At 63.3% G+C, this 57,334-nt stretch carries 53 protein-coding genes (1 of these 53 cut by a window edge); 39 read left to right on the top strand and 14 right to left on the bottom strand.

What is annotated here, in order from left to right:
• From ACVOLR_RS08350 to map, 6 genes are all read right to left on the bottom strand, one after another.
• A protein-coding gene (locus ACVOLR_RS08350) for a diguanylate cyclase (protein WP_481536034.1) crosses the window boundary here: on the bottom strand, positions 1-2,341 show its 5' portion. It extends 557 nt beyond the left edge of the window; 2,341 of the gene's 2,898 nt are visible here — the first part of the coding sequence; the start codon lies at positions 2,339-2,341; the stop codon falls past the left edge of the window.
• 56 nt (positions 2,342-2,397) lie between these two features.
• On the bottom strand, positions 2,398-3,525 hold the full coding sequence (dapE, locus tag ACVOLR_RS08345; protein ID WP_481536033.1) for a succinyl-diaminopimelate desuccinylase: 1,128 nt from the start codon (positions 3,523-3,525) through the stop codon (positions 2,398-2,400).
• A gap of 58 nt (positions 3,526-3,583) precedes the next feature.
• Positions 3,584-3,940 carry a Spx/MgsR family RNA polymerase-binding regulatory protein gene (locus ACVOLR_RS08340; RefSeq protein WP_481516693.1) on the bottom strand — a complete coding sequence of 119 codons (357 nt, stop codon included), beginning with the start codon at positions 3,938-3,940 and terminating at the stop codon, positions 3,584-3,586.
• A gap of 197 nt (positions 3,941-4,137) precedes the next feature.
• Entirely contained in the window at positions 4,138-5,223 is a 1,086-nt protein-coding gene (dapD, locus tag ACVOLR_RS08335; RefSeq protein ID WP_481536032.1) for a 2,3,4,5-tetrahydropyridine-2,6-dicarboxylate N-succinyltransferase, read from the bottom strand.
• On the bottom strand, positions 5,223-7,838 hold the full coding sequence (locus ACVOLR_RS08330) for a [protein-PII] uridylyltransferase (protein ID WP_481536052.1): 2,616 nt from the start codon (positions 7,836-7,838) through the stop codon (positions 5,223-5,225). Before ACVOLR_RS08330 ends, dapD begins: the two co-directional genes overlap by 1 nt.
• 20 nt (positions 7,839-7,858) lie before the next feature.
• Positions 7,859-8,635, bottom strand: a complete 777-nt coding sequence (gene map, locus ACVOLR_RS08325; RefSeq protein WP_481536031.1) for a type I methionyl aminopeptidase — start codon at positions 8,633-8,635, stop codon at positions 7,859-7,861.
• 375 nt (positions 8,636-9,010) lie between these two features.
• Here map and ACVOLR_RS08320 point away from each other — a divergent pair, with 375 nt between their 5' ends.
• The 19 genes from ACVOLR_RS08320 (at position 9,011) to ACVOLR_RS08230 (ending at position 30,158) form a co-directional block, all read left to right on the top strand.
• On the top strand, positions 9,011-9,523 hold the full coding sequence (locus ACVOLR_RS08320; protein ID WP_481536030.1) for a Csu type fimbrial protein: 513 nt from the start codon (positions 9,011-9,013) through the stop codon (positions 9,521-9,523).
• 77 nt (positions 9,524-9,600) lie between these two features.
• The gene (locus tag ACVOLR_RS08315; RefSeq protein ID WP_481536029.1) at positions 9,601-10,320 is read left to right on the top strand and encodes a fimbrial biogenesis chaperone; all 720 of its coding nucleotides are present in this window, start codon (positions 9,601-9,603) and stop codon (positions 10,318-10,320) included.
• A 13-nt stretch (positions 10,321-10,333) separates the two neighbouring features.
• The gene (locus ACVOLR_RS08310; protein ID WP_481536028.1) at positions 10,334-12,661 is read left to right on the top strand and encodes a fimbria/pilus outer membrane usher protein; all 2,328 of its coding nucleotides are present in this window, start codon (positions 10,334-10,336) and stop codon (positions 12,659-12,661) included.
• On the top strand, positions 12,658-13,665 hold the full coding sequence (locus tag ACVOLR_RS08305; RefSeq protein WP_481536027.1) for a Csu type fimbrial protein: 1,008 nt from the start codon (positions 12,658-12,660) through the stop codon (positions 13,663-13,665). Before ACVOLR_RS08310 ends, ACVOLR_RS08305 begins: the two co-directional genes overlap by 4 nt.
• 304 nt (positions 13,666-13,969) lie before the next feature.
• Complete coding sequence (gene rpsB, locus ACVOLR_RS08300; protein ID WP_481536026.1) at positions 13,970-14,779, top strand: 30S ribosomal protein S2; 810 nt, start codon at positions 13,970-13,972, stop codon at positions 14,777-14,779.
• 134 nt (positions 14,780-14,913) lie between these two features.
• Positions 14,914-15,792 carry a translation elongation factor Ts gene (gene tsf / locus ACVOLR_RS08295; protein WP_481512703.1) on the top strand — a complete coding sequence of 293 codons (879 nt, stop codon included), beginning with the start codon at positions 14,914-14,916 and terminating at the stop codon, positions 15,790-15,792.
• Positions 15,793-15,951: 159 nt separating this feature from the next.
• Positions 15,952-17,457: an HDOD domain-containing protein gene (locus ACVOLR_RS08290; RefSeq protein WP_481536025.1), complete on the top strand. Its 1,506-nt coding sequence runs from the start codon at positions 15,952-15,954 to the stop codon at positions 17,455-17,457.
• Positions 17,458-17,566: 109 nt separating this feature from the next.
• On the top strand, positions 17,567-18,295 hold the full coding sequence (gene pyrH, locus ACVOLR_RS08285; protein ID WP_481536024.1) for a UMP kinase: 729 nt from the start codon (positions 17,567-17,569) through the stop codon (positions 18,293-18,295).
• Between the two features lie 75 nt (positions 18,296-18,370).
• Positions 18,371-18,928, top strand: a complete 558-nt coding sequence (gene frr / locus ACVOLR_RS08280) for a ribosome recycling factor (RefSeq protein WP_481512700.1) — start codon at positions 18,371-18,373, stop codon at positions 18,926-18,928.
• 3 nt (positions 18,929-18,931) lie between these two features.
• Complete coding sequence (uppS, locus tag ACVOLR_RS08275) at positions 18,932-19,705, top strand: polyprenyl diphosphate synthase (RefSeq protein ID WP_481536023.1); 774 nt, start codon at positions 18,932-18,934, stop codon at positions 19,703-19,705.
• Positions 19,702-20,520 carry a phosphatidate cytidylyltransferase gene (locus ACVOLR_RS08270; protein WP_481536022.1) on the top strand — a complete coding sequence of 273 codons (819 nt, stop codon included), beginning with the start codon at positions 19,702-19,704 and terminating at the stop codon, positions 20,518-20,520. Before uppS ends, ACVOLR_RS08270 begins: the two co-directional genes overlap by 4 nt.
• A gap of 2 nt (positions 20,521-20,522) precedes the next feature.
• Complete coding sequence (locus tag ACVOLR_RS08265) at positions 20,523-21,716, top strand: 1-deoxy-D-xylulose-5-phosphate reductoisomerase (protein WP_481536021.1); 1,194 nt, start codon at positions 20,523-20,525, stop codon at positions 21,714-21,716.
• Between the two features lie 26 nt (positions 21,717-21,742).
• Positions 21,743-23,101, top strand: coding sequence for an RIP metalloprotease RseP (gene rseP, locus ACVOLR_RS08260; protein WP_481536020.1), 1,359 nt, complete (start codon positions 21,743-21,745; stop codon positions 23,099-23,101).
• A gap of 71 nt (positions 23,102-23,172) precedes the next feature.
• Positions 23,173-25,656, top strand: coding sequence for an outer membrane protein assembly factor BamA (bamA, locus tag ACVOLR_RS08255; protein WP_481536019.1), 2,484 nt, complete (start codon positions 23,173-23,175; stop codon positions 25,654-25,656).
• A gap of 357 nt (positions 25,657-26,013) precedes the next feature.
• Positions 26,014-27,036 carry a UDP-3-O-(3-hydroxymyristoyl)glucosamine N-acyltransferase gene (gene lpxD / locus ACVOLR_RS08250; RefSeq protein WP_481536018.1) on the top strand — a complete coding sequence of 341 codons (1,023 nt, stop codon included), beginning with the start codon at positions 26,014-26,016 and terminating at the stop codon, positions 27,034-27,036.
• Positions 27,033-27,491: a 3-hydroxyacyl-ACP dehydratase FabZ gene (fabZ, locus tag ACVOLR_RS08245; protein ID WP_481536017.1), complete on the top strand. Its 459-nt coding sequence runs from the start codon at positions 27,033-27,035 to the stop codon at positions 27,489-27,491. Before lpxD ends, fabZ begins: the two co-directional genes overlap by 4 nt.
• Positions 27,492-27,508: 17 nt before the next feature.
• Positions 27,509-28,300 carry an acyl-ACP--UDP-N-acetylglucosamine O-acyltransferase gene (lpxA, locus tag ACVOLR_RS08240; RefSeq protein WP_481536016.1) on the top strand — a complete coding sequence of 264 codons (792 nt, stop codon included), beginning with the start codon at positions 27,509-27,511 and terminating at the stop codon, positions 28,298-28,300.
• Complete coding sequence (gene lpxB, locus ACVOLR_RS08235) at positions 28,297-29,505, top strand: lipid-A-disaccharide synthase (protein WP_481536015.1); 1,209 nt, start codon at positions 28,297-28,299, stop codon at positions 29,503-29,505. The genes lpxA and lpxB overlap by 4 nt, the downstream gene beginning before the upstream one ends.
• A gap of 35 nt (positions 29,506-29,540) precedes the next feature.
• The gene (locus ACVOLR_RS08230) at positions 29,541-30,158 is read left to right on the top strand and encodes a ribonuclease HII (RefSeq protein WP_481536051.1); all 618 of its coding nucleotides are present in this window, start codon (positions 29,541-29,543) and stop codon (positions 30,156-30,158) included.
• Between the two features lie 17 nt (positions 30,159-30,175).
• On the opposite strand, the gene ACVOLR_RS08225 is transcribed toward ACVOLR_RS08230, so the two are convergent.
• Positions 30,176-30,631: a hypothetical protein gene (locus ACVOLR_RS08225; RefSeq protein ID WP_481536014.1), complete on the bottom strand. Its 456-nt coding sequence runs from the start codon at positions 30,629-30,631 to the stop codon at positions 30,176-30,178.
• 50 nt (positions 30,632-30,681) lie between these two features.
• Positions 30,682-32,904 (bottom strand): winged helix-turn-helix domain-containing tetratricopeptide repeat protein, encoded by a 2,223-nt coding sequence (locus tag ACVOLR_RS08220; RefSeq protein ID WP_481536013.1) that lies wholly within the window; start codon positions 32,902-32,904, stop codon positions 30,682-30,684.
• 143 nt (positions 32,905-33,047) lie between these two features.
• Between ACVOLR_RS08220 and ACVOLR_RS08215 the strand changes: the two genes are divergently transcribed.
• From ACVOLR_RS08215 to ACVOLR_RS08195, 5 genes are all read left to right on the top strand, one after another.
• Positions 33,048-33,692 carry a hypothetical protein gene (locus ACVOLR_RS08215; RefSeq protein ID WP_481536012.1) on the top strand — a complete coding sequence of 215 codons (645 nt, stop codon included), beginning with the start codon at positions 33,048-33,050 and terminating at the stop codon, positions 33,690-33,692.
• A gap of 212 nt (positions 33,693-33,904) precedes the next feature.
• A complete protein-coding gene (gene dnaE, locus ACVOLR_RS08210) occupies positions 33,905-37,495 on the top strand; it encodes a DNA polymerase III subunit alpha (protein WP_481536011.1) in 3,591 nt (1,196 codons plus the stop codon).
• A 76-nt stretch (positions 37,496-37,571) separates the two neighbouring features.
• Positions 37,572-38,531, top strand: a complete 960-nt coding sequence (locus ACVOLR_RS08205) for an acetyl-CoA carboxylase carboxyltransferase subunit alpha (protein WP_481536010.1) — start codon at positions 37,572-37,574, stop codon at positions 38,529-38,531.
• Between the two features lie 28 nt (positions 38,532-38,559).
• On the top strand, positions 38,560-39,315 hold the full coding sequence (locus ACVOLR_RS08200; RefSeq protein ID WP_481536009.1) for a tetratricopeptide repeat protein: 756 nt from the start codon (positions 38,560-38,562) through the stop codon (positions 39,313-39,315).
• A gap of 219 nt (positions 39,316-39,534) precedes the next feature.
• Complete coding sequence (locus ACVOLR_RS08195; RefSeq protein WP_481536008.1) at positions 39,535-40,302, top strand: alpha/beta hydrolase; 768 nt, start codon at positions 39,535-39,537, stop codon at positions 40,300-40,302.
• A 137-nt stretch (positions 40,303-40,439) separates the two neighbouring features.
• On the opposite strand, the gene ACVOLR_RS08190 is transcribed toward ACVOLR_RS08195, so the two are convergent.
• Positions 40,440-40,895 (bottom strand): CopD family protein, encoded by a 456-nt coding sequence (locus tag ACVOLR_RS08190; protein WP_481536007.1) that lies wholly within the window; start codon positions 40,893-40,895, stop codon positions 40,440-40,442.
• 63 nt (positions 40,896-40,958) lie between these two features.
• Here ACVOLR_RS08190 and ACVOLR_RS08185 point away from each other — a divergent pair, with 63 nt between their 5' ends.
• Both ACVOLR_RS08185 and ACVOLR_RS08180 read left to right on the top strand, forming a co-directional pair.
• On the top strand, positions 40,959-41,555 hold the full coding sequence (locus tag ACVOLR_RS08185; protein ID WP_481536006.1) for a class I SAM-dependent DNA methyltransferase: 597 nt from the start codon (positions 40,959-40,961) through the stop codon (positions 41,553-41,555).
• Between the two features lie 81 nt (positions 41,556-41,636).
• Entirely contained in the window at positions 41,637-42,950 is a 1,314-nt protein-coding gene (locus ACVOLR_RS08180) for a polyhydroxyalkanoate depolymerase (RefSeq protein WP_481530885.1), read from the top strand.
• A 228-nt stretch (positions 42,951-43,178) separates the two neighbouring features.
• Here ACVOLR_RS08180 and ACVOLR_RS08175 read toward each other — a convergent pair whose 3' ends face one another.
• The 4 genes from ACVOLR_RS08175 to ACVOLR_RS08160 all read right to left on the bottom strand — a co-directional run bounded on the left by ACVOLR_RS08175 (position 43,179) and on the right by ACVOLR_RS08160 (position 45,518).
• Complete coding sequence (locus ACVOLR_RS08175; RefSeq protein WP_481530886.1) at positions 43,179-43,493, bottom strand: DMT family transporter; 315 nt, start codon at positions 43,491-43,493, stop codon at positions 43,179-43,181.
• Position 43,494: 1 nt separating this feature from the next.
• The gene (locus ACVOLR_RS08170; RefSeq protein WP_481536005.1) at positions 43,495-43,851 is read right to left on the bottom strand and encodes a DMT family transporter; all 357 of its coding nucleotides are present in this window, start codon (positions 43,849-43,851) and stop codon (positions 43,495-43,497) included.
• 306 nt (positions 43,852-44,157) lie between these two features.
• Complete coding sequence (locus ACVOLR_RS08165; RefSeq protein ID WP_481536004.1) at positions 44,158-45,156, bottom strand: sensor domain-containing protein; 999 nt, start codon at positions 45,154-45,156, stop codon at positions 44,158-44,160.
• Entirely contained in the window at positions 45,156-45,518 is a 363-nt protein-coding gene (locus ACVOLR_RS08160; protein WP_481536003.1) for a PadR family transcriptional regulator, read from the bottom strand. Before ACVOLR_RS08160 ends, ACVOLR_RS08165 begins: the two co-directional genes overlap by 1 nt.
• A 153-nt stretch (positions 45,519-45,671) precedes the next feature.
• On the opposite strand from ACVOLR_RS08160, the gene ACVOLR_RS08155 reads away from it, so the two are divergent.
• From ACVOLR_RS08155 to ACVOLR_RS08135, 5 genes are all read left to right on the top strand, one after another.
• Positions 45,672-46,574 (top strand): peptidylprolyl isomerase, encoded by a 903-nt coding sequence (locus tag ACVOLR_RS08155; RefSeq protein ID WP_481536002.1) that lies wholly within the window; start codon positions 45,672-45,674, stop codon positions 46,572-46,574.
• Positions 46,575-46,738: 164 nt separating this feature from the next.
• The gene (locus ACVOLR_RS08150; RefSeq protein WP_313169299.1) at positions 46,739-47,065 is read left to right on the top strand and encodes a metalloregulator ArsR/SmtB family transcription factor; all 327 of its coding nucleotides are present in this window, start codon (positions 46,739-46,741) and stop codon (positions 47,063-47,065) included.
• A gap of 17 nt (positions 47,066-47,082) precedes the next feature.
• Positions 47,083-48,471: a DUF2867 domain-containing protein gene (locus ACVOLR_RS08145; RefSeq protein ID WP_481536001.1), complete on the top strand. Its 1,389-nt coding sequence runs from the start codon at positions 47,083-47,085 to the stop codon at positions 48,469-48,471.
• Between the two features lie 104 nt (positions 48,472-48,575).
• Positions 48,576-48,977 (top strand): OsmC family protein, encoded by a 402-nt coding sequence (locus ACVOLR_RS08140; protein WP_481536000.1) that lies wholly within the window; start codon positions 48,576-48,578, stop codon positions 48,975-48,977.
• A gap of 6 nt (positions 48,978-48,983) precedes the next feature.
• Positions 48,984-49,232 (top strand): hypothetical protein, encoded by a 249-nt coding sequence (locus ACVOLR_RS08135; RefSeq protein WP_481535999.1) that lies wholly within the window; start codon positions 48,984-48,986, stop codon positions 49,230-49,232.
• A 192-nt stretch (positions 49,233-49,424) separates the two neighbouring features.
• On the opposite strand, the gene ACVOLR_RS08130 is transcribed toward ACVOLR_RS08135, so the two are convergent.
• Positions 49,425-50,216, bottom strand: coding sequence for a DUF4349 domain-containing protein (locus tag ACVOLR_RS08130; protein WP_481535998.1), 792 nt, complete (start codon positions 50,214-50,216; stop codon positions 49,425-49,427).
• 211 nt (positions 50,217-50,427) lie between these two features.
• Here ACVOLR_RS08130 and ACVOLR_RS08125 point away from each other — a divergent pair, with 211 nt between their 5' ends.
• The 8 genes from ACVOLR_RS08125 to ACVOLR_RS08090 all read left to right on the top strand — a co-directional run bounded on the left by ACVOLR_RS08125 (position 50,428) and on the right by ACVOLR_RS08090 (position 57,267).
• On the top strand, positions 50,428-52,230 hold the full coding sequence (locus tag ACVOLR_RS08125; RefSeq protein ID WP_481535997.1) for a DUF885 domain-containing protein: 1,803 nt from the start codon (positions 50,428-50,430) through the stop codon (positions 52,228-52,230).
• 357 nt (positions 52,231-52,587) lie between these two features.
• Complete coding sequence (locus ACVOLR_RS08120; RefSeq protein ID WP_481535996.1) at positions 52,588-53,040, top strand: GNAT family N-acetyltransferase; 453 nt, start codon at positions 52,588-52,590, stop codon at positions 53,038-53,040.
• Positions 53,041-53,045: 5 nt separating this feature from the next.
• Positions 53,046-53,528 (top strand): GNAT family N-acetyltransferase, encoded by a 483-nt coding sequence (locus ACVOLR_RS08115; RefSeq protein WP_481535995.1) that lies wholly within the window; start codon positions 53,046-53,048, stop codon positions 53,526-53,528.
• Between the two features lie 553 nt (positions 53,529-54,081).
• Positions 54,082-55,068 carry an NAD(P)H-quinone oxidoreductase gene (locus tag ACVOLR_RS08110; RefSeq protein ID WP_481535994.1) on the top strand — a complete coding sequence of 329 codons (987 nt, stop codon included), beginning with the start codon at positions 54,082-54,084 and terminating at the stop codon, positions 55,066-55,068.
• A 148-nt stretch (positions 55,069-55,216) separates the two neighbouring features.
• Positions 55,217-55,798, top strand: a complete 582-nt coding sequence (locus tag ACVOLR_RS08105) for a TMEM175 family protein (protein ID WP_481535993.1) — start codon at positions 55,217-55,219, stop codon at positions 55,796-55,798.
• Between the two features lie 142 nt (positions 55,799-55,940).
• Positions 55,941-56,396, top strand: a complete 456-nt coding sequence (locus tag ACVOLR_RS08100) for an iron chaperone (RefSeq protein ID WP_481535992.1) — start codon at positions 55,941-55,943, stop codon at positions 56,394-56,396.
• Between the two features lie 51 nt (positions 56,397-56,447).
• Positions 56,448-56,945 carry a hypothetical protein gene (locus ACVOLR_RS08095; protein ID WP_481535991.1) on the top strand — a complete coding sequence of 166 codons (498 nt, stop codon included), beginning with the start codon at positions 56,448-56,450 and terminating at the stop codon, positions 56,943-56,945.
• 22 nt (positions 56,946-56,967) lie between these two features.
• The gene (locus tag ACVOLR_RS08090; RefSeq protein ID WP_481535990.1) at positions 56,968-57,267 is read left to right on the top strand and encodes a hypothetical protein; all 300 of its coding nucleotides are present in this window, start codon (positions 56,968-56,970) and stop codon (positions 57,265-57,267) included.
• Positions 57,268-57,334 lie beyond the last annotated feature (67 nt).

The raw sequence follows: 57,334 nt of genomic DNA, 5'->3' as shown, positions 1-57,334 counted from the left end.
CCGTGCGTTCGCTGATCTTCTGCTCCAGCAGGCGGTTCTGTGCGTTGATGGCGCGGGTGCGCAAACGCACCACGATCACAATGAGCAACAAGCCGGCTACAGCAAAGGCAACCCGAACCCATGGGCGCTGATACCAGAATGGCGCGACCTGCAGCTGATAGCTCATCGCCTCGGTCGGTGTACCGCCGAGCACTCGTGCCTGCAGCTGAAAGCTGAAAGCCCCCGCCGGCAATCGTTGGTAGGTCAGTTCGCGTCCGGCCACCCAGGGTGACCATTCGTCGTGATAACCCGGCATCCGGTAACGGAACTCGACCTCCGGTTCCATGCTCTGCACGCCGAAGCGCAAAGCCAAGCCGGCACCGGCTGGCAAGGTCTGAACCGCTTGTGGCGACAACGGTAGTAGCACCGGCGGATGATCTGCTCGTTGCAGCTCGATGCGATCCAGTCGCGCCTGCGGAGCTGCCGCATTGGTTTCGGTAGCCGCAGGATCCAACTGCAGCACGCTGTCGCGGGTGACCATGCGCAGCTGCCCATCGCCGTGCAGTGCGACCGTCATGAAGCCGGGCACGCGACTGTCACTGACCTGCTGCAGCTGGAACGTTGTAGCACCCGGCTTGCGCCACCACAGCTGCCGCGTCGTCCAGGCAAAGCTTCCTTGCGCGTTGTCCTCACCTTCCAGTTCCCTGGGTGCCAGCAGCCCCGCAAGCACAGGCAACTCGGCGGCAACAAAGCGCTCACCTTGCAGCTGGCGTACCAGTTGGCCAGAGATCGCATACAACACGCCGCCACTACGGAACAAACGCGTGCCTTGCCCAGATACATCCGGCAAACCCTGCGCGATGCCATAGCGCTGCTCGGTGAGCAAGTGACCGCTATCCGGGTCGAAGCGCCAGCGTCGCGCGCCACCTCCAGCGTCGCCGGCCCACACTTCGCCTGCGCCAAGCTCGTACAGTCCATCAATCGCCTTGGTGTCGGCTTTCCACATTGCCGCTACCTGCCAGCGCCCATTGCGCTGGCCGAGCACGATGATTCTGTTGCTGGCGACGGCCAACATCCGGCCAGGGTCGAACGCGGAGGGCAAGAGCGTGCTGACACTGCCACCCAGCATCGAAGGCAGCAGCCGTCGCGGTTGCGTCTGCCCGGGATCCAGCACGGCCAAACCGTAGCGGTCACCGATCAGCAGCCCAGCATTCGTCCCTTCCAACGCGAACGTTTCCATATCGCGGCGCGGCCACTGCAACTGCGTGAACATCGGCGTACCCGCTGCAGAGGGTTGCGCACTCCACACGCCCATGCCCGCCACCCACAGGCGGCCGTCATACCAGGTGCTGTCGAAGATCCGTCCACCCAGGCCGTGCAGCCGTCCGTACCGCGTCCATGGCAGTGACCAGCGCAACCGCGCGATGCCGTTCTCGCTGGATACCCACACTGCACCTTCGCGATCCTCCACCAGATCATGCATCTCGCCCGCACTGGCAGCGAAACTATCGAGCAGACGCAGGGCAGGCGAGAAACGCATGATGGTGCCGTCGAAGCTGCCAACCGCAAAACCGCCGTCGGCCAAGGCGACGCCGGTATAAGGCTCGTGCAGGCGGAACGCCGCGTCGGCCTCCGTATCGAGTTTGCGCAGGCGCTTGCCATCAGTGAAATGGAAACCATCAGCAGCGGCGAACAACAAGCCACCGCGATAAGCCCAGGCAGCGGGGACACGCATTTTTGCCAGTGAATCCATGCCCTCCACGCGAACCATTGCGGCCCCGTCCACGCGGTACAGGCCGTCCCCGGGAACCCGGAAATAGACAACATCGCCGGCCACCAGCGGGCGCGTACGCGCACCGGCCGGAAATTGTAGCCGCGTAGTACTGCCATCCTTTTCAAGCACGAACAATGCCCCGGCGCTAACCGCATGAATGCCACGGGACGTCTCTCCCAGCGAATAGACCTCCACTGGGCTCTGCACCAAGCCAGCATTGGCCAAGCGTGGCAACAGGTCGATGAATCTGTGCGTGCCGTCTGGCAGACGTCGCAGTTGGCCGAACACACCCGCACCGGCGGCATAGATGCTGCCATCGCGCGCCAGCATGATCGAGTACACAGGCGCTTCGCCAGAAGCCTCCAGCAGCTCCCACACGCCACTGCGGAAGATCATCACCCCTTCGCCACTGGCCGCGTACAGGTTGCCAGCGCGATCAACGACAATGCCTGGATAGGTTGGCGACGCCGGCAGCTGGCTGGCGGCGAACTGCCGCAGCAGTGGCAATCCATGCATCGTGGTGGTGGCGTGCGCGAACGGCAGCACGCACACCAGCACAAGGACCATCAGCCCAGTACGGAACCACATTTGAACCCTGTCCATCTCGCCCCCCCGGCAAGATTGTGCACTCGCACCGTAACAGCTCAGTTCAGCAGTTTTTCGATCAGCTTCCGGTACAGGTCAGGCAGCGCTTCCAGGTCGGACACGCGCACATTCTCATCGACCTGGTGGATGCTGGCATTCACCGGCCCCACCTCGATGCATTGCGCGCCCAGGGGCGCGATGAAACGGGCGTCGGAGGTCCCACCGCCGGTACTTTCTTCCGGCGCGGCACCGGCGAACTCGGCCAGTACGTCACGGGCAACACTGCGCAGACGGCCTTCCGGGGTATAGAACGGTTCGCCGCTACGGTGCCAATGCAGGTCGTAATCCAGCCCGTGACGGTCCAGCAGCGCGCCGATCTCGGCTTCCAGCTTGTCCGCATTCCAATGCGGGTTGTAGCGCAGGTTGAACATAACCTGCAGCTCGCCGGGGATTACGTTGTTGGCGCCGGTGCCGGCGTTGATATTGGAGATCTGCAGGCTGGTGGACGGGAAGCTTTCGTAGCCGCCGTCCCAATGACGCGCCGTCAGCTCCGCCAAGGCCGGCGCGGCCAGATGGATGGGGTTCTTTGCCTTGTCCGGGTACGCCACGTGGCCCTGCACGCCCTTGATGCGCAGCTTGGCCGAGAGGCTGCCGCGACGACCAACACGCAGCAGATCGCCGAGCTTGGCGGTGGACGAAGGCTCACCGGTGATGCACCAGTCGATGCCCTGCCCGCGTTCGACAAAGAGCCTGGCAACATGACGCACGCCATCGATGGCATCGCCTTCCTCGTCGCTGGTCAACAGTACCGCCAGCGTGCCGGGATGGTTCGGGTGTGCGGCGACAAACTGTTCGGCCGCCACCACGAAGGCGGCAACGCTGCCCTTCATGTCGGCAGTGCCACGCCCGTACAGCACGCCGTCGCGCACTTCCGGCTTGAACGGGTCGCTGCTCCAAGCCTCGACCGGACCTGTCGGCACCACGTCGGTGTGGCCAAGCAACACGAGGACCGGCGCACCGCTGCCGTGGGTAGCCCAGAGATTGTCGACCTCACCCAGTCGCAGGTGCTCGCAGTTGAAGCCGGCGGCGTTGAGGCGGCCTGCGATCAGTTGCTGGCAGCCGGCATCTTCCGGAGTTACCGAGGGGCGGGCGATCAGGTCGCAGGTCAGGGCTAGTACGTCGTTCATGGGGGCCTTATGGATCGGTGGCTTCGCGGCTTGCGCCGCTCCTACATGTGGTGGCGGATCAGGCGATGTTGAAGCGGGCTTTGAAGCCGTTGTCGCTGAAGCCCTGGCTCAGGGCGCCGTCGTCGGTGATCACCAGCGGCCGTTTGATCAGCTGCGGGTACTCGCGCAGCAGCAGCTTCCACTCGGCATCGGACTCGGGCGACTTGCGGCTGTCCGGCAGCTGCCGCCAGGTGGTTGAGGATTTGTTGATCATCGCGGCGAAGCCGCCAGCCTTGCCGGCCCATTCGAGCAGGGTTTCCGGGCTGGGCTTGTTGTCGCGGTAGTCGACGAAGGTATAGGCGACGTTGAAGCGGTCAAGCCACTTGGTGGCTTTTTTGCAGGTGTCGCAGTTTTTTAGTCCGTAGATCGTGGTCATTCTGAAATCCAAAGCCCGCATGACAAAGCCCCTCTCCCGCTTGCGGGAGAGGGGTTGGGGTGAGGGGAAGCTTCTAGCTCATTGCCCAAGCTTCTAGCCCTCAGAATAGGAGCGAAGCAAAAGCTCCCCTCATCCGCCCCTTCGGGGCACCTTTTCCCGCGCGCGGGAGAAGGGACGGCGCTGCACCTCCGGCTGGCTTAGTCCGCCAACCCACGCAGCAGATCATTGACGCTGGTCTTGCTGCGGGTCTTGGCATCCACCTGCTTGACGATCACTGCGCAGTACAGCGAATGCGTGCCGTCCTTGGACGGCAGCGAGCCGCTGACCACCACGCTGTACGGCGGCACATAGCCATACGTCACTTCGCCGGTGGCGCGATTGTAGATGCGGGTGCTCTGGCTCAGGAATACGCCCATGCCGATCACGCTATGGTGGCCGACAACCACGCCCTCCACTACTTCCGAACGCGCGCCGATGAAGCAATGGTCTTCGATGATGGTCGGGCTGGCCTGCAGCGGCTCCAACACGCCGCCAATACCGGCGCCGCCGGACAGGTGGCAATGCTTGCCGATCTGCGCGCAGGAACCCACCGTGGCCCAGGTATCAACCATGGTGCCCTCGCCGACGTGACCGCCGATATTGGTGAAGCTCGGCATCAGCACCACGTCCTTGCCGAAGTGCGTGCCGCGGCGGGCGATCGCACCCGGCACCACGCGTACGCCTGCTGCGCGGAAGGCGGCTTCGTCGTAGCCTTCAAAGCGCGACTCGACCTTGTCCCAGAACGGCGCCGGGGCGCCGTCCATCACCGCCATGTCGTTGACACGGAAGTACAGCAATACAGCCTTCTTCAACCACTCATTGACCTTCCAGCCACCGTTGCCATCGGGTTCGGCGACGCGGAATTCGCCGGACTCCAGGCCGTCGATCACGCGGTTGACCAGTGCACGGGTCGAACCTTCAATCTCGTCCATGGTCAGCATGGTGCGGCGCTCGAATGCGCTTTCAATGCCGAACTTCAGCTCGGCCACGCCCGGTGCCGGCGGCTTGCGCAGGCTGCGCGGGCCCACCGACGGCGTCACCGGCTTGGCCGACTTCGGCTTGGCAGCGGCAACCTTCTTGACCGGTGCCTTGACCGTCTTCGCAACAGGCTTGGCGACCGGCCTGGTCGCTGCTGCGGCCTTTTTCTTCGGCGCTACGGCCTTGCTCGGCGCGGCCTTTGCAGGCGCAGCCTTCTTCGCGGTCTTCTTGGTCACGGTCTTCTTGGTTGCGGGCTTGCTTGCCATCAGTGGGGGTCTCCTGGCTTGTTGTCGGGATCCAGGCAGGCCAGCAATGCATCACGCAAAGCCTGCATGGAGGTTTCGGTAAGAGGGTGATCGTGGCGATCGGTAAGCTGGAACTGATCCTCGGCGCGCTCACCGAAGGTGGCAATGCGCGCATCCTGCACGCGCAGGCGCTGGTCACGCAGCACATGTGCCACATCGGCGAGCAGCCCGGGACGATCCGGCGCCACCAGATTCAAGACAGTCCGGCCTTCATGACTGGCATCGAGAAACTCGATGCGCGGAGCGAAGCGGAAGTGTTTGAGCTGGCGCGGCATCACCCGTCGCGAGGGTCGCAGGATCAGGATATTACCGGCCAGCGCCTTGCGCAGCACGGATTCCAGGCGCGCGGCGTCGCCATCGGCAAAGCTGCCTGCAGGCGTCACTTCAAAGGTATCGAAAATGGTGTCATCGGGGCCATCAAGCACGCGGGCACGGTGAATGCCGTAGCCGGCCCTGTCCAGTGTCATCACGATGGCGGCGAACATGCCGTCGCGATCGGGCGAGTGTACGAACACTTCCAGCGCATCACTCTCGGGCGTGATCCGCCGCACCTTGACCAAGGTGCCGCCCTTGTGGATTTCCACCAAGGACGCAGCCTGCCAGACCAGCTGTTCGGGACGGAAGCGCACGAAGCTTTCATCCGGCATGGCCGCGAACTGGCGGTCGATCACCGCATCCTCATGGCCAAGCAGGCGCATCTGTTCGCGCACGTTGTCTCGCGCTTCCTGCACCCGCTCCGCTTCCGGCAAGGGATGCTCCAAACCCTCGCGCAGCGCGCGGCGGGTGGCGAAGTAAAGGTCGGCCAGCAGCCGGTCCTTCCACGCATTCCACATCTTGGGACTGGTGCCGGCGATGTCGGCGCAGGTCAGCAGATACAGGTAGTCGAGACGGTCCCGGTCGCCGACCAGACCGGCAAAACGGTGGATCACCTCGGGATCGGTGATGTCCTGCTTCTGCGCGGTGATCGACATGCGCAGATGCTGTTCTACCAGCCACGCCACCAGCTCGGTGTCAGAACTGCTCAAGCCATGTGTGCTGCAGAACTCGCGCGCATCCACCGCGCCCAGTTCGGAATGGTCACCGCCACGGCCCTTGGCGATGTCATGGAACAGGCCGGCCAGCAGCAGCAATTCCGGCTTGCGCAGACGCGGCCAGACTTCGTGGGCGATGGAGAAGCGCTCGTCGGCGCGGCCGCTGGCAAACAAGGCCATGTTCCGCAGCACCATCAGGGTGTGCTGGTCCACCGTGTAGACATGGAACAGGTCGAACTGCATGCGCCCGGATACTGCGGCGAATGCAGGAATCCACTGCCCCAGCACGCCAAGACGCGCCATCCGGGCAAGCGTATCGACCGCACGTGGGCCGCGCAACAAGGCCATGAACTGCTCGCGGACTTCTTCGTCCACGGCGGTATAGGCGGGAATTTCGTCCAGCATCTCGGCCAGACCGCGTGCGGTCATCGAGTGCAGGCCGCGCACGTCAGAAGTGCGTGCCCAGCAGGCGAACAGCGCAAAGATGCTGCGGATGTCACCATGCGGCCACAGCGGATCATCGGCAGACAGATAGCCGCGGCGCAGCGAGAACCCCTCGCCTACCGGCAGCGGCGTGGCCTCGCCGTCAAACTGTTCTTCAAAGCGTTGCAGCAGGCGGTCGCTGATGCGGCGGATCACCGTCGCACTGCGGTAGAAGCCCTGCATCATCTTTTCCACGCCCAGGCTTTCGGCATCATCGCCAAAGCCCATGCGCGCGGCCAAGGTCTTCTGGTAGTCGAAACGCAGCCGCTCTTCCGGACGCTGTGCGACCAGGTGCAGGCCAAAGCGCAACCGCGCCAATACCAGGCGTTCGCGCTTCAGCGCGGCAGCCTCGTCCAGGCCCAGATGGCCCAGCCCGACCAGCGCATCGATATTGCTGACGCCAAAGGCGCGCAGCGCCATCCAGCCCAAGGTATTGAGATCACGCAGACCGCCGGGGCCATCCTTGATGTCCGGCTCGAGGTTGTCGGCGGTGTCACCAAAACGCTGGTGGCGTGCCAACAGTTCTTCGCGCTTGGCCAGAAAATACTCGCGCGGCGGCCACACCAGACTCGGCGCGATCGCCCGCGCCAGACCATGCTGGGCGGTTGCATCAGCAACCAGCGGGCGCGCCTCGATCAAGGCGGTCAGCACCGTCTGGTCAGCCGCGGCGTGTACACATTGCGTTGCCGAGCGCACCGCATGGCTGGCCGGCAAGCCGGCATCCCACAACAAGGCGAACAAGCGTGCCAGTGCGGCTTCGTGGCGCTGCTGCACTTCGGTCTCGGCCAGCACCAGCAGGTCAATGTCCGAACGCGGGAACAGCTCGCCACGGCCGTAGCCGCCGACCGCGAACAGGGCCAAACCAGCCGCTGCGGGAATGCAGCGCTGCCAGGCTTCAATGATCAGTTGATCGACCGCGCGCGTGCGCAGGCCGGGCAGACGTTCGACATTGTCGGTCTGCTCGAAGCGCTTGCCCAGGCGGGCATCGGTGTGGGCAAGTGACTGCCGTGCATCGGCAGCCCATTGCGCGTCACCGGCAGGATCTGCCGGCGTGTCCAGAATCGGGCCCGCCGGCAGTGAGGTCATGCCTGCGCGGATTCCGCCGGCGACAACGTCAATACCTCAACGCCATCCTCGGTCACCACAATGGTGTGTTCCCACTGCGCCGAGAGCTTGCGGTCCTTGGTCACCACGGTCCAGCCATCCGGCAGCACCTTTGTGTAACGGGTGCCTTCGTTGATCATCGGCTCGATGGTGAAGGTCATGCCCTGCTTGAGCACCAGGCCTTGGCCCGGACGGCCGTAATGCAGCACCTGCGGCTCGTCGTGGTAGACCTTGCCGATGCCATGGCCGCAGTACTCACGCACCACGCTGAAGCGCTCACCTTCGGCGAATTCCTGGATCGCATGACCCACATCGCCCAGGGTCGCGCCCGGCTTGACCGCACGGATACCACGCCACATTGCTTCCTTGGTGGTTTCCACCAGGCGCTTGGCCATCACCGACGGGGTGCCGACGTAGTACATGCGGCTGGTATCACCGTGCCAGCCATCCTTGATGACGGTCACGTCGATATTGACGATGTCGCCGTCCTTGAGCACCTTGGCTTCACTGGGAATGCCGTGGCAGATGACGTTGTTCACCGAGGTGCACACGGTCTTGGGGAATCCGCGGTAGCCCACATTGGCCGGGATGGTGCCCTGCACATTGATGATGTGGTCGTTGCAGATGCGGTCCAGCTCTTCGGTGGTAACACCGGGCTTGACGTGCGGGGTGATGATGTCGAGCACCTCAGCCGCCAGACGGCCGGCGATGCGCATCTTCTCGATTTCTTCGGGGGTTTTCAGGTTGATTGCCATGGGCCGATTATCCCCCATTTGGTCTATTTCGCTAAGTATTTCACATTAATGAACGCGGAATTCGACGCCCAGCCGAGACTCGACCGGGACTTTCCTGACTGGGGGTGCCCGACCAGCGGCTGCCATCCATACTTATGCGAATCGTTAAGGACAGGCATCTGACCACACCGGCCGCCGGCAACGCCTGAGCCACCGGGGAAACCCAGAATTGGTGGCGCAACGTCCCAATTGACTGAACTTAGCAAGATCCCCCGTTCAGGCGAAACTGCCAGCGTGAACACGTGCCAGCGCCGGATTGCCGTGTTTAGCTTTGCGCGCACGCCGACGCCATGTCCCATGGCATCGCCGCTGCCGCCAATCGCCGGGAGAATCAACATGCTCACGCGCACGCTTGTCATCACCGCAGCCAGCATTGCGTTGACCGTATCCGCAGGTCTTACGCAGGCAGCAACCCAGACGGCACAGTTTCAGGTCCGCATCGTCATCACCGAGTCCTGTGACATCCAGACCGTCGCCGCTGGCGACATCGACTTTGGCAGCCTGGCCCGCTCCACCGGCACTCCGGTGGAAGCCCAAGGCACGCTTGAGGTGAACTGCACCAATGGCACCCCCTACACCATCGGCATGAATCCCGGTGCCAATGCCACCAGCACCACGGCTGCCGCCGACAATCGACGCATGAGCGATGGCGCCAGCAACTTCGTCGCCTATGGGCTGTACCGCGATGCCGGGCGGCTGAATTTCTGGGGCGAGGTGATCGGCACCGACACCCTGGCCGGCACCGGCACTGCCAGCGCCCAGACCATTCCGGTCTATGGCCGCGTACCTTCCACCGATGCGCCAGCCGGCAGCTACGGCGACACGGTGATTGCCACGATCACCTACTGAGCCCCGGCCCGATGCAACTGCACCATTGGCGTCCACCCAATATGGCGTCGTGTACCTCAAGGTGGACGGCGTGGGCCATGTTGTTGATGGCACCAATGGCTTGCGCCGGCGATCTGCAGGTCTCGCCCATCCTGATCGAATTCAGCGGTGACGAGCAGGCACAGGCGCTGTGGCTGGAGAACACCGGCGACACCCCCCTGCACGCGCAGGTGCGGGTGCAGCGCTGGACCCAGAGCAATGCAAACGACGTGCTTGAGCCTTCGCAGATGCTGCTGGCACGCCCGGCCATCGTCCAGATCGGCGCCGGCCAGCGGCAACTGGTGCGCGTACTGCGGACGCTGCCGTTACCAGCGCCCGGCGTACAGGAACAGGCCTATCGCCTGCTGGTGGATGAGCTGCCCGGTGCCCAGGCCAAGCCTGCCCAGGGCTTGAACTTCCTGCTTCGCTACTCCATTCCGGCATTCGTACTGCCCGCTGGTGCGATGCCGCGCGAGCGGGCAACCAGAGCCGCGATCGATGCCGCCGAGCTGCGCGCCAACTGGCGGGTGGAGGCCGGCTTGCTGACCCTGAAGGTGCACAACGCAGGTGCACAGCGCGTACGCCTGAGCCAGCTGCGCTGGCTGCCTGAGGACGGCCCACCGATCGAGCTGACGCCTGGTTTGCTTGGCTATGTGCTGGCGGGCCAACACATGCAATGGACCCTGCCGCTACCAACCCCCTTCCCCCTCACCGGCACTTTGCAGGCCAGGCTGAACGATGCCGCCATCCCGCAGCCGCTGCGCTCTGTTGACCTTTGACCTGGCAATGCTCATGGCGAGCAGCTCCTCCATTTACGCTGCTTCACTTGCCCTCACGGATGCAGCACCTACGGCCGCTATCGAACAACCGCAGGAACTGTATCTGGACGTGCAGATCAACCAGAGCAGGGCCAGCCAACTTGCGCGCTTCGTTGTTTCCGGGTCACACCTGTCTACCAGCGCAGCAACCTTGTTGGAACTCGGCCTGAGCCTGCCCGCAGGCGTCGCCAGCGACCAGCCATCCGTTGACCTTGTGCAACTGGCCGACATCAAGATCGACTACGACGCAGCCAATCAACGCCTCGCACTGCAGGTCCCCCTGGCAGCATTGAATCGCCCGCTTGCCCACCTGAGCCTTGCAACCACACCCACCGAGCTTGCAGTCAGCGACAGCAGCCCAGGACTCCTGCTCAACTACGACCTGCATGCGCAACAGCAAAATGGTTTCCGCAGCGTCAGCGGCTTCACCGAACTGCGCCTGTTCGGCGCGGGGCCCGGCATCTGGTCCAGCACCCAGAGCACCCGCCTGGATACTGGCAACGGCAACCCACGCGGCAAAAACACCCGTCTGGACAGCCACTGGCAGCTGGACCTACCCGGTCCGATGCTCAGCCTGAGCGTGGGTGACAGCATAACCGGCGCACTTGATTGGTCGCGCGCTACCCGCATCGGCGGCATACACCTGTCGCGCAACTTTTCGCTACAGCCCTACCGGGTGACCACGCCACTGGCCTCGTTCACTGGTGACGCAGTCCTGCCATCCACGGTTGACCTGTACATCAACGGCATCCGCCAGGCCAGCCGCAGCGTGCAACCCGGGCAGTTCCAGCTGGATACAGCGCCCGCCCTCAATGGCAGCGGCCAGGCACAGCTGCTGCTGACCGATATCAACGGCCAGCAGCGCATGTTGGAATTTGCGCTGTACGGGGCGCCAAAACTGCTGCAGACGGGATTGACTGATTGGTCGCTGGATATCGGCGTGTTGCGCCAGGACTACGGACTGCGCTCCTTCGCCTATGGCGGCAAGCCGATGGCCAGCAGCAGTCTGCGCTATGGCCTGTACAACCAACTGACCATCGAAGCACATGCCGAACTGAGCAAGGACCTGCAACTGGCCGGCGTCGGCGCGGCGGGCCTGCTCGGAAAGCGCGGCGGGATACTGAGCAGTTCTTTCACCAGTAGTCGCGCTGGTGCACTGCAGGGCCGCCAGCAGACGCTCGGCTATCAATGGAACGCACGCGGCTTCAGTGTCTCAGCCAGCACCCAACGGCGCAGCGCGGGCTTCCGCGATACAGCTGCGTTTCTCGCCAATGCCCCCCTGCCGCGACGCACCGAACAGTTTTTTGTGGGCGTGGGCAACGCCTACAGCGGGCAGTTCAGCCTCAGCTATGTCTCCCAGAACTACCCCGGCCAGACGCGTACGCGCCTGGCCGGCCTGGGCTGGTCACGCAATCTGCGCGGCAATGCATGGCTCAGCGCGCAGCTCCAGCACGATCTGGACAACCGCCAGATGGACAGCGCCAACCTCTATTTTTCCCTGCCCTTGGGTCGCCTGACCCAGCTCAGCAGCTCGCTGCGCCACGGCACTGATGGCAATGCGCTCTCAGTGGAAGCAAATCGCAGTTTGCCGGTGGATGCTGGCGGCTGGGGCTGGCGCGCGCAGGCGAGCATGGGCACACGCCGCAGCGCCAGCGCCGAGCTGCGCCATCTTGGCGACGCCGGCCAATGGCGCATCGGCATGGATTACAGCGCCATCGGCGGCACGTTGGCCTACGCCGATACCAACGGCAGCGCCGTGTGGTTCGGCCAAGGTGTGCACCTCCTGCGGCAGGTTGATGACGCCTTCGCCCTGGTCTCCACCAATGGCGTGGCACAGGTGCCGGTGCGACTGGAAAACCGCTTGATCGGCAGCACCGACGCGCATGGCCAATTGCTGGTGACACCGCTGCGCGCCTGGCAGCGCAACCTGATCAGCATCGACACCTTGGACCTGCCGATGGACATGCTGCTGGATGCCCCACAACGGCAGGTAGTACCGGCATCCGGCAGCGGCGCTCGCGTGGACTTCAAGCTTCAGCTCAGCCACCCGACGCGCCTGCTGGTACGCGGCGCAGATGGCAAATGGCTGGGCACCGGCAGCATGGTCATCGTCAAACTTGGCGACCAGACCGTCGCAACTACCGTCGTTGGCCATGACGGCGAGGTGTATCTGCAGGACTCGCCCGCCGGAGCGCTGCTGCACATCACAAGCGACGACGGCACCGATTGCGTGATCGCAGCCCCTATCGCCGCATACCAAGTCGAGCCTGGCGACGCCACGGTGCAGCAGTGCCAGCCATGACCCGAACCAATAAACCCCCGCAGCGATACCTGCACATCACCCGACAACTGATCATGCTGCTACTGATGGCGTGGCCGGCAGCTTCGGTCTGGGCACAGAGCTGCCAGGTGACCCGTAGTCCAAGCATCGATTTCGGCAACGTCTCGCTCACCGCAAACACCACCGCGACCGCCTCCCTCGTCGTCACCTGCCAAGGCCCGCCGGTGTTCGGCACCCAGATAACCGCCTGCATCTTTCCTGGCGAGGGCCTTCCCGGCGGTGTCGCCCCCCGGCGATTGACCAACAACGCGGGCGCGCTGATGAACTACGACCTGTATTCAAACCCGGCCATGACCCAGCTGCTCGGCGCATTTGGCGGCAGCCAGCCGGTCTATGCCATCTCTGTACAGGTGGGGGGGCTAAGCCAACAACAGATCACCTTCAACATCTATGCCCGCGTCCCCGCCGGCCAGGTACTGCCGGCCGCCTACCTGTATGAGAACTTCATTGGAAACTCGATCCTGCGCTACAGCTACGGCTCCCAGCTGCTGCCAGCCGCCACCCCCGAGAATTGCCGCGATGGCACCTTTCCGTTGCTGGGCGGTGCAGGTCAGCAGCAGTTCCTGTTTGGCTCCGTGGCTGCCCGCGTCCCCGAGGCTTGCCTGATCACCGTCGCCTCCGATATGGACTTCGGCAGCACCAGTCGGCTGGATGTCCCACGTGACCAGGCCTCGCTGATCCGGATGCGCTGTGCAACCGATGTCGAATGGACCATGACCCTGAACAACGGCAACAACGCCGCCAGTGGCCAACGGCGGATGGCCTCAAATGGCAATTTCCTGCCTTATGAGTTGTATCGCGACCCGGCCCTGCTTATCCCCTGGGGCGACACCCCTGCCACCGGCGCCAGTGATGTCGGCGAAAACGAGGACGTATCGTTCACGGTCTACGGCCGGGCGTTCCCACAGCCGGCCCCCATTCCAGGCAGTTACAGCGACACGATCACAGTCACACTTACCTATTAAGGCGGCCAGAACCGCCCGCCGACGGGGCAAATTGCGCCCAGCCCAGCCAAGGGCTATACTTCGCCGGCTTTTTCGGGCTCTTGCCCTTTGAAGCGCGCTGACACCGGGCGTCAACCGGTGAATCCTCACCTGTCGCCCCCATCCGTGCCGGGGTGCCCTGTATTACAGGGTTCGGCCACGGAGGCAACAGGGAAGCCCAACCCCGGAACTGTTTGCGCGCTCTATATATAGAAGCCGCGCATCGCAGCATGACCCCAACAAACCGGTCGCGCGCGGTGTCAGTTCCACCATCAGGAGTTTTGCAATGCCCCAGATCACCATGCGTCAGATGTTGGAAGCCGGCGTCCATTTCGGCCACCAGACCCGTTACTGGAACCCGAAAATGGGCCAGTACATCTTTGGCGCCCGCGGCAAGATCCACATCATCAACCTGGAAAAGACCGTCCCGCTGTTCAACGATGCGATGAACTTCATCTCCTCGATTGCACAGAAGCGCGGCACCATCCTGTTCCTGGGCACCAAGCGCAGCGCACGCGAATCCATCAAGGAAGAAGCAGAGCGTTGCGGCATGCCGTTCATGAACCAGCGTTGGCTGGGCGGCACCCTGACCAACTTCGCTACCGTGAAGAAGTCGGTTGCCCGCCTGAAGGAACTGGAAGCCGGTGAAACCGACGGCAGCTTCGACAAGCTGGTCAAGCACGAAGTGCTGGGCCTGCGCCGTGAGCGCGACAAGCTGGAAGCCTCGCTGGGCGGCATCAAGGAAATGAACCGTCTGCCCGACGCTATCTTCGTCATCGACATCGGTCACGAAGACATCGCCATCAAGGAAGCCAAGAAGCTCGGCATCCCGGTGATCGCTGTGGTTGACACCAACTACAACCCGGAACTGGTTGATTACGCCATCCCGGGTAACGACGACGCCATCCGCGCTGTGCAGCTGTACGCTCGCGCCGCTGCTGACGCCGTGCTGGAAGGCAAGGCCGCTACTCCGAACGCCGCCAACGTGCGCGAAGAAGAGTTCGCTGACGCCGCTGCTGGCGAAGAAGCCAAGCCGGCTCGCCGCGCTCCGGCCAAGAAGGCTGCCGCCCCGAAGGGCGACGAGGCTTCGGCCTGATCCACCCCGGCGGGCGCAAGCCATGCGCCCCCCGCCCCTGTACCGGCACCAATGGCGCCGAGCACTGACAGGGCTGCGTAACAACGGCCGGCCATCATGGCCGGCCTACCCCTTTCTATTGATGAGGTAATTCCATGGAAATCACTGCTTCCCTGGTCAAGGAACTGCGCGAGCGCACTGGCGCCGGCATGATGGAGTGCAAGCGCGCTCTGTCCGAGACCAATGGCGACATCGACGCAGCGGCTGAAGCCCTGCGCAAGTCCGGCGCTGCCAAGGCCGACAAGAAGTCCGACCGCGTCACCGCTGAAGGCCGCGTTGGCGTTGCCAGCGAAGGCGGCAAGGCTGTGCTGGTCGAAGTGAACTCGGAAACCGACTTCGTTGCCAACGACGTCAACTTCAAGGCGTTCGTCGACGCCGTCGCCGCTGCCGCCCTGGCTTCTGGCGCCGCCGACGTTGAAGCCCTGAAGTCGGTCAAGCTGGCCAGCGGCGAAACCGTTGAAGAAACCCGCGCCACCGCGATCCAGAAGCTGGGTGAAAACATCCAGATCCGTCGCCTGGTCAAGATCGACGGCGCCAACACCGTTGGCACCTACGTGCACAGCAACGGCAAGATCGGCGTGCTGGTCGAACTGGCTGGCGGCAACGCCGAGCTGGCTTCGGGCCTGGCAATGCACGTGGCCGCGATGAACCCGCCGCACAACAAGGCTGCCGACGTTCCGGCCGACTTCGTTGCAAAGGAAAAGGAAATCGAGCTGGCCAAGATGAGCGAAAAGGAAAAGGCCAAGCCGGCTGAAATCCTTGAGAAGATCATCAGCGGCAAGATCAACAAGATCATCAGCGAAGTGACCCTGTACGGCCAGAACTACGTTCTGGACGGTGACAAGACCGTTGAGCAGGCCGTCAAGGCCGCTGGCGGCGACGTCGTCGGCTTCCAGCGCCTGGCGGTTGGCGAAGGCATCGAGAAGGTGGTGGAAGACTACGCCGCCGAAGTTGCCAAGGCGATGCAGGTCTAAGCACCCGCAGCCCGCAACATCTGAAAAAGCCGCGGATTTCCGCGGCTTTTTCTTTACTGCAAGCTAGCTGCAACTCCGGCTCCCGGCACCGGACTTCAATACCCCGTCTTTGCTTAAGGCATCCTGTATGCTTGCGCCACTGCCGCCTGCTTCCTTGACATGTCCCCCGAGCTCACTGCAGCCCTGTCCCTCTGCCGCAACCTGCCCTCGCCACCGGCCATCGCTGTCCGTTTGATCGAGCTTGCGCAGGATCCGGAAACCGACATCGCCAGCGCTGCCGACGTGATAGCTCTGGATATGGGCTTGAGCGCACGCATGATGCGCATCGCCAATTCTCCGCTTTACGCCAGCCGCCGCCGCATTGAAAACCTTGGGCAGGCATTGACCATGCTTGGCCTCAACGCCACCTTGCAGCTTGCCCTGGGCTTCAGCCTGTCACGCGCATTGCGCGAGGACCAGGGCCACGCACAGCAGTTGGAAGCGGTATGGCGGCGCAGTATTCTCAGCGCACTGGCCGCTCGCTACCTGGGCTTGGCACGCAATGTGCGCCGGGTGGAAGAGTTGATGCTGGCCGGCCTGCTACAGGACATCGGCATCCTGGCCTTGCTGCAACTGCGCAGCGACAGCTACCCAGGCCTGCTTGCCAGCGCCAGCAGCAATGACGAACTACTGGCCCGCGAGCGCACCATCCTGGACTGCAGCCACGCCGATATCGGCGCGCAGCTGTGCGAGCAATGGGGCCTGCCGCCCTACCTAGTCGACGCCATCAGATACAGCGAAGCACCGGCCGAGCCGGTCGACCTGTTCGGCCGCTGCGTCGCCCTGTCTGGAAGCATTGCCGAAATCTGGCTGAGCAAGGATACCGATCAGGCCCGCGACAGCGCCCTGCGCCTGGTGCATGCACAGCTGGAAATGGACAGCAGCCAGTTCGAACTGGTGCTGCAGCAGGTCAGCCAGATGCTGCCTGAGATCAGCGCCCTGTTCGACGTACCAGTGCCCTCGCCTGCACGCATCACCTATCTGCTCGATCACGCCAGCGAACTGATGGCCCTGCGCAACCTGCGCGAGCTGCAGGACGCCAGCGCTGCCAAGCGACGCGCCGACGATTTCGAACAACAGACACGCCGGCTGACCGAACAGGCACATCTGGATGCATTGACCGGACTACTGAACCGACGCCAGCTGGAAGTGGTGCTGGCGCAGGAATTCGACCGCGCCGGCCGTGCCGACCGCCCGTTGTCGGTGGCCTTCATCGACCTGGATGACTTCAAGAAGATCAACGACCAGCACGGCCATCTGGTCGGTGACCAGGTATTGCAGGCGTTCGCAAGCCAGCTGCAGGGTCAGCTGCGCGGCAGCGATACCGTGGCCCGCTTCGGCGGCGAGGAATTCGTGGTGTTGTTCCCCGGCACCAACGAGCAGACCGCGCTGGAAGTTATCCGCCGGGTGCTTGGCGCCATCACCCAGGTCCCGATCGTCACCGTCGCCGACACGCCACTGCATGTGACCTTCTCGGCCGGTGTGGCCACCCATGGCGCATACGAGCGCTTCACCGACATGCGCGACCTGCTCAAGGCCGCCGATGACGTGCTGTACCGCTCCAAAAATCTCGGCCGCAACCGAGTAATTGCCCGCGCGCCGGACATCCACCCCACCGCCTGCTGAACCAGATTGCGATTGACCGGCTTTTTGTCGCTGCGCTGCAACAATAGATGTCACCTGAAACTGCGGCATCCGTTAGAATTCCCGCGTTTTCCAGCCATCTGAGGTCATCATGTCCAAACCCACCTACCGCCGCATCCTGTTGAAACTTTCCGGGGAGGCGCTGATGGGGGATGAGGACTACGGCATCGACCCCAAGGTCATCAACCGACTGGCCCACGAAGTCATCGAGGCCCAGAGCGCAGGCGTTGAAATCGCACTGGTGGTTGGCGGCGGCAACATCTTCCGCGGCGCCGGCCTGGCTGCAGGCGGTATGGACCGCGTCACCGGCGACCACATGGGCATGCTGGCGACCGTCATCAACGCCCTCGCCATGCAGGACGCGCTTGAGAAAGCCGGCGGCAAAGCCCGCGTCATGAGCGCGATCAAGATCAATGACGTGTGCGAGGACTACATCCGCCGCCGCGCCATCCGTCACCTGGAAAAGGGCCGCCTGGTCATTTTCGCCGCCGGCACCGGCAATCCGTTCTTCACCACCGATTCGGGCGCCGCACTGCGCGCGATCGAAATCGGTGCCGACCTGCTGCTGAAGGCCACCAAGGTCGACGGCGTCTACGACAAGGACCCGAACAAGCACGCCGATGCGGTCCGCTACGAGAGCCTGAGCTACGACCAGGTCATCAATCAGGGGCTGGAAGTCATGGACACGGCCGCTTTTGCCCTGGCCCGTGACAGCGACCTGCCGCTGCGCGTTTTCGACATGAGCCAGCCCGGCGAACTGCTGAAAATCCTGCACGGCGAGCACATCGGCACCCTGGTTCACGGCCGCGACGCACACTAACCCACGCCACCGGCGCGGTGGGCAGGGGTAATCGCCTATAATCGGCCGGTTCTAGAAACATCCAGGATTCGGCCGATGATCAACGATATCAAGCAAGATGCGCAGGCGCGCATGACCAAGAGCATTGATGCTCTGCGCCATACCCTTACCACCATCCGCACGGGCCGCGCTTCGCCGGCCCTGCTGGAAGGCATCAAGGTCAAGGCCTACGGCACCGACACCCCCTTGAATCAGGTGGCCAGCATCAGCGTGTCCGAAGGACGCTCGCTGGTGATCACCCTGTTCGACAAGAACATGATCAAGGAAGTGGAAAAGGCCATTTACGCCTCCGACATCGGCATCACCCCCACCACCATGGGCACCGTGATCCGCCTGAACCTGCCGCCGCTCACCGAAGAGCGCCGCAAAGAACTGGCCAAGTCGGTGAGCAAGGAAGGCGAAGAAACCAAGATCGCCATCCGCAACATCCGCCGTGACGCCAACCAGGAAGTAGCCAAGCTGCTCAAGGACAAGGCGATCACCGAGGATGACGACCGTCGCAGCCAGGAAGACATCCAGAAGCTGACCGACAAGGCGATCAAGGACGTCGACGAAGTGGTCAAGCTCAAAGAACAGGAACTGATGGCGGTCTGAGGCGTGTCCTCCGTCCTGCACGACGACACCGCTGCCCCGGCGTTGCCGGGGCACATTGCCATCATCATGGATGGCAATGGCCGCTGGGCGCAGCAACGCCGGCGGCCGCGCATGATCGGCCACCGTGCCGGTGCGCGCGCGGTCAACCGCAGCATCGACTTCTGCCTTGAACGCGGCATCGGCGCGCTGACCCTGTTCGCGTTTTCCAGTGAAAACTGGGGCCGCCCGCAGGAAGAAGTCGATTCGCTGATGAAGCTGTTCCTCGGTGCACTGGACCGCGAAGTGGATGAACTCCACCGTCGTGGCGTGCGCGTGCGCTTCATCGGTGACCGCAGCCGCTTTGCCGGCAGCATCGTCCAGCGCATGGACAAGGCCGAGCAGCGCACCATCGGCAATACCGCGATGACCCTGAGCATCGCCGCCAGTTACGGTGGCCGCCAGGATATTGCGCTGGCTGCACGCGCCCTGGCCGAACAGGTCGCCGCCGGCACCCTGCGCCCCGAGCAGATCGACGAGCAGGCCCTGGGCCAGCACGTAGCGCTGGCCGACATGGCGCCGCCAGACCTGTTCATCCGCACCGGTGGCGATACCCGCATCAGTAATTTTCTGTTGTGGCAGCTGGCCTATAGCGAGCTGTGGTTCACTGACGTGCTGTGGCCGGATGTTGATGCGGCCATCCTTCAACTGGCACTGGATGACTACGCAGGGCGCGAGCGCCGCTTTGGTCTGACCAGCGCCCAGATCGCCGCCAATGCGGCACCGAGCGCACATTCATGACCAAAACCCGTGTGATTGCAGCGCTGATCATGGCCCCGGTGGCCATCTGCGCAATCCTCTTCCTGCCCAGCCAATGGCTGGCTGCCGCTGCCGCGCTGGTGTTCCTGATCGGCCTGTGGGAGTGGCTCAAGCTCACCGGCGTGGTTGGCCTGCCGCGCACCGTGCTGGTGGCGCTGAATCTGCTGCTGATGGTGCTGCTGGTCTGGGCCTCGGACGGCAGCATGGTGCTGTTCCAACTGGCGGCACTGGTCGGCGTCGGCTTCTGGCTATTGGCGTTGCTATGGCTGCGCTTCTTCGACTTTGGCGCGCACGAGGAAAGCAGCGCGCGCATGTTGAAGCTCGCCGCCAGCAGCCTAGCGATCATTCCGGCCTGGGCTTCATTGGTATTGATTCACGCCGGAAGCAACGGCCACCTATGGCTGTTGACCGCGCTGACGCTGGTCTGGGCGGCCGATTCCGGCGCGTATTTCGCTGGCCGCACCTTTGGCAAGCACAAGCTGGCCCCACGCATCAGCCCCAACAAGACCATTGAAGGCCTGCTTGGCGGACTCGTCGCCGGCCTGGTCACCGCTGGCGTATTTGGCTGGTTTGCCGGCGTACAGACCTCACAGTTCGGCTGGCTGATGCTGGTCACCGCGGTGGCGGTGCTGGCCTCGGTGCTCGGCGATCTGTTTGAAAGCCTACTCAAGCGCCATGCCGGCGCCAAGGACTCGGGCCATATCATTCCCGGCCACGGCGGCGTGTTGGATCGCATTGACGGCGTATTGGCTGCCCTGCCGGTGTTTGCACTGGGCAAGGAAATCTTCGGTTTCTGAGTATGTCCACGTCTTCTATACGTCAGGTCGCCATCCTTGGCGCCACCGGCTCCATCGGCACCTCGGCGCTGGATGTGATGGCCCGCCACCCGCAGCAGATGCGCGCCAGCGTATTGGCCGCGGGCAGCAATGTGCAGGCGCTGATCGCACTGTGCCAGCAGCACCGCCCGGATCATGCCGCGATTGCCGACCCGGCGCTGTTCACGCGCCTGCGTGACGGCCTGAAAGACGCCGGACTGACAACCGAAGCGCATGCCGGTCATCAAGCCATCGATGCACTGGCCGCCAGCGACTGCTGCGACACCGTCGTGGCCGCCATTGTTGGCGCCGCCGGACTGTCTTCAACGCTCGCCGCCGCCCGCGCCGGCAAGCGCCTGCTGCTGGCCAACAAAGAGTCGCTGGTCCTGGCCGGCGAGCTGCTGACCCGCGAGGCCGCCAACGCGGGCGCCGAGATCATCCCGATCGACAGCGAGCACAACGCCATCTTCCAATGCCTGCGCTCGCGCGATGCGCGGCTGGAAGCCGGTGTCCGCCGCATCATCCTGACCGCCTCCGGTGGTCCGTTCCGCGGTCGCAGCCGTACCGAACTGGAATCGGTGACCGTGGCACAGGCGGTTGCCCACCCGAAGTGGTCGATGGGCCCGAAGATCTCGGTCGATTCGGCGACGTTGATGAACAAAGGGCTGGAAGTCATCGAAGCCCATCACCTGTTCAACGTGCCCGGCGCGCGCATCGACGTGCTGGTCCACCCGCAGAGCCTGGTGCACTCGCTGGTCGAGTTCATCGACGGCTCGACCCTGGCCCAGCTTGGCCTGCCGGACATGCGCACCACTCTGGCCGTGGGTCTGGGCTGGCCGCAGCGGATCGAATCGGGTGTCGGCGGACTGGATCTGTTGACGCAGGGCCGGCTGGATTTCGAGGCGCCGGACATGGACGCCTTCCCCTGTCTGCGCCTGGCCTGGCAGGCGATGGAGGCCGGCGGCAGCGCCCCGGCAATCCTGAACGCCGCCAACGAAGTGGCAGTTTCAGCGTTTCTTCAGGAGCGCATAGGCTTCCTGTCGATCCCGGCACTGGTAGAGCACACCCTGTCTACCCTGCCTTACGTGGCGGCCGATACACTGGACGTCCTGTTGGCAGCTGACGCTCAGGCCCGCCATATCACCGAAACCGCGATTGCCCGCCTGCCGAATGTCTGAATTCACCTCAAAACCGAGCTGTGCCCATGGCTGATTTTTTGGGGTCTGTGTGGTGGATGATCGTCAGCCTTGGCGTGCTGGTGACCTTCCATGAATTCGGCCACTACTGGGTCGCCCGTCGCTGCGGGGTAAAGGTATTGCGCTTCTCGGTGGGCTTCGGCAAGCCACTGTGGAGCCGCCGCAACCGCAACGGCACCGAGTTCGTGATCGCCGCGATTCCACTCGGCGGCTACGTGAAGATGCTCGACGAGCGTGAAGTCGATGTCCCGGCCGCTGAACGCGCCGTCGCCTTCAACAACAAGACCGTCTGGCAGCGCATCGCCATTGTCGCCGCCGGCCCTGCCGCCAATCTGATCCTGTGCATCGCCCTGCTGTGGGCGATGTTCGTGATTGGCCGCCAGGACTACTCGGCCACTATCGGGCGCACCAGCGGCTTGGCCGCGCAGGCCGGCTTTGTCGCCGGCGACCGCATCCTGGCCGTGGAAGACCGCAACGTCGATACCTGGGCCGAGGCCAGCATGGCCTTCACCACCGCAGCCATGGACCGCCAGGATGCGCACGTGCGCGTGCGCGATGTGCTCGACAACGAGCGCACGCGGGTGTTGCCGCTGTCGCAGCTGCCGGCGGGCTTTGATGAACGCCAGGTACCTGCACAGGCGGGCTTCATCTGGCAGTTCTGGTTGCAACCGGCACAGGTTGACTCGGTTTCGGCCGACTCGGCTGCCACCGGCCTGCTGCAGCCGGGTGACCTGATCCTGGCCGTCGACGGCGAGCGCGTGGACAGTGCCGACCAGGTTACGCCGTTGATCCAGCAACTGGGTCAGCGCGGCGGCCCGGGCATGGTCGAGGTCGAGCGCAACGGCGAGCGGCTGGCACTGGAGCTGACCCCACAGGCCGGCCAAGGCCCGGATGGCAAGCCGCGCTGGCTGATCGGGGTCGGTTTTGCCACCAACCAGGCCCCCGTTTACGACGCCCGCCAGCAATACGGCGTACTGGCCGCGCTGCCCGCTGCAGTGCGCGAAACCGGCAAATTGGCAGCAGATTCGCTGGGCATGATGCGCCGCATGCTGACCGGCCACGCCTCGGTAAAGAACATTTCCGGGCCGATCACCATCGCCCGCGTCGCCAACGCCTCGGCTGAACGCGGGCTGGATTGGTTCCTGTATTTCCTGGCTTTGCTGTCGCTGAGCCTGTGCATCATCAACCTGCTACCCATCCCAATCTTGGACGGCGGGCACCTGCTGTATTACCTTATCGAGTTGGTCAAGGGCAGCCCGCTTAGCGAGCGTGCCATGGCTGCCGGCCAATTCATCGGTCTGGCACTGCTGGCCGGGCTGATGGGACTGGCGTTCTACAACGACATCCTCAGCTTGGTTCCGCGATGAACTTTTTCCCGTTGTCGCCGTCTTACGCCGGCACCCACGCATTATCGAAATCGACTCCAACCGGACGTGATATGACGCGACTTCCCAATCGCCGCTTGCTGGCCCTCGCACTTGCTGCTGGTCTGGCCCTGCCTGTGCTCGCACAGGCAGCCGAGCCCTTTACCGCCAGCGACATCCGCGTGGACGGCCTGCAGCGCATTTCCTCCGGCACCGTGTTCACCTACCTGCCGGTGGAACGCGGCGACGTGGTTGACGACGCCAAGACCGGCGACACCATCCGCGCCCTGTACAAGACCGGCTTCTTCGAAGACGTGCAGCTGGACCGCCAGGGCGACATCCTGGTCGTCACCGTCAAGGAACGCCCGGCGATCAACAAGTTGACCGTGACCGGCAACAAGGACATCAAGAGCGAGCAGCTGCTCAAGGGCCTGAGCGACATCGGCCTGAGCGAAGGCGGCACCTTTGACCGTCTGAGCCTGGACCGCGTGACCCAGGAACTGCGCAGGCAGTACAACGACCGCGGCAAATACAACGTGGAAATCACCCCGACGGTGAGCCCGCTGGACCGTAACCGCGTCGACGTTGCCATTGCCGTCAAGGAAGGCAAGGCAGCCAAGATCCGCCACGTCAACCTGATCGGCACCGAGAAGTTCGAGGCCACGGACATCCTGGACATGTGGGAATCCAAGGAGCACAACTGGGCCTCGTGGTACCGCCGCGATGACCAGTACTCCAAGGAAAAGCTGTCCGGCGATCTGGAAAAGCTCAACTCCTGGTACCTGGACCGTGGCTACGTCGACTTCAGCATCGACTCCACCCAGGTCTCGATCAGCCCGGACAAGCGCGACATGTTCGTCACCGCCGGCGTGACCGAGGGTGAGCAGTACAAGATTTCCGACATCAAGGTCACCGGCGACACCATCCTGCCGCAGGAAGATGTGGAGAAGATGGTCATCCAGAAGTCGGGCGACACGTTCTCGCGCGCCCTGCTGGAGTTCAGTGCTGACGGCATCACCAACAGCCTGTCCAACGTTGGCTATGCCTTCGCCAAGGTCAATCCGATCCCGACCAGCAACCGCGCCGACCGTACCGTGGCGGTGAACATGCAGGTGGTACCGGGCCCGCGCGTGGCCGTGCGCCGCATCGTGTTCAGGGGCAACTCGCGTACCAGCGACGAGGTCTTGCGTCGTGAAATGCGCCAGTTCGAGAACAGCTGGTATTCGCAGGCTGCGATCGACCGTTCCAAGATCCGTCTGCAACGCCTGGGCTACTTCGAGTCGGTCGACGTCGAAACCCAGCCGGTCACCGGCAGCAACGACCAGGTGGACGTGGTCTACAACGTCAAGGAAACCACCTCCGGCAGCTTCGTGTTCGGCCTGGGCTATTCGCAGTCCTATGGCATGACCACCTCGGTGCAGCTGTCGCAGAACAACTTCCTCGGTGGCGGCAACCGCGTGTCGGTTGAAGCATCGCGCAGCAGCTACCTGCAGCGTTATGGCTTCAGCTACACCAACCCCTACTTCACCGACGACGGCGTCTCGCTGGGTTACAACCTGTCCTGGCGCGAGCTCGATTACTCCGACTTCAACACCGCGCAGTACAACAGCACCAACGGTTCGGCGCAGGTGGTGTTCGGCATTCCGATCACCGAGAACGATGCGTTCTCGCTGATGTTCGGCATCGACAGCAACCAGATCACCACCTATCAGGGTTACACCCCGAAGGCGATCATCGATTACATCGATGCGGTGGGTACGCGCACCTTCCATTCCTGGCGTTCAGAGCTGGGCTGGGCACGCGACACCCGTAACGACTACTTCATGCCGACCCGCGGTACCTACCAGCGCCTCGGCCTGGAAGCGACGTTGCCGGGCTCGACGGTTGAGTACTACAAGCTGAGCTATCAGTTCTCCAAGTACTGGCCGATCATCCCGTCATTGGTGATCAACACCCGCCTGGAACTGGGCTACGGCGATTCGTACGGCAGCGACAAGGTCCGCGATATCTGCTGGAACGATATCCCCGGCACCCCGGGTACCCCGGGCACGCCAGCCACCCCGACTACTCCGGCGGTACCGGCCGTCCCCGGCACCATCGGCACCACCCAGGTTGTGGACTGCGGCAGCAACCCGACTGCCAACCACCGTCAGGTCAAGGCGACCGGCCTGCCGTTCTTCGAAAACTTCTACGCCGGCGGCACCAACTCGGTTCGTGGCTTCGAAGACAACACCCTGGGCCCGCGCTCGGAAATCATCGGCGGCTACTACAACGGCCAGCCGCTGGGTGGTTCGGTGAAGACGGTGGGCTCGATCGAAGCCTACTTCCCGAAGCTGTTCGACAGCCCGTCGGCACGCGTTTCGGCGTTCTTCGACTTCGGTAACGTCTACAACGGCACCAGCAACTTCAAGGCCAACGAGCTGCGCGCTTCGGCCGGTGTCGCCCTGTTGTGGCGCGCCCCGGTCGGCCCGATCTCGATCAGCTATGCCTTCCCGTTGAAGAAGGAAGATGGCGACGAGATCGAGCGCCTGCAGTTCACCTTCGGTGGTCAGTTCTGACGAACTGACCCGCTGACCCGGGTGAAGCCCGGGTACCGGATGTCATGCCGCAGGCATGACATCCGGGCGCGCTTCGGTCCACCGATTCCCCGCGCCTGTCGGCGCGCCCCCTTTACCAAAGGGGGCTCTCCACCAGAATTACCGCATGAACCAGCCCCGGGTGCGATTCACTCCCGGGGTTTGCTTTTACGGAGCACTCACATGCGCTCCGTGCAACGGGACCGTCCCGTCAACGCCGTGCTGCTCCCCCGGAACACCTGCACTTCGGGCGATCCGCCTACCCCGCTGCCCTTGCCCTGCAAGGGTGATAACGTCCGTTCGCATGACCGCCATCGGCGCACACGGTAAACTTGCTGCGTGAATACTCCTACCTATACCGCTCAGGAACTTGCCGACCGTTTCGGTCTGCAGGTGCACGGTGACCCGTCGGTTGCCATCCATGGTGTTGCCACGTTGGCGCATGCCGGCCCCGGGCAGCTGACCTTCCTGGCCAATCCGCGCTACCGGGCCCAGCTGGCCGACAGCAAGGCGTCCATCGTGCTGCTGCGCGCCGATGACGCCGAGGCCGCGCCGGGCACCGCCTTGATCGCCAAGGACCCTTACACCACGTTCGCCAAGATCGGCGCGCTGTTCGAAACCGTGCCAGTACGCGAGCCCGGCATCCACCCCAGCGCGGTCATCGACCCCAGCGCGACGGTGGCGGCCAGCGCCCATATTGGCCCGCACGTCTGCATCGGCGCGCGCAGTGTGATCGGCGAAAGCTGCATCATCGGCGTCGGCAGCATCATCGGTGACGACTGCGTGGTCGAAGCCGGCACTGAACTGCTGGCCCGCGTCACCCTGGTTGCCCGGGTCAAGCTGGGCAAGCGCGTGCGCATCCATCCAGGCGCCGTACTCGGTGCCGAAGGCTTCGGCCTGGCGATGGACAATGGTCACTGGATCAAGGTGCCGCAGCTGGGCGGCGTGCGCATCGGCGACGATTGCGAAATCGGCGCCAATACCTGCATCGACCGCGGCGCACTGGAAGACACCACGCTGGACGAAGACGTGCGCGTGGACAACCTGGTGCAGATCGCCCACAACGTACAGATCGGCGCGCACAGCGCCATCGCAGGCTCCACCGGCATTGCCGGCAGCGCCAAGATCGGCCGCTACTGCCTGCTCGGCGGCGCCGTTGGCGTGGTTGGCCACCTGGAAATCTGCGACCACGTCGTCATCACCGGCAAGTCGGTGGTGCGCAACTCGATTACCGAACCGGGCGAATACTCGTCAGGTACCCCTTTGACCGACAACCGCACGTGGCGCAAAAACGCCGCGCGCTTCAAGCAGCTCGATTCGCTGGCACGGCGCATCCTGGCTGTGAGCAAGGAGAAAGAATGAACGCACCACTGCAGATGCCCATCGACGTCAACACCATCCAGACGTTGATCCCGCACCGCTACCCGTTCCTGCTGGTCGACAAGGTTGTCGACCTGGATGTGGACGCCAAGCGCATCGTCGCGCACAAGAATGTCACCATCAACGAGCCCTACTTCCAGGGTCACTTCCCGGGTCAGCCGATCATGCCCGGCGTGCTGATCATCGAAGCGCTGGCGCAGGCCGGTGGCGTGCTGACCCAGCTCAGCCTTGGCCGTGATGCGCAGTCCAAGCTGTTCTATCTGGTCAAAGTCGACAACGTGCGCTTCATGAAGCAGGTGGTGCCGGGTGACGTGCTGGAACTGCATGTGCAGGTCAAGCGCATGATCCGCAACATGGCGGTCTACTACGGCGAAGCCAAGGTGGATGGTGAAATCGTCGCACACGCCGAAGTGCTGTGCGCCGGCACCCGCGAATAATCTGCCTGGAGCACACGATGAGCGATAGCGCCCCCCTGATTCACCCGACCGCAGTCATCGATCCTTCGGCCAAACTTGGCCAAGGCGTGCGCGTGGGTGCATTCACCCTGATCGGCGCCGACGTCGAGATTGGTGACGGCACCGAAGTGGGGCCACATTGCAGCATCCACGGTCCGACCCGGATCGGCCGCGACAATCGTTTCATCGGCCACGTTGCGGTCGGCGGCGAGCCGCAGGACAAGAAGTTCGCCGGTGAACGCACTGAGCTGGTGATCGGCGATCGCAATGTGTTCCGCGAGTTCGTCACCCTCAGCCGCGGCACCGTCGGTGGCGGTGGCGTGACCACCATCGGCAACGACAACTGGATGCTGGCTTACGTGCATGTCGCCCACGACTGCCACGTGGCCGACCATTGCGTGTTCTCCAACAACACCACGCTGGCCGGGCACGTCTCGGTCGGCAACTGGGTGATCATCAGCGGCTTCGCTGGTGCCCACCAGTTCTGCCGCATCGGCGACCATGCCTTCCTCGGCATGGGTGCACTGGTCACCGGCGATATCCCGCCGTTCACCATGGTCGGCATCGATGGTCATGGCCGTCCGCGTGGCATCAACAGCGAAGGCCTGAAGCGTCGCGGCTTCGACGCCGAGCGCATCAGCGCCATCAAGCGCGCTTACCGCACCATCTACGTGGCCGGCGTGCCGTTGGCCGAAGCCAAGCTGGCACTGGCTGAGCAGGCGCAGAGCAGCGATGACGTCAAGCAGATGCTGGACTTCATCGAGCACGGCGAGCGTCCGCTGCAGCGATGAGCGCTGTGACCCAGGACTCCAGATCGGCGCTTGGCCGCAAGCCGCGCATCGCGCTGGTTGCCGGCGAGGCGTCGGGCGATCTGCTCGGCGCCGGCCTGATCAATGCCCTGCGTGCACGTTACCCCGATGCCGAATTTGCCGGCATCGGCGGCGATGCAATGCGCCATGCCGGCTGCGAGACCTGGTTTGATGCCAGCGAGCTGGCGCTGATGGGGCTGGCTGAAATCCTGCGCCATCTGCCGCGCCTGCTGAAGCTGCGCAAGGAATTCCGCCAGCGCGTGCTCGACTGGCAACCGGATGTATTCATCGGCATCGACGCACCGGATTTCAATCTGGGCGTGGAAAAGTGGCTCAAGCAACGCGGCCTGCGCACCGTGCACTACGTCAGCCCTTCGGTCTGGGCCTGGCGCGAAAAGCGTGCGGAAAAGATCGGTGCCAGCGCTGATCTGGTGCTGTGCCTGTTCCCGATGGAACCGCCGATCTATGCCCGCCACGGCATCGACGCGCGCTTCGTCGGCCATCCGATGGCGGATGAAATCCCGCTACACAGTGATCGCACGGCAGCACGGCAAACACTGGACATTCCCGAGCAGGCAAAGCTGCTCGCGGTACTGCCCGGCAGTCGCCTCGGCGAAGTAAGCCGACTCGGCCCGCCGTTCTTTGCCGCCGCCTGGCAGCTGTGCGAACAAGACCGCGGCCTGCATATCGTCGTGCCCGCGGCCAATGCCAAGTGCAAGGCGATGATCACCGAGCAGATCCGCAGCGCGGCGCTCCCCAGCGCGCGCCTGCACCTGCTCGATGGCAAGGCACGCGAAGCGATGATTGCCGCAGACGTGGTGATGCTGGCCTCTGGCACCGCCACGCTGGAAACCATGCTGGTCAAACGACCGATGGTGGTGGGCTACCGCGTGGCCGAACTCACCTATCGCATCGTCAAGGCGCTGGGCCTGATCAAGGTCAATCGCTTTGCCCTGCCCAATGTATTGGCCGGCAAGGACCTGGCCCCGGAGCTGATCCAGCACGAATGCACGCCAGACAATCTGGCCGCCGCAGTACGTAACTGGTTTGAGCATCCCGATTGCGTCAGCGGCCTGCAGGACGACTACCAGCAACTGCACCAGCAACTGCGCCAGGATGCCTCGGCACGCGCCGCCGATGCGGTCGCCGGGCTGCTGCAGACACCGCTCAAGCAAGGCCAACCGTGACCACCAGACGTACTCCCAAGGCAGCGGATGTCTCGCTGTCCTTGTTTGACGACGCTGCCTTGCTCGCACGACAAGCCCCGCGTCTGGTCGCCGGTGTCGACGAGGCCGGGCGCGGCCCACTGGCCGGCCCGGTCGCGGTAGCGGCCGTGGTGTTCGATCCCGAACGCCCCCGCATCAACGGCCTGGACGACTCCAAGGCATTGACCGCACTACGCCGCGATCAGCTCTACGACCGCATCATCGAACGCGCGTTGGCTTACAAGATCGTGATGGTCGACGTGGCCGAGATCGATAGCCTCAATATCTTCCAGGCCACCATGCAGGGCATGCGCCTGGCAGTGGAAGGGGTGGCGCATGTGGCCGAATTCGCCCGCATCGATGGCAACAAGATTCCCAAGGGCCTGCCCTGCCCGGCTGAAGCACTGGTCGGTGGCGATGCCATCGACCGCAGCATCATGGCCGCATCGATCCTGGCCAAGGTCAGCCGCGACCGCTTCATGCTGGAGCTGCACCAGCAGCATCCCGAGTACGGCTTCGACCAGCACAAGGGTTATGGCACACCTTTCCATATGGCCGCGCTGCGCGCACATGGCCCCTGCCCGCAGCACCGGCGCAGCTTCGCCCCGGTCCGTGCGAGCCTCCAAGCATCCTGAACCACGCGGCGCGCCCGTCAACGCGGCATGATCTTGATCCCTGGATCGAGATGGGTTGAACCGATACGTACGTCGTACTTGATATCTTGCTCGGCTTTCACGTCCTTGGCGACGATCTCTACTGCCTGTCGCCGTCCCATGCGCTGGGAACGAAAGTCCGTTGGCGCTCCACCAGCCTGCGTGCGGTGATTCGGGGCATCAACCGGGGACTCGGCGAACGCCAGCTCGAAAGGATCCAACACATTCTCTTTGGTGCGCCATAGCACGCGGGTTCCGCTGCGCACGACACAGACCTCCGGAACGATGATCGGCCCGCTCGGGCCAACCAGCACGTCCACATAGACAAGCTTGACCATCTGCGCCGGGGGCCTCGCCGGGCACTGCACAGCATCGTTTGGCAGCGGTGGCGACCGCGTGGCACACGCAGCGACGCCAGCAGAAAGGGCAATACAGACCAACACTCTGTAGTTCATGACGACCACTCCTCGCTGAGGTCCGCCGCCACGGACGGGAAAACCGGTACTTACTCTGCACGCACACCGCTGCCGACCAGCGCGTAACGCTGCAGCGACAGCAAGGCATCGATGCGCTGCTGCGGAATGCCCTGCTTCAATGCGCTTTCAACGCAGTTGTGCGCACCTGGCTTGTCGCCGAGCAGGGTCAAGGTCTGCGCACACCACAACGCGACCTCGGCTGCCTGCGTGCCCAGCGAGCGGGCAGCCTGCAGATCCTGCAGCGCGCGTGCACGCTCGCCCAGGTTGGCCCGATACCACGACAGCAAGGCCAAGGCATAGGCATCATCGCGGCGGACATCGACGTATTGCTGCGCCAGACGCGCAGCGCGCAGATACGGCGCCTGCGCCTGTGCCGCGGTTGCAGGTGCGGCGGCCAGGGCATCGGCCAGATTGCCCCAATGCAGATAGTCTTCCGGCTCCAACACCGTCGCCTGCTGGAACAACTCCGCAGCGAGCGCGTATTCGCCGTGATCGAATTTCATCGTGCCCAGATTGGTCAAGGCACCGGCATTGGGCTCAATCGACAAGGACATGTTGAACGCATGCCCGGCCTGCACGGTGTCACCCTGCGCAAGATACAAGCCACCCAGGCTGCCCCATAGCCGACTGTCTTCCGGTTGCAGTACGGTGGCGGTGACAAACGCATCGATCGCCTTGGGCACGTCGCCGCGCAGCCAATGGTGGTAACCCAGCAGGCGATAGATCTGCGCATCACTGGGCCGCGCTGTGATGGCTTGCTGGAACGATTGCAGCGCCTGCTGCTCCTTGCCGAGCGCGGCGTAGGTGCGTGCCTGTCCAACCAGACCGTCGGCGCGCAGCGCAGGATCATCGATGACCTGCTGGTACAGCTGTAGCGCCTGCTCGTTCTGGCCGCTGACGCGGGCGATTTCCGCCATTGCCAGGCTCACCTCGCGCAAGCCGGGGTCCATCGCCTGCGCACGCGCGCAGGCCTGGCGTGCACGCTCAAACGCGCCTGCGTCACTGACTCCCTCCAGCCGCGCGATCTGCGCGCGACAGATGCCGGCCTGGGCCCGCGCGAAGTGCGGATCAATCGCCAGCGCCTGTGCAAACGCCGCCATCGCCCGCTCATTGCCGGCCTCGCCGATTGGCCGCTGCAGCAAAGCCAGACCGCGCAGATAGGCGTCGTAAGCGTTGACGTCGTTGGTCGGGCTCAAACGCTGCGCAACCCCGGAGGTCTTTCCGGGCAGGTGACCAAGCAAGGCGTGCACAACCTTGTTCGCAATCTCACCCTGCAGCGCGAATACATCATTGATCTCCCGATCATAGGTTTCCGCCCACAAGGTAAATCCGGTATTGGTATCGGATAGACGTGCACTGATACGCACCCGCCCGCCCTCGCGACGCACGCTTGCATCCAGCAGTGTCGCCACACCCAGACGGCGCCCGATCCGGCGCACGTCGTCACCGTCGCTATCGCTGCCGGCGGGAACCGCGAGTTGTCGCGCGGCCACTTTCAGGCCCGGCACATTGGTCAGGGCATCGTGCATTTCCACCGCCAGACCATCGGCAAAGTAACGATCGGCGGCATCGTCGCTGAGGCTGCTGAATGGCATCACCGCAATCGAAGCACCGGCCACAACCGGCGTGCGGCTCCACCACCAGTAGCCCGCACCCAACAGCAGCAGCAACAGCGCACAGCCGATCAGGAACGCGCGTGAGCGCATCCACGCCGGTAGCGATAACTTCGGCGCCTCCCGCCACCAGCGCGACAATCGCCGTTCTGGCGGCGACTGCGACTCGGCATGCGGATCAATATCCGCAGCCATGTGCTCGGCCAGTTCAGCAACTGCAACAGGCAGCTCCATCGCAGGCGAAGCGGGAATCGCTTCAACCGCCGATGCGGATGAAGCCGTGCCCTCCGGCAGCAACAACTTGCCAATGAAGCGGTAACCCAGGCCGTGCTGGGTCTGGATGTAACGCGGCTCATGCGAGTGGTCGTCCAGCACCGAACGTAACTGCGCGATGGCCCGGGTCAGCACACCTGGCGTCACATGCCGATGGCCCCAGACAGCATCCAGCAACTGGTCGCGTACCAGCAATTCATCGGCATGCCGAAGCAGCATCAACAACACGGCGAATGCTTTTGGCTCCAGCGATTGGTACTGGCCGTCACGGCTGAGCGTATGCGCCAGCGCATCCACCACGATGCCGTCGAAACGGTAGCGTTCGACCGGTTGTGCTGTGTCACCTGGGTCTTCGACCGCACCCATCGGCAAGCCCTCATGAATTCCTCAGAAACCAGCGCAATGACTGTCTGAAGGCTCCGCCCGCCATCATGACCAATGCTACGCCCAAGCGGATGCTGGCGCTGCGTTCTCCCCTCCCGGACGCCCCCACCCGCAGGAGCACCACCATGTACGCCATCGACCCCCGCCTTCCGCTGCCGCAGGTTCTGGACCAGTACCCGAGCGGCCTCCCCCACCGTCGCAGCCATGTGAACGAATACGTGTTGGTTCCGCGTGAAGTGGAACACTTCAATCGCCTGTTGGCCCGCCTAGGTCGCATCCAGCCGCCACTGCAGACCGACCAGCTGGCCACTGCGGCCCGCAACCTGAACAACGCCGCCCTAGACGACGTCGCTTCGCCCTGCATCGAGCAACGGATGCGCCACGCCCACCTGCTGGAACAGCTGCTGCAGGAGACCGACTGGGAGCCCGCCGCCGAGGTGAGCTGCGAGCTGCATATGGTCATTGCCTATCTGCACGCCAGCCACCAGCTGATCCCTGACACGGTTCCCGGTGTCGGCCAGCTGGACCAGGCCATCGTGATCGACACCGCCTGGCCAAAACTGGCCGCTGAAGTGGCCAACTTCCTCGACTACCAGCGCCTGCGCCAGCTGGAGGCCGAACGCCAGGGCCGCGGCTACCATGACATCGCCTTCAACCGCCGCAGCTGGCTGGAACTGCGTGAGATCGAAGCTCGTCTACACGAGCACCAGCGCCGGGTGCGTGAAAGCAGCTACGCACCTGAACCGCTCAGCTACTTCCGCATCCACTGACAGCGACACCGGCCGGGCTCCAGCCAGAACCACCAGGATCATGCTGGAGCCCGGCGGACGGAGCCTGACGAGCATTGCCGTCAGCCCAACGCCCGTCCTGATAGTGTGCACATGCGGGCCACTGGCCCGGGCCGGCGCAGGTAGCAGGCATGTCAAGCCTTGCCCCACCCCGCCCCCGTCGCTACCCTGCACCGGCATACTTCTGGCTCCGCATGTCTACTTCTTCCCGCTTCGTCCATCTCCACGTCCACACCGAATTCTCGATGGTGGACTCCACCATCCGCGTACCCGCCAAGCCCGATCAGGCCGACCCCAAGAAGGCCAAGCAGCCCAACCTGCTGAGCCGCTCGGTCGAAATGAAAGCGCCGGCACTGGCCGTCACCGACCTGAACAACATGTTCGCGCTGGTGAAGTTCTACAAGGCTGCCGAAGGCGTAGGCATCAAGCCCATCGCCGGTGCCGACCTGCTGATCACCGAGGACGGCCAGGACCCCTGGCGCATGACCTTGTTATGCCGCGACCGCGAGGGCTACCTGAGCCTGTCAAGGCTGCTGACCCGTGCGTGGATGGAAGGCCATCGCAATGAAGGTGGCGTCGCTGTGCATCCGCAGTGGCTGAAGGACGGCTGCAAGAACCTGTTCGCGCTGGCCGGCCGCCACAGCCTGGCCGGCCGCCTGGCCAATGACGGCCGCCACGATCTGGCTGAGCAACAGCTCGCCGACTGGCAGCGCGTATTCGGCGACGGCCTGCATCTGGAGCTGACCCGTACCGGCCGCGATGGCGAAGAAGCGTTCAACCAGTTCGCGCTGCAGGCTGCCGGTCAACGCGGCCTGCCGGTGATTGCCAGCAACGATGTGCGCTTCCTGTCGCCGGATGATTTCTACGCGCATGAAGCGCGCGTCTGTATTTCCACCGGCCGCGTACTGGACGATCCCAAGCGTCCGCGTGAGTACAGCGCCGAGCAGTACCTGAAAACGCCGGAACAGATGTGCGAGCTGTTCGCCGACATCCCCGACGCGATCGACAACACGCTGGCGCTGGCCGAACGCTGCAACGTCGAGATGCGGCTGGGCACTTACTTCCTGCCCAACTACCCGGTGCCCGACGACCAGACCCTGGACAGCTGGATCCAGAAGATCTCCCGCGACGGCCTGGAAGAACGCCTGCAGGTGCATCCAATTGCTGCCGGCATGACCCGCGAGGACTACGACGCGCGGCTGGAGTTCGAGCTCAACACCATCATCAAAATGGGCTTCCCCGGCTACTTCCTGATCGTGGCCGACTTCATCCAATGGGGTAAGAACCAGGGCATTCCGATTGGCCCGGGCCGTGGTTCCGGTGCCGGCTCGCTGGTGGCATGGGCGCTGAAGATCACCGATCTGGATCCGCTGCCCTACAACCTGCTGTTCGAGCGCTTCCTCAACCCGGAACGCGTGTCGATGCCCGACTTCGACATCGACTTCTGCATGGATCGCCGCGATGAGGTGATCGACTACGTTGCGCGCAAGTACGGCCGCGAGCGCGTCAGCCAGATCATCACCTACGGCACCATGGCGGCCAAGGCGGTGGTGCGTGATACCGGCCGCGTGCTCGGCTTCCCTTACGGTCTGGTCGACGGCGTTTCCAAGCTGATCCCCAACATCCTTGGCATCCACCTCAAGGATGCGCTGGGCAAGGGCAAGGAAGGCACAAGTTCGGAAATGGCCTCGGCCGAGCTGATCCAGCGCTACGAATCCGAAGACGACGTCCGCGACCTGATCGACCTGGCATTGCAGCTGGAAGACCTGACCCGCAACGCCGGCAAGCATGCCGGCGGCGTGGTGATCGGGCCGGAGCCACTGAGCGAGTTCTGCCCGCTGTACGCCGAACATGACGATGGCGGCATCGGCAAGAACCCGGTCACCCAGTTCGACAAGAACGACGTCGAAGAAGTCGGCCTGGTGAAGTTCGACTTCCTCGGCCTGCGCACGCTGACCATCATTGATTGGGCGGTGAAGGCGATCAACAAGCGCCATGAGCGCGCCGGCATTCCGCCGGTCGATATCGCCCATATCCCGCTCGACGACGCCCCGACCTACAAGGACATCTTCGCCAACGGCAATACCGGCGCGGTGTTCCAGTTCGAATCCTCGGGCATGCGCCGCCTGCTGAAGGACGCGCGGCCCGACCGCTTCGAAGACCTGATCGCACTGGTGTCGCTGTACCGCCCCGGCCCGATGGACCTGATTCCTTCCTTCAACGCGCGTAAGCACGGCCAGGAAGAAATCATCTATCCCGATCCGCGTACCGAGGCCATCCTGAAAGACACCTACGGCATCATGGTGTATCAGGAGCAGGTGATGCAGATGGCGCAGATCGTCGGCAATTACTCGCTGGGCGGCGCCGATCTATTGCGCCGTGCGATGGGCAAGAAGGTGCCGGCGGAAATGGCCAAGCACCGCGAGATCTTCCGCGAAGGTGCGGCCACCGGCGGCGTCGATGGCCCCAAGGCCGACGAAATCTTCGACTTGATGGAGAAGTTCGCCGGCTACGGTTTCAATAAATCGCATGCTGCCGCCTATGCACTGGTCAGCTACCAGACCGCCTGGCTCAAGCGTCACTACCCGGCCGAGTTCATGGCCGCGACGCTGTCCTCGGACATGGACAACACCGACAAGGTCGTCGGCTTCCTGGCCGAGGTGAAGAACCTTGGCCTGACCGTGCTGCCGCCACGCGTCAACGACTCGGCCTATATGTTCGAGGCGGCCAACGCCGACACCATCCGTTACGGACTGGGTGCAATCAAGGGCGTTGGCCAAGGCGCTTGCGAAGCGGTAGTGGAACAACGCGAGCGCGGTGGCGAATACGCTTCGCTGCTGGATTTCTGCGCACGTGTGGAATCGGGCAAGCTCAATCGCCGCACGCTGGAAGCGATGATCAACTGCGGTGCCTTCGACGGCATCGGCAAGAACCGTGCGACGTTGGCATTGCAGCTGCCGGAGGTGATCAAAGCCACCGAGCAGATGGCACGAGAGAAGGCCTCCGGGCAGAACTCGCTGTTTGGTGCACCGGACCCGGTCAGCACCGCCAGCCAGCTCGATCTTCCCGAGAGCAAGGAATGGCCGCTGGCGCAGCTGCTCAACGGCGAACGCGAGACGCTGGGCTTCTTCCTCAGCGGCCACCCGTTCGACCCGTATGCTGATGACGTCAAGGAACTGGTCGGCACCGACCTGGGCGGCCTCGACAAACTGATTGCCCCCGCTTTCCCCTCCAAGGACGGCGAGAAGCGCGCCTGGCGCCAGGAATCCCCGGTGATCCTGGCCGGCATGGTCATTGGCGTGCGCCGCAAGGGCGACAGCCAGGTCTTCGTGACCCTGGAAGACGGCAAGGGCCGGGTCGAATGCAGCGCGTTCTCCGATGGACTGGCCGAATTCGGCCACCTGATGACCAAGGACCGCATTCTGGTGGTCAAGGGCGGCCTGCGCGAAGACGAGTTCAACGGCGGTTATGCGCTGCGCATGCGCCAGTGCTGGGACTACGAGCAACTCTGCGCCGACCACGCGCTGCGCCTGTCGATGCGCGTGGACGGCCGCGGCGGCCCGATCTGGCAACGGATCGACGCCCTGCTCGCCACCGCCCGCCCGGGCCGTACCCCCCTGCGCCTGGACCTGCTGCTCAACGGCAAGCCCGGCAGCATTGCCGGCATGCTCGACCTGGGCAGCAGCGGCTCGGTGCGGGTCACGCCCAAGTTGTTGGATGCCCTGCGTGAGGATCCGGCCGTACGCCGGGTCAAGGTCAAGTACAGCCCGCCCTGGGCCAATTGATTGTCCGGACGGACGCGTACGGGTTGATACGGCGCGTTCGGCTACACTTCCCCCCTTTCATTGCTGACGGTTTCCGATGAATCCGAACTACCTCGATTTCGAGCAACCCATCGCCGATCTGGAATCCAAGATCAAGGACCTGCGCAATGCCAGCGCTGGCCCGGCGGTCAATGTCGATGCTGAGGTCAAGGCGCTTGAAGACAAGCTGCGCCTGCGTACTGCCCAGATCTTCCGCAACCTGTCCTCGTGGCAGGTGCTGCAGGTGGCCCGCCACCCGTCACGTCCCTACCCCTTGGACTACATCCGCATCTTCTGCGACGAGTTCCAGGAACTGGCCGGCGACCGCGCCTTTGCCGACGACAAGGCCATTGTAGGCGGCCTGGCCCGTATCGGCGGCCGCTCGGTGATGCTGATCGGCCACCAGAAAGGCCGCGACACCAAAGAAAAGATCAAGCGCAACTTCGGCATGCCCAAGCCCGAGGGTTACCGCAAGGCGCTGCGCCTGATGAAGATGGCCGAGCGCTTCGGCCTGCCGGTGCTGACCCTGATCGACACCGCTGGCGCCTGGCCGGGCATCGACGCGGAAGAGCGCGGCCAGTCCGAAGCCATCGCCCGCAACCTGATGGAAATGGCTGAGCTCAAGGTACCGGTGATCTGCACCGTGATCGGCGAAGGCGGCTCCGGCGGCGCGCTGGCACTGGGCGTGGGCGACCGCACCCTGATGCTGGAGTACAGCGTCTATTCGACCATTACCCCGGAAGGCTGCGCCTCGATCCTGTGGAAGGACGCCGGCAAGGCCAAGGACGCCGCCGAGCAGCTGGGCATGACCGCCCCGCGCCTGAAGAGCCTGGGCCTGATCGACAAGATGGTCCGCGAGCCGATCGGCGGTGCCCACCGTAACCCGACCCAGATGGGCAAGCGCCTGAAAGCCGTGCTGCTCAACGAGCTGGAAGCGCTGGACAAGCTGTCGGTCGAAGAGCTGCTGGAACGTCGCTACAAGCGCCTGCGCAGCTACGGCGTCTACGAGACGGCGTAATCACGCCAATACAGCCGAGGGCACACGGATGAGTCCGATCATTCTGCTTTCGATAGTCCTGCAGGTCGCCTGCTGCGTGCACGTCGTGCGCACCGGGCGGCCGTTGTACTGGATCTTCATCCTGCTGTTCTTCTCGTACCTGGCAGTGCTGATCTACGTGATCGCCGAGGTATTGCCCGAGCTGCGCAACAGCCCGACCGCGCGTCGTGGCCTGCGCAAGGTCCGCGACCAGATCGACCCGACGCGTGGCAAGCGCCAGGCCGACCAACACCTGCGGGTATCTGACACTGCAGACAACCGCAGGCGCCTGGCCCAGGAGCACCTGGACCGCAGCGAATATGCCGAAGCGGCGACGCTGTACGAGGGTGCACTACGCGGACTGCACAGCCAGGACCCGGACCTGATGCTGGGCCTGGCCAAGGCCCAGTACGGTCTGCAGCAACCGGCGCAGGCACGCCAGACACTGGAAGCGCTGATCGCCGCCAATCCCAACTTCCGCTCGCATGACGGCCACCTGCTGTATGCCCGCACGGTGGAAGACAGCGCCGACATCCCTGCCGCCCTGCACGAGTACGAAGCCATGATCGGCGGCTACCCGGGCGAAGAAGCGCGGCTGCGCTATGCCTTGCTGCTCAAGCGCGCCGGGCGCGAGGACGACGCTGCCAGGCAACTGCAGAACATCCTCGACCGCGCCGAGACCTCGCCGCGCTATTACCAGCAGGCGCAGCGTGCGTGGATCGATGCCGCGCGCAAGGAACTAAGGCAGCTGACGCCGGCGGGCTGAGCGCAGGATCATGGCTTTTGTAGGAGCGGCGTGAGCCGCGAAGCTGACCCTGCTGAAGCCCTTGGCACCTGCGCCATCTGGTGATGTACTTGCTTCGCGGCTTACGCCGCTCCTACAAACACGGTAGCCGCCTGTTTGCTGGCACCGGATTGTGGCGACGCGCTGCGCAAATGGACTGTGTTACCTGCCTTCCCCCCATCCCCGGCGAGGCCAAGCAGCATGATCACCAGCCTGAAAATCCTGTTGATCGCCGTCAGCCTGCTCGCCAGCATGTACCTGATCGCCTGCACCCTGCTCGCCTTCAATGCCCGCAGCATGCTCTACCACCCGGCCCCACGCAGTGCCGATGTACCGCACTGGACGCTGCCTCGTGGAGACGCCGACATCATCGTCTCCAGCAACAGGCAGCACAGCACGCAGCTCGTTCTGTATTTCGGCGGCAATGCCGAAGACGTCTCGCAGGCACTGCCGATGCTGCAGCAGGCCTTTCCCGGTGCTGCCATCCACGCGATGCACTACCGCGGCTATGGCGGCAGCAGCGGCTCACCGACCGAAGCCACGCTTATTGGCGATGCGCTGGCACTGTATGACGGCACCAACAGCAACCAGGCACACGACATCATCGTGGTTGGCCGCAGCCTCGGCTCCGGCGTCGCCGTGCAAGTCGCCGCTGCAAGACCAATTCAACGTCTGGTCTTGATCACCCCTTACGACAGCATTGGCGGCTTGGCTGCACGCATGTTCCCGGCCTTCCCGGTGCGCCTGCTGCTGCGCGATCACTACGATTCATGGCGTCACGCCGCACGGATCACCGCTCCCACCACGCTGATCATCGCGGGCAGGGATGAGGTGATTCCGAATGCGAGTTCGTTGCGGCTGCTGCGGGAGTTCCAGCCCGGCGTGGCGCAGGCGGTAACCATCGCTGATGCCGATCACAACGATGTGTTTGGCTATACGCAGTTCGCGGAGGCATTGCGGGGACGGTAGCGTTTGAAGCTTACCCCTCCCCAGCCCTCCCCTTGGCTGCGCCAAAGGGAGGGGGCGGAAGCGAGCCCTCCCTGGCGCGCAGCGCAGGGGAGGGTTGGGAGGGGTGCTGTTGATCTTCGCAGCAACCCCCAAAGAACTTAAAACGGCTTCGCCAACACCAAGTACACAATCGCAATGAACAGCACCAACGGCAGCTCATTGAACCAGCGCAGCGTGCCCGAGGACGGCAATGCCTTGCCCTTGATCGTGCCTTTCAACCAGCGCCCGGTGAAGGTGAAATACACCATCAGCAAGACCACCAGTCCCAACTTGGCATGCAGCCAGCCGGCAGCGCCCGGCGCCACCATGGTCGGAAACTCCGGCAACACCTTGTAGCCCAGCCACAGCACCAGCCCAAGGATGAAGGCAAAGCCAAACATCACGTGGCCAAACCGGTACAGGCGCTTGCCCATCAACTGCAGTCGTTCCACCACCTGCGGCTGGCCCGCAGCCTCGGCGATATTGACCAGGATCCGCGGCAGATAGAACACCGACGCCATCCACGCCACCACGAACACAAGGTGGAAGGTCTTTACCCAAAAATACGACTGCATGCGCTGGCTCCATCGGCGGCGTAGGATGAGCGCCATTTTCGCCCATTCGCACAAGACACGCACATGCAGGACAAGCAGTACGACGCCGACTACTTCCAACGCTGGTACCGCCGCGACGATATCGGCGGCGCAGCGCGCCTGGCCCGCAAGGTGCAATTGGCTGTCGCCGCAGCCGAGTACTACCTGGAACGCCCTATCCGCAGCGTGCTCGACATCGGTGCCGGCGAAGGCGCCTGGCGTGCGCCGCTGCTCAAGCTGCGGCCCAAGCTGCAGTACATGGGTTTTGACAGCAGCGAGTACGCGGTGCGTCGCTATGGCCGCACCCGCAACCTGCACCTGGCCGGCTTCGGCGACTTCCAGTGGCTGCGCCCCTGCGCACCGGTCGACCTGCTGGTCTGCTCGGACGTCATGCACTACGTGCCCAGCCGCGAGCTGCGTCAGGGCCTGCCGGGCCTGGCTGAACTGTGCGGCGGGGTCGCCTTCCTGGAGCTGTTCACTGCCGAGGACGAGTTCCATGGCGACCATGACGGCTTCCAGCAGCGCCCTGCCCGCTGGTACAAGCGCCAGCTGCGCGAAGCGGGCTTCCGCGGGGTCGGCTCGCATTGCTGGCTGGGGCCGTCGTTCAGCGAAGACATCGCCGCGCTGGAAAGAGCCGACTAAAGGCCGATACCGGCTTAACTCGCGCTCTGCGATAGTGCGCTATGCTGCACAGCATCATATGACTGTACATATTGGGACGTCATGCTTTATCAACTGCATGAATTGACCCGCAACCTGCTTGCGCCCTGGGTTCACCAAGCGCAGGCAAATGCGGCGTTCTTCAATAATTCGGGCCACTGGTGGTCGTCGATGCCGGGCGCTGATCGCTTTGCGGCGATGAACGAGCTGTTCCACCGCCTCGGCAAGGATTATGAGAAGCCCGAATGGGGCATCCACGAGCTGGAGCTTGATGGCGAGATCGTGCCGATCGCCCAGCTCACCGAGGTCGAAAAGCCGTTCTGCAAGCTACTGCGCTTCAAGCGCCACAGCAATGAAACCTCCAAGGTTGAAGCCCTGCTCGCCCAGCCCATCGTGCTGGTGGTAGCGCCGCTGTCCGGCCACCACGCCACCCTGCTGCGCGACACCGTGCGTACCCTGCTGCGCGATCATCGCGTTTACGTCACCGACTGGGTCGACGCACGCATGGTGCCGGTGGAACAGGGCGAGTTCGGCCTGGACGATTACATCGAGTACGTGCAGGAATTCATCCGCCACCTCGGTGCCGACAACGTGCACGTGGTCAGCGTCTGCCAGCCGACCGTGCCGGTACTGGCTGCCGTGTCGTTGATGGCCAGCCGTGGCGAAACCACGCCGCGCTCGCTGGTGATGATGGGCGGCCCGATCGATGCGCGTTGCAGTCCGACTGCGGTCAACAATCTGGCCACCCGCAACCCGATGTCGTGGTTCGAGAACAACGTCATCCACACCATTCCGGCGCCGTATCCGGGCCAAGGCCGCCGCGTCTATCCGGGCTTCCTGCAGCACGCCGGTTTCATGTCGATGAACCCCAGTCGCCACCTGATGTCGCACTGGGATTTCTACACCGACCTGGTCAAGGGCGATCTGGACGATGCCAACGCGCATCGCCGCTTCTACGACGAGTACAACGCCGTGCTCGACATGCCGGCGCAGTTCTACCTGGACACCATCCGCGTGGTGTTCCAGGAATTCCTGCTGCCGCGTGGTGAATGGTATGTGCGTGGCGAACACGTCGACCCCTCGGCCATCCGCGACACCGCCCTGCTAAGCATCGAGGGCGAGCTGGACGATATCGCCGGCCTTGGCCAGACCGAAGCCGCGCAGGCGCTGTGCACCGGCATCCCGGCATCGCGCCGCGACCACTTCATCGTCGAGGGCGCCGGCCATTACGGCATCTTCAGCGGCCGCCGCTGGCGCGAAGTGGTGTACCCGAAGATGCGGGACTTCTTCAGCGCCCAAGCCGCGCAACCGGCGGCGAAAAAAGCCAAGAAAGCCAGCAGCAACGTAACCCCGCTACGCCGCCGCGCCCAGCGCTGAGCCTTGGCTTAAAGCCCCTCTCCCTGCGGGGTGAGAGGGGCAGCTTGCGAACCATTGGTTCGCTGCCCATCGAACGCCCTTGCGCCAGCGCAAGGGCCGGGGCGCGGAGCGGGGGTTGGGGTGAGGGCAAACCGAAGTCTGAAAAATGTAGACAACGGCAGTCGAACCGAAGCCCGAGAAAAAGAAGCACCAACACCAAGGCCCCGGCACTCCCGGGGCCTTCTGCATTCAAGAAACCGCCTTCAACCCCACAACCCCGACAACAATCACCGCCAGACTCAGCAGGCGCGCGGTGCTCCGCGACTCACCAAAAAACAGCATGTTCACCAGCACCGCAGCCGCCGTTCCCAAACCAATCCACACGGCATAAGCAATGCTCAGCTGGATATAGCGGAATGACTGGTACAGCAGCACGAACGAGGCGCCAAACCCGCCGAAAAACAAGGTCGCATTCAACAGACTCTTGTGCCCGCTGTAACGCTTCAAACCAATCACGCCTACCGTCTCCATCAAGGCAGCGGCGATCACCAGAAACCAGCCCATATCAGCCTCCCTGCCCGTTTGCGTCAGGCCCGGCGGCCGCCTTGCCATCAGCCAGTTTCAACGCGATCACGCCTGCCACCAGCACCGCCATGAACACGCCCTTGGCCAGGCTGAAGCTGCCATCGAACAAGAAGATATCCATCAACGCCGTGCCCACCGTACCAACAGCGGCAAACACCGCGTACACGGTGCCGGTAGGCAATGACTCGCAGGCCTTGGCCAGCCAATGGAAGTCCACCACGATCACCGCGATGATCGGTATCCAATGCCACCACGTGGCTGCCACATTGAAGCCATACACCCAAACCAGCTCGAACAGACAGGTCAGGGCCACGTAGAACCAGCCTTTATTGGCCATGGCGTTCTCCAAAAAAAAATCCTCCACCAGCATAACGCGAGGTAGTGCCGAGCCATGCTCGGCAGGGGCCTTACCAGCAATCCAGAATTGTAGGAGCGGCGTCAGCCGCGAAGCTGGCAGCAATGACTGGTTGGGCATTTCTGCCATCGGGCCTTCTACCAGCTTCGCGACTGACGCCGCTCCGACAAAAGGGTTTATCTGTAACGCCTCTGCCGAGCATGGCTCGGCACTACAAAAAACGAGGGCGCCATCGGCGCCCTCGTCTGCATTCCATCATCCCGTCTGCATTCCATCATCCCGTCGTGCTTACAACCGAACCAGCAGATGCTTGGCCATCGCGCCATGCAGCTTGCCGACGCCACGTGCCAGATGCAGCGTGCCGAACAGCAGCAACACGCCTACACCCACCAACACCGGCCACAACCAGAACGCATTGCCAACGTTGATGCCATCGATCCAGAGCCCAATCGGCTCGTTGGTAACCAGCGCTGCAACCGGTGCGAACACCAGCGCCAAAGACGTCGACAGCAAGGTCGTCGCCACGGTGAAGTACAGAGTGCCCAACGGCAGCATCAACACGAAATACAGCATGGTCAGCCAGGTGCGACCGTCCGAGAACATCGCACCGATGCGCTGCAGCCAACCCTGGCTGCGATCGGTATAGGTGGGACGACGCGGCATGCGCACACCCAACATGGTCTCGATGATGCGACCTTCGACCAGCGACAACACCCGCACCGAACCCAGGAACAACAACAGGATCGGAATACCGATGATCAGGATCAACAGCGATACCGACAGCGACAGACCGGTGACCACCCAGGTGAAAAAGAAGATGCCGGTGGCCAGCGACAACAGCATGTAGAACAGCGCGCCATAGGTATGTGGATCCAGCGCAACACCGAAGAAGCGTGCCAGCAAGGAGCGCTGCACCGGCGCAGCAACCGATGCGGTAGCGCCTGGCTCGACGGACGAAGCCGTGGCACCCACTGCCGCCATCGCCATTACAGGCTGCGGCCGCGCTGCTGGCCGCGGTGTACGCATGGCGCGGTTCACGGTGACCTCGGTTTCGCGATAGATCTCCGCAACTTCCTCCGGTGCGCCGTAGCTACCGGCCACACCAGCAATCACCTCGGCCTCGCTCTTGCCTGGCTGCTCGGCCAGCTCCGAGCGTAGGTACTCCTCCGCGTCGTACAGCGCGTCCTGGATCATCGCCAGATCAGCGCCACTCAAGGCAGCGCGCAACTGGTCCAGATATTCGGGAATCGTCGTCGGCAGCGGTCGCGCAATGTATTCGGTATTCATCAGTTGATTCCTTCCAGTACGGACTCGACCGAGTCCCGGGTGGCATTCCACGCTGCGATCCACTGCCGCAACGCGGCGCGGCCATCGTCGTTGATGCGGTAGTAGCGCCGCGGCGGTCCGGCCACCGATGGCTCCACGTGACTTTCCAGCAGGCCAGCGCCTTCCAGATTGCGCAGCACCGGGTACAACGCACTCTGCTTGCCGCTGAGCACCCCGTCGCCAACCCGCTCCAGCTCCTTGGCAATCAGATAGCCATATAGCGGCTCCGGCGCCTTGGCCAGCACCGCCAGCAAGGCCAGCGACACCGTGCCTGTGCTCAATTCCTTCTGGAACTTGCGCAGATATGCATCCAATTCAGTCATGGCCCTCACTCCTGCCGACTAACGTGAACTAGATACTAGTGTTTAGTTCGCTATAGTGAATATGCCGGTAGTCACCCCCACCACGGTCATGAGGCTGGCGGGCGGCGGAGGCAATCGCGCAGAATCAGGGAACACCCAACCGGAATGCGCCCGATGACGCTACGTCCCTGCCTGCTTGCCCTGGCCCTGTCGCTGTCCCCGCTGCCGCTGCTGGCGGCCGACGCCCCCGCCAAATACCGCAGCGCGCAGGAGATCATCGATGCCGCACCGGCTAGTGACTGGCACACCCCAGCAGCGGAGAACACGCTGTACATGGATCTTGAAGGCGGCCGCGTCATCATCGAGCTCGCCCCGCAGTTCGCTCCCGAGCACACCGGCAACATCCGCACGATGGCCAAGGAGCATTTCTGGGATGGGCTGAGCATCTACCGCTCGCAGGACAACTTCGTGGTGCAGTTCGGCGACGCCGAGGCCGACGATGCGGCCAAAGCCAAGTCGATGGGCAGCGCCAAGACCCACCTGCCTGCAGAGTTCCAGCGCCCGCTGGAAGGCTTGGCCTTCACCGCCCTGCCCGACCGTGATGGCTGGGCCAGCAGGACCGGTTTCGTGGGCGACTTCGCGGTGGGCAGCGATGGCAAGAATGCCTGGTTGGCGCATTGCTACGGCGCGTTGGGCGCAGGCCGCAACAACGATGAGGACAGCAGCGTCGGTGCGGAGTTGTATGTGGTCACCGGCCAATCACCACGTCAGCTGGACCGCAACATCACCCTGGTTGGGCGCGTGCTCAAGGGCATGGAACTGTTGAGCACGATCAAGCGCGGCCCCGACCCGATGGGCTTCTACGAAGACCCCGCGCAGCGCACGCAGATCAAGGCTATTACCTTGGCCAGCGAATTGCCGGAAGCACAGCGGGTAAATCTGCAGGTGTTGCGTACCGATTCGAAGACCTTCGCCGATGCGGTGGAAGCGCGGCGTAACCGCGTGGACGGCTTCTACAAGCGCGCCGCCGGCCATATCGACCTGTGCAACATCCCGCTGCCAGTGCGCATCCGGTAAACAGCATCCAGTAAAGAACATCCAATGTAGTGCCGAGCCATGCTCGGCAGAAGCTTTACCGGGAAGGCCCCTGCCGAGCATGGCTCGGCACTACAGGCACCTTGCTTGACATGCCCCGGCAATCAGGCGCTTAATGAATTAACGAATTAGTTAACTCATTATCCATGCCTGCCGATCAGATCTTCGAAGCCCTTGCCTCGCGCCCGCGCCGGGAGATCCTGGCCTATCTGTCGGCGCAGGAACTCACCGCAGGCGAGATTGGTCAGCGTTTCGAGATGAGCGCGCCGGCCATCTCGCGCCACCTGTCGGTTCTCACCGCCGCCGGGCTGGTCACCAGCGAGCGCCGCGGCCAATTCGTTTTCTACCGCCTTACCCCCGACAACATGGTCAACACTTTGAGCCGCTTCGCCTTCGAGGTCTGCCCAACGGCCGGGCCGCTGCAGCGCGAATCACGACGCAATGCCAAGACCAAGGCAAAACCCGCCAGCTGACTACAACGAGGCATCGCATGGAACGCAGTCGCACTCCCAACGAAAGCAGCTTTCCGCATGTCTCGATCAATGCCAGTGATGGCAGCCGTGCTGCGGAAGTCACACTACTGAGCCAGCTGGATGTAGGCGCCGGCGATGCGGTTGCAACAGCAGCAGGTGCACGCCAGGCCCAGCATGCGCATTTCAACGATGCGCTGGACGAGCCTTCGGCGCGGCTTTCAGCACCCAACCTGGCGGCCGGCGACAACGCCGCGCTCTACACGTTCTCGGTGGGCAGTAATGGTCACCCCTTCCATCGTCATGCTGCACCGCGTGTGTTCACCGCGATCAGCGGCAGCGGCGGCGCGCGCCTGCGTTTCATCGCCGCTGGTTCGGCCTGCGATACGTCGATGGATATCCAGCGCGCCCTGCGCCACGTCGAAATTCCCGCCGATTGCCTGTTCACGGTGCGCATGGCCGCCAACACCTGGCACCAGTTTGAGCCGCTGCGCGGCAATGGCAGGCATCCTGCCCTGTTTGCGGTTTCCTGCCACCCTGATGAAACCGCAGGCGCGTTGGATCCCACGCTGCAGGCACAGGTCATGCGCGGCGAAGCCGACCTCGCAAGCCTCACTGAACTGATGCCAGCAGCACTGCAGCAGCACACACAACAAACCGAGGTGTGGACCAGCGTACTCAGTTTCGATCCCAAGCCTCGGCAAGCCTGGGCGTGTGCGCTTCTGCGCCGGCATGCAGGGCAGTTGCGCCAACAGCTGGTGCAACTTCGTCCACGCAGCGGTACCCGTTCGCACCGGCTGCCCGCCTTGCGAGCACACAGCAACCATCATCTTCCGCCGAACTCGCTGCTGGACAAACAACTGCCGCATCACCACCATCAGGACCACGTAGAGGTGCAGATGGATCAGCGCTGGCTGGTCGGTAGCAATCCGGAACAATTGCTGGCAGCGTTGCTCGCAGCCTTCATCCAGCAACCCGCCGGCAGCGTCAGCGGACTGATGCGGCTAAGGAATCTATTGGCGCGGCCGTTGCGACTGCGCACCTCTTCATTGGGTTGCCCGGTGTCGTCGCTATTGAACGATGCGCCAACACAACGCTTCGCCCAACGTTTCCCGGTGCTGGCATCTTCCATCAGCGCCAACTCGGCGCAGGTGCTGCTCGGTGCCGATGATCGCCATCTGCAATTCCGTTCCAGCGTCGCGGTGCAGCGCGATGGCGAGCTGATCACTTTCAGCCTTTCCACCCGCGTGCAATGCCGCAACCCCTTCGGGCATCTGTACATGGCAGCGGTAGACCCGATGCATCGCCATTTCATCGCGCCGAAGATGCTGAAGACTGCGGTCAATTGCCTACTTGAGGAAGCCGCAGTTGCCCATCACGCTGGCACGGCAGCCATCGTGACGATGTGAACGACGGCATCGTTCAGGCAATGGGACGATGCAGGCAATAAACGGTGACTACCGGAGCTGCCTGTATCGCAGTAGTTTGGCGATTCGTTCCGAAGGAGGCTGCCATGGCCCACGTCACCATTGAATCAACTGCAAGCAACTACGCCCATCACATCAGCAACGGCGTTCACAGTCTGGTTGCCGATGAGCCAGCCCGGTTGGGCGGGCAGGACGCGGGCATGGCGCCATTCGATCTGTATCTGGCATCGCTGGCAGCCTGCACCGCGATTACCTTGCGGATGTATGCAGAGAAAAAAGGTTGGGAGCTGGGTGAGTTCAACGCCGATCTCACCTCCAGCCGCGATGAAGCCGGTAAGCTGCAGGTGCACCGCATTCTTTCCGCTACCGGCGCGTTGACTGGCGAACAATGGGAACGACTACTGGACGTAGCTACCCGCACACCGGTCACAAAAGTGATGGGGGAAGGTGCAACCATCACCAGCGAACACCGCGCCCTGAAGAGTTGAGACGCCATGTTTACGATTGTTGTGATCTGGGATGCAGACAACGCTGAAGTGACGCAGTGGGATGAGACCCCATGGGTCACTACTTTCAAGGATCGCGAAGTGTCTTTGCGGGCTGGGCCGCGCGAACGGGTGGATGCCAATGGCGTCAGCGGCCAGGTGGCGGTCTATCTGCCCGATGAGTTCAACGAGGAAGAGTTCCAGGAACTGTTTGCCGCGCATGAGAAGCGCATTCCAGAGCTGCATCTGCACGGTTGATGCTTGATACAAGATTGTGGGAGCGGCGTGAGCCGCGAAGCTGGCGACGTTTCAGATCGTCAGCTTCGCGACTGACCTCGCTCCCACAAAATCCATCGGATACTGTTCCTTGGGCGTATCTGTAAGCCGCGAAGCTGGTGTCTTTTCAGAGCATCGGCTTCGCGGCTTACGCCGCTCCCACAAAGCCGAGGATTACTTCTTCTTGCGGCGGCGCCACCATAGGCGCAACAGCCATGCGAGGAAGCCACCAATCAGAATCACCGGCAGCAGGCCAGCAGCAATTCGGATCACATAGGCCAGGCTGGTGGTGAAGATCTCACCGAAGTCACCGAATGCCTGCCCGATCTCGCTGCGATTGCGCTGACTGTTGGTCGATTCGATATTGATGGTAACCAGCTGCGTGTCGATGCGGCGGTGTTGCTGCGCCGAATCACGATTGGCCTGCTGCAGACCGGCTTCGATCTCCGACAGGCGCTGCGAAATGGTCAGCAGGTCCGCCACCGCCAGATCCTTGCGCTGCTGATACTCGACCAGCCGCTCGTGCTCGGCCTTCAAACGGTCCTGCATCAACTGGGTGTCGGCCACCTGCTGGGCCAGATCCTCGGCCTCGGTATTGCGGGTGGTCACCTCGCCCTTGTCGCTGGCCAGCGCGATCAGCGGCTCCACGCCCTTGGGGGCGACGCGCACCTTGATCGAACCGCGCGGCGTATCACCGCCCTGCTGGGACACGTTGAGCACCGCGCAGTCGCCGAACTTGGCGCCCTGGCAGGCATCGGATACAGCCTTCACCCTTGGTGCTATGTCCTTGCCCGGCAACTGCAGCTGCACCGTGTGCTCGTAGGCCAGGAATGCGCCTTCCGGGGATTGCACCGCATCGGCGGCACTGGCCGCGCTATCGGCCGACATCTCATGCTTGGCGCAACCGCCCAGCGCAAGCAGCGCGCCCAGTGCCAAGGCCAAGGTACTTCCGTGCAATTGCTTCATGCTTCCATGTTCCAGGTGGTTTCGTGGCGGCAGCATAGCGATATAGCTGAATACGAAGGCTAAAAATTTGTGCACGGCGAGGTAGCCGGGTGAGCGCAGTCGCCGTCTGCGCCGAACCGCCCGTTTTGGCAAGCCGCCACCAACCAACGGCATGTGCGCCGCTTGCCCAGTCCGCCTATGCTCGGGGATTCCCTCAGTAACAGGATCACCGATGCGCAAGCACCTGCTCGCCGCCGCCCTGCTCGCCAGCCTCGCCGGCTGCCAGAGCGGCGACGCCCCGACCGCTCCGTCCGCCACCACCGAGCAGGCTGGGCAGGCCCAGGCCGACGCCCAGTTCGCCGAGCTCTCGAAGAAGGCACTGGACACCTGGATGCAGCTGTCGCCGGTCAGTGCCACCCAGATCGGTGATCACCGCTACGACAGCCAGCTCGATGACCTCAGCGCCGCCGGCCAGCAGAAGAGCCTGGACGCCAGCAAGGCCCTGCTCGCCGAGCTGGACAAGCTCGACGTCAGCAAGCTCGGCCGCGAAAACCAGGTGGATGCCGCCATCCTGCGCAACCAGCTGCAGTCGGACATCTGGTCCAACGAGACCATGCAGGCGTGGAAGTGGGACCCGCAGGTCTATAACGGCCTGGCCGGCAGCGCCATCTACGGTCTGATGGCACGCGAGTTCGCGCCGCTGCCGGAGCGCCTGAAGTCGGCTACCGCACGCATCGAACTGATCCCGCAGATCTTCGCCGCCGCCCGCGCCAATCTGGACCCGGCACGCGTGCCGAAGATCCACGCCGAAACCGTCGCCAAGCAGAACCGCGGCATCCTCAGCCTGGTTGAAACCTTCATCGTGCCCAACATCGGCCAGCTCGAAGCCGCCGACCAGGAGCGCCTGAAGGCCGCCATCGCCACGCTGACCAGCGCTGTCGAAGAACAGCAGACCTGGCTCGACAAGACCCTGGTGCCGAATGCCAAGGGCGAGTTCCGCATCGGTGCGGAGAAGTACGACCAGAAGCTGAAGTTCTCGCTCAACTCCTCGCTGTCGCGCGCCGAGATCGGCGAGCGTGCCCGCGCCGAGCTGACCCGCGTGCGCAAGGACATGTACGGCATCGCCCAGGTGGTGTTGAAGGACAAGCCGGGCGCACCGGAAATGCCGGCCAACCCGACCGATGACCAGCAGCAGAAGGCTATCGAAGCTGCGCTGGAACTGGCCTATGCCGACAAGCCGGCCCGCGACAAGGTCGTGGACGACGCCAAGGCTGCGCTGGACCAGTCCACCGAATTCGTGCGCAAGCATGACCTGATGACCCTGCCCGACGCACCGGTCGACATCATCCTGATGCCGGAGTTCCAGCGTGGCGTGGCCGTGGCCTATTGCGACTCGCCGGGCCCGTTGGACAAGAACCTGAAGACCTTCTACGCGGTCTCGCCGATTCCGGACGATTGGAACGACAAGCAGGTCGACTCCTTCCTGCGCGAATACAACAGCCGCATGATCCACCTGCTGTCCATCCACGAAGGCACGCCGGGCCACTACCTGGAAGGCTGGCACTCGGGCAAGTTCCCGTCGACGCTGCGCGCGGTGCTGCGTTCGGGCCTGTTTGCAGAAGGCTGGGCGGTCTACACCGAGCGCATGATGCAGGAACAGGGCTACCTGGATAACGACCCGCTGTTCCACCTGGTGCAGCTGAAGTTCTACCTGCGCACCATTGCCAATGCCATCCTCGACCAGGGTGTGCACGTGGACAACTGGAGCCGTGAGCAGGCCATGCAGCTGATGACCCACGACGCCTTCCAGCAGGAAAGCGAAGCCTCGGGCAAGTGGGTGCGCGCGCAGCTCACCTCCGCGCAGCTGCCGACCTACTTCGTCGGCGCACAGGAGCACTTCGACACCCGCAAGGCCGTGCAGGAAAAGCAAGGTGCCAACTTCAACCTGAAGGCCTACCACGACCAGATGCTGTCCTACGGCGCGCCGCCGGTACGCTTCGCACGCCAGCTGATGCTGGAACAGCCGATCGAGTAAGTCCGGCTGGTTTGTCTACTGAAAAGCCCGGGCAGTGCCCGGGCTTTTTTTGTGCATTTCTTCCATCACGCACCAACCGCATGCCCGGCTTTGTTTGTAGGAGCGGCGTAAGCCGCGAAGCAGGCACATCATCAGACTGCACAGATACGCATGGCTCAAGCAATGTCAGCTTCGCGGCTTACGCCGCTCCCACAAGCCGGCACGCCGCCCATTCTTTTTTGCCTTTCTTCCACAGTCATGGCTTTGGCGATCACTGGTCACGATTTGCCAAGTTTTCACCCACACGATAAAACGATAGTTGGCAGGAATGCTGGACGCACGCCGATACGCAACACCCCGCATCGACCAAGAAACGAGATGACCACGGACAACTACAACATCAGCTACGCCACGCCCTCGGTCGAAATATATCGACACCTCCGCCAAGCTGCCGGCCTTAGCCCAAAGACACTGGAAGCAGCGAGCCGCGGCCTACCCAATTCGCTGTTCGCCGTGCAGGTCATCCATGAAGGCGAAACCGTGGCGATGGGTCGGGTAATCGGTGATGGAGGCACCTTCTATCAGGTGGTGGACATCGCGGTACTGCCTGCACATCAAGGCCGCGGCCTGGGCAAAAAAATCATGGGAGAGATCCAAGCCTATCTGCAGCGCGAAGTTCCCGCCTCCGGCTATGTAAGCCTATTGGCCGACGGCGAGGCGTATCGGCTCTATCAGCAGTTCGGTTTCTCGCTGACCGCACCGGCGACTGTCGGCATGGCGTTGAAGAAGGCAGAAGGCCCGTCTCAGCCGTCTCGCGAGCAGAGCCTGTGAGCGCAATGCTGACCGTACGCCCACTCAGCCCTACCGACCTGCACGCCGCCAATACAGTGTGCATCAGCGCGTTCATGGCCTCGGTGGCCCCTACCCTGGCCGAGGAAGGCATCAACACGTTCCTCGCAATTGCAGCAACCGAAGCGTTTGCTGCACGCATGGCGCAGGACAACCTGATCCTGATCGCCGAACGCGGCGAACAGGCGGCCGGCCTTATCGAGCTGAAGCAAGGTCGGCACCTGGCCATGCTGTTCGTGGCCCCCGACCAGCAGCGGCAGGGCGTTGGTCGGCAGCTGCTGGCCGCTGTTCTTCCGCATGTCCGTGGCGAACTGCTGACAGTGAGTGCGGCATTGCCTTCGGTAAGCGCCTATCTGGACTACGGCTTCGAATGCTGCGGTGACATCGGCCAATCCGCAGGCCTGACCTACCAACCCATGCAATTGCATCTGCCCCCGCCGTCACTCGCATCTGCAGCAACCATGTCCTGACCCGGACGGAGGCATGCACAACATGATGCGCTCACGAGAGGACAACCTTGAGCTTACCCATGCCGTGCTCGACTTGAACCGCCGGCACCTCAACGCAGCATAGGTGCTGGACGGGGCCATCATCGGTGAGTGCGTCGCCGAGCATTTTGTAATTGAGTCCAACGGACGCGTGGCGACAACCATGGAAAAGTCAGCCTCTGGCACGAAGCCTACGCCCCCCTGCCATCGCACTGGATTAAACACCAAAGCGACATTGAAACCACGCAGCTGCGAGCTGGAAAAGGCACCACGGCGTTGGCAGACAACCGGCAACCGGCAACCGGCAACCGTAACAAACGCTGCCAACGCCAAGTTTCCGTGACACTCAGGCTTTCAAACCGATAATCGGCCCGTTCGATGGCGGATCAGTTGTCAGCCAGGTCACACATAACCCCGCATGGCACACAAAATCATATGCAAATTGATGCCTGAAACAAGACACGAGCGCTATCGTCGAGCAGGTCGAACACTCCGACGCGCGCACCAAAGCTACTCAATGATGATTCCCCGGAAGATGCAACTGATCCAGGTTTCGGATGCAGGTGATGCCAACAGCCTGCAGCTGGCAACCGGTCCTACGCCCAAGCCGCGCGCAGGCGACGTACTGATACGCGTCGCCGCTGCAGGCATCAATCGTCCCGATCTTTTGCAGCGACGCGGCCTGTATCCGCAACCAGCCGATGCTTCGGAGATTCTCGGGCTTGAGGTTGCCGGCACCGTGGTCAAAACCGCCGCCGACGTGCAGTCGCCGCGCGTTGGCGATCGCGTCTGCGCACTCCTGGCAGGCGGCGGCTACGCAGAATACGCAACCGCACCGGCGCTGCAATGCCTGCCCATTCCTGCGCGCCTGTCCATGCTGGAAGCCTGTGCATTGCCGGAAACTTTCTTCACTGTATGGTCCAACCTGTTCATGCCCGGCAACCTGGCAGCGGACGAGAGCATCCTCATCCATGGCGGCAGCAGTGGCATCGGCACCACCGCCATTACACTTGCACATGCCTTTGGCGCACGCGTCATCGTCACCGCCGGCAGCGACGAAAATTGCAATGCCTGCCTGCGACTGGGCGCGGACCATGCAATCAACTACAACACCAAGGACTTCGTCAGCGAGGTCCGCAGCATCCAACAAGGCGGTGGTGTGGACGTGGTGCTGGATATCGTCGGCGGCGACTACTTCGCCAGGAATCTGGAGCTGTTGAACCTGCGCGGACGCATCATCCAGATCGGTGTACAGCAGGGATCCGAAGTGACACTCCCATTACGCACCCTGATGCAGAAGCGCGCCTCGGTCAGCGGCTCGACACTGCGTCCGCGCAGCATCGCCGAGAAGGCCATCATCGCTCAGCAACTGCGGCAACAGGTATGGCCCTTGATAGAGTCGGGCAGGATCCGCCCGCCCTTGATCGACAAGGTGTTCCAGCTGGACAAGGCCGCACAGGCACATGCGTGGATGGAGCGCGGCGAGCACATCGGCAAGATCGTGCTGCAGGTGGCGCACTGAGACGACAACGAAGCATCCGGCATAGGGACTGACCGAGGCTATCCCTTCGCTTTCCAACCTTGCTACAGCCCCCTCGAACACACTGCCACCACGCTCCCGCATGCTAGGTTCCCGCCAAACCACAGGCGCAAACCGCCAGGAGCTGACAATGGGCAAGGGCCGGCTTGAAGCCTTCAGCGACGGCGTACTGGCCATCATCATCACCATCATGGTGCTGGAGATGCGACCACCGGAGGGCGCCTCGCTGGACGCATTACGGCCGCTGCTGACCACCTTGCTCAGCTACCTGCTGAGTTTCGTCTACATCGGCATCTACTGGAACAACCACCATCACCTGCTGCAGGCCTGCCAGAAGGTGACCGGCAGCGTACTGTGGGCAAACCTGCATCTGTTGTTCTGGCTGTCGCTGCTGCCGTTCGCCACCCATTGGATGGACGACTTCAACAACCAGCCACTGCCCACTGCACTGTACGGTTGCATCCTGCTGGCCGCAGCCATCGCTTACTGGATCCTGCAACGACGTATCGTCGCTGCTGACGGCGAGAACTCACGCCTGCGGCATGCGCTGGGCAACGACTGGAAGGGCAAGTTGTCGCCACTGCTCTACATAAGCGGTGTCGTCCTGAGTTTCGTCAACGCCCATCTTGCACAGCTGCTATACGCAGCCGCTGCCCTGCTCTGGCTGATCCCCGACCGGCGTATTGAACGCGAGCTCGGCCAAGCCGACTGAGCTGCCAGCGAGTGGAAAGGCTCGCTTCGCCTGCCGATACCACCTGCTTCATGGCGGATTTCCCATCTGCACCCGCGCTTTACATTTGCGCGCGTCGCTTGGGTTAAAAAGCCCTGCCCACCCATCCTTTGCAGGAGTTTCGATGGCCGCTTCCAAATCCAGCGGGTTTACCGCCGAAGAACAGGCCGCGATGAAAGAACGCGCGCGCGAGCTGAAGGCCGAAGCCAAGGCTGGCAAGCTGAAAGCCGATGGCGAAGCCGAACTGCTGGCCAAGATCGCCGAGATGCCGGCCGCGGAACAGCAGATGGCCCAGCGCCTGCATGCCATCGTCAGCACCACTGCCCCCTCGCTCAGCCCCAAGACCTGGTACGGCATGCCGGCCTATGCGCGTGATGGCAAGGTGGTGGTGTTCTTCCAGGGGGCAAGCAAGTTTGGTGCACGCTATTCCACGTTGGGCTTCAACGATACCGCAGCACTGGATGACGGGCCGATGTGGGCCACCTCCTACGCACTGGCCGAGATCACGCCCGAAGTGGAAAAAAAAATCACCGCCCTGATCAAAAAGGCAATGCGCAGCCGCGGCAACAGCCTGCAGTAGTTCCATCCACTATTTGCAGCTATGGTTAGCGGCCCTGCAATGATCAAGCACATGTCTTTCTGGACCTGGTTGTTCCCGCGTACCGCTATCGTCTTCGCCAGCCCACTCTCGCCCGAACAGGCAGCCCAGGCATTACATACAGCCACGGCACGCGGCAACTTCACCGCCAGTGGCAGCGTTGCCGGATCGGTACGCAAGGGGCGCGTGCACCTCTATCACCGCACCCTGATGCGCAACTCTTTCAAACCCCATTTTCGCGGTCATCTGCACGCCACCGCGCAGGGCAGCGAGCTGCACGGCCGTTTCGCGCTGCCCGGTCTGGTCCAGGTCTTCATGGTGTTCTGGCTTGGTTTCTGCGTGCTGTGGAGCGCGTTGACCGCTTTCCAGGTAGGCAAGCTCGACCTACTCCTGCTGCCTGCAGCGATACCTGGTGTGCTGATGCTCGGCTTCGGCATCGGTCTAGTACAGCTTGGCCAGCATCTGGCCAATGATGACCCGGCAACGCTGTCACGGGTGATAAGGAAGGCGTTACAGTCTCCCTCGGTCTGACGCCAACTGCGAGAGCCCCTGCTTGTCCAATCACAACGACACCGCGCTGGAACTGCAGAAGCTGCAATTTGAAGTAATGCAGCAACTGGAGGCGATTGCCGACGACATCGATGCCGGGCGGCTCGGCGCCGATGAGGGCTCGGCCAAGGCCAAAGCCATCATCGCCGCCAGCGAACAGCAGCGCGTGGCCATGTTCAACGCCGCGATCAGTGCGAACCAGCGCCAGCGTCGCCGCGGCTGGTTGCTTGCCTTGGCGGTGGTCGTCGCCATCGCGGCGTTGGTAGCCGGTCTGCTGCTGGCGCGTGTCAGCACGAGCATCTAGCCCTGTAGTGCCGAGCCATGCTCGGCAGGGGCGTTACCGGGAAGGCCTCTGCCGAGCATGGCTCGGC

It is taken from the genome of Stenotrophomonas sp. STEN030, assembly GCF_056759995.1.
Note: the sequence above shows the minus strand (reverse complement) of the source record. Positions and strands in the feature narration are given on the sequence as shown.

Excerpts from the sequence above, each read along its gene's own strand:
- dapE (WP_481536033.1), bottom strand. The coding sequence starts at position 3,525 with ATGAACGACGTACTAGCCCTGACCTGCGACCTGATCGCCCGCCCCTCG.
- ACVOLR_RS08340 (WP_481516693.1), bottom strand. The coding sequence starts at position 3,940 with ATGACCACGATCTACGGACTAAAAAACTGCGACACCTGCAAAAAAGCC.
- dapD (WP_481536032.1), bottom strand. The coding sequence starts at position 5,223 with ATGGCAAGCAAGCCCGCAACCAAGAAGACCGTGACCAAGAAGACCGCG.
- map (WP_481536031.1), bottom strand. The coding sequence starts at position 8,635 with ATGGCAATCAACCTGAAAACCCCCGAAGAAATCGAGAAGATGCGCATC.
- ACVOLR_RS08320 (WP_481536030.1), top strand. The coding sequence starts at position 9,011 with ATGCTCACGCGCACGCTTGTCATCACCGCAGCCAGCATTGCGTTGACC.
- ACVOLR_RS08315 (WP_481536029.1), top strand. The coding sequence starts at position 9,601 with ATGTTGTTGATGGCACCAATGGCTTGCGCCGGCGATCTGCAGGTCTCG.
- ACVOLR_RS08310 (WP_481536028.1), top strand. The coding sequence starts at position 10,334 with ATGGCGAGCAGCTCCTCCATTTACGCTGCTTCACTTGCCCTCACGGAT.
- ACVOLR_RS08305 (WP_481536027.1), top strand. The coding sequence starts at position 12,658 with ATGACCCGAACCAATAAACCCCCGCAGCGATACCTGCACATCACCCGA.
- rpsB (WP_481536026.1), top strand. The coding sequence starts at position 13,970 with ATGCCCCAGATCACCATGCGTCAGATGTTGGAAGCCGGCGTCCATTTC.
- tsf (WP_481512703.1), top strand. The coding sequence starts at position 14,914 with ATGGAAATCACTGCTTCCCTGGTCAAGGAACTGCGCGAGCGCACTGGC.
- ACVOLR_RS08290 (WP_481536025.1), top strand. The coding sequence starts at position 15,952 with ATGTCCCCCGAGCTCACTGCAGCCCTGTCCCTCTGCCGCAACCTGCCC.
- pyrH (WP_481536024.1), top strand. The coding sequence starts at position 17,567 with ATGTCCAAACCCACCTACCGCCGCATCCTGTTGAAACTTTCCGGGGAG.
- frr (WP_481512700.1), top strand. The coding sequence starts at position 18,371 with ATGATCAACGATATCAAGCAAGATGCGCAGGCGCGCATGACCAAGAGC.
- ACVOLR_RS08270 (WP_481536022.1), top strand. The coding sequence starts at position 19,702 with ATGACCAAAACCCGTGTGATTGCAGCGCTGATCATGGCCCCGGTGGCC.
- ACVOLR_RS08265 (WP_481536021.1), top strand. The coding sequence starts at position 20,523 with ATGTCCACGTCTTCTATACGTCAGGTCGCCATCCTTGGCGCCACCGGC.
- rseP (WP_481536020.1), top strand. The coding sequence starts at position 21,743 with ATGGCTGATTTTTTGGGGTCTGTGTGGTGGATGATCGTCAGCCTTGGC.
- bamA (WP_481536019.1), top strand. The coding sequence starts at position 23,173 with ATGACGCGACTTCCCAATCGCCGCTTGCTGGCCCTCGCACTTGCTGCT.
- fabZ (WP_481536017.1), top strand. The coding sequence starts at position 27,033 with ATGAACGCACCACTGCAGATGCCCATCGACGTCAACACCATCCAGACG.
- lpxA (WP_481536016.1), top strand. The coding sequence starts at position 27,509 with ATGAGCGATAGCGCCCCCCTGATTCACCCGACCGCAGTCATCGATCCT.
- lpxB (WP_481536015.1), top strand. The coding sequence starts at position 28,297 with ATGAGCGCTGTGACCCAGGACTCCAGATCGGCGCTTGGCCGCAAGCCG.
- ACVOLR_RS08225 (WP_481536014.1), bottom strand. The coding sequence starts at position 30,631 with ATGAACTACAGAGTGTTGGTCTGTATTGCCCTTTCTGCTGGCGTCGCT.
- ACVOLR_RS08220 (WP_481536013.1), bottom strand. The coding sequence starts at position 32,904 with ATGGGTGCGGTCGAAGACCCAGGTGACACAGCACAACCGGTCGAACGC.
- ACVOLR_RS08215 (WP_481536012.1), top strand. The coding sequence starts at position 33,048 with ATGTACGCCATCGACCCCCGCCTTCCGCTGCCGCAGGTTCTGGACCAG.
- dnaE (WP_481536011.1), top strand. The coding sequence starts at position 33,905 with ATGTCTACTTCTTCCCGCTTCGTCCATCTCCACGTCCACACCGAATTC.
- ACVOLR_RS08205 (WP_481536010.1), top strand. The coding sequence starts at position 37,572 with ATGAATCCGAACTACCTCGATTTCGAGCAACCCATCGCCGATCTGGAA.
- ACVOLR_RS08200 (WP_481536009.1), top strand. The coding sequence starts at position 38,560 with ATGAGTCCGATCATTCTGCTTTCGATAGTCCTGCAGGTCGCCTGCTGC.
- ACVOLR_RS08195 (WP_481536008.1), top strand. The coding sequence starts at position 39,535 with ATGATCACCAGCCTGAAAATCCTGTTGATCGCCGTCAGCCTGCTCGCC.
- ACVOLR_RS08190 (WP_481536007.1), bottom strand. The coding sequence starts at position 40,895 with ATGCAGTCGTATTTTTGGGTAAAGACCTTCCACCTTGTGTTCGTGGTG.
- ACVOLR_RS08185 (WP_481536006.1), top strand. The coding sequence starts at position 40,959 with ATGCAGGACAAGCAGTACGACGCCGACTACTTCCAACGCTGGTACCGC.
- ACVOLR_RS08180 (WP_481530885.1), top strand. The coding sequence starts at position 41,637 with ATGCTTTATCAACTGCATGAATTGACCCGCAACCTGCTTGCGCCCTGG.
- ACVOLR_RS08175 (WP_481530886.1), bottom strand. The coding sequence starts at position 43,493 with ATGGGCTGGTTTCTGGTGATCGCCGCTGCCTTGATGGAGACGGTAGGC.
- ACVOLR_RS08170 (WP_481536005.1), bottom strand. The coding sequence starts at position 43,851 with ATGGCCAATAAAGGCTGGTTCTACGTGGCCCTGACCTGTCTGTTCGAG.
- ACVOLR_RS08165 (WP_481536004.1), bottom strand. The coding sequence starts at position 45,156 with ATGAATACCGAATACATTGCGCGACCGCTGCCGACGACGATTCCCGAA.
- ACVOLR_RS08160 (WP_481536003.1), bottom strand. The coding sequence starts at position 45,518 with ATGACTGAATTGGATGCATATCTGCGCAAGTTCCAGAAGGAATTGAGC.
- ACVOLR_RS08155 (WP_481536002.1), top strand. The coding sequence starts at position 45,672 with ATGACGCTACGTCCCTGCCTGCTTGCCCTGGCCCTGTCGCTGTCCCCG.
- ACVOLR_RS08150 (WP_313169299.1), top strand. The coding sequence starts at position 46,739 with ATGCCTGCCGATCAGATCTTCGAAGCCCTTGCCTCGCGCCCGCGCCGG.
- ACVOLR_RS08145 (WP_481536001.1), top strand. The coding sequence starts at position 47,083 with ATGGAACGCAGTCGCACTCCCAACGAAAGCAGCTTTCCGCATGTCTCG.
- ACVOLR_RS08140 (WP_481536000.1), top strand. The coding sequence starts at position 48,576 with ATGGCCCACGTCACCATTGAATCAACTGCAAGCAACTACGCCCATCAC.
- ACVOLR_RS08135 (WP_481535999.1), top strand. The coding sequence starts at position 48,984 with ATGTTTACGATTGTTGTGATCTGGGATGCAGACAACGCTGAAGTGACG.
- ACVOLR_RS08130 (WP_481535998.1), bottom strand. The coding sequence starts at position 50,216 with ATGAAGCAATTGCACGGAAGTACCTTGGCCTTGGCACTGGGCGCGCTG.
- ACVOLR_RS08125 (WP_481535997.1), top strand. The coding sequence starts at position 50,428 with ATGCGCAAGCACCTGCTCGCCGCCGCCCTGCTCGCCAGCCTCGCCGGC.
- ACVOLR_RS08120 (WP_481535996.1), top strand. The coding sequence starts at position 52,588 with ATGACCACGGACAACTACAACATCAGCTACGCCACGCCCTCGGTCGAA.
- ACVOLR_RS08115 (WP_481535995.1), top strand. The coding sequence starts at position 53,046 with ATGCTGACCGTACGCCCACTCAGCCCTACCGACCTGCACGCCGCCAAT.
- ACVOLR_RS08110 (WP_481535994.1), top strand. The coding sequence starts at position 54,082 with ATGCAACTGATCCAGGTTTCGGATGCAGGTGATGCCAACAGCCTGCAG.
- ACVOLR_RS08105 (WP_481535993.1), top strand. The coding sequence starts at position 55,217 with ATGGGCAAGGGCCGGCTTGAAGCCTTCAGCGACGGCGTACTGGCCATC.
- ACVOLR_RS08100 (WP_481535992.1), top strand. The coding sequence starts at position 55,941 with ATGGCCGCTTCCAAATCCAGCGGGTTTACCGCCGAAGAACAGGCCGCG.
- ACVOLR_RS08095 (WP_481535991.1), top strand. The coding sequence starts at position 56,448 with ATGTCTTTCTGGACCTGGTTGTTCCCGCGTACCGCTATCGTCTTCGCC.